47 protein-coding genes and 1 pseudogene (1 of these 48 running past the window's edge) are annotated in these 57,671 nt (G+C 60.4%); 16 read left to right on the top strand and 32 right to left on the bottom strand.

Going from position 1 to position 57,671, the window contains the following annotated elements:
• On the bottom strand, window positions 1-614 hold the 5' portion of the coding sequence (locus tag ACMGE0_RS14245; RefSeq protein ID WP_436816523.1) for a carbohydrate ABC transporter permease. 277 nt of this gene lie to the left of the window's left edge; 614 of the gene's 891 nt are visible here — the first part of the coding sequence; the start codon lies at window positions 612-614; its stop codon lies off the left edge, out of view.
• Window positions 615-685: 71 nt separating this feature from the next.
• Window positions 686-1,996 (bottom strand): extracellular solute-binding protein, encoded by a 1,311-nt coding sequence (locus ACMGE0_RS14240; protein WP_436816522.1) that lies wholly within the window; start codon window positions 1,994-1,996, stop codon window positions 686-688.
• 185 nt (window positions 1,997-2,181) lie between these two features.
• Here ACMGE0_RS14240 and ACMGE0_RS14235 point away from each other — a divergent pair, with 185 nt between their 5' ends.
• Both ACMGE0_RS14235 and ACMGE0_RS14230 read left to right on the top strand, forming a co-directional pair.
• Entirely contained in the window at window positions 2,182-3,342 is a 1,161-nt protein-coding gene (locus ACMGE0_RS14235; protein ID WP_436816521.1) for an ROK family transcriptional regulator, read from the top strand.
• Window positions 3,343-3,524: 182 nt separating this feature from the next.
• On the top strand, window positions 3,525-3,791 hold the full coding sequence (locus ACMGE0_RS14230) for a transposase family protein (RefSeq protein ID WP_436816520.1): 267 nt from the start codon (window positions 3,525-3,527) through the stop codon (window positions 3,789-3,791).
• Here the strand turns inward: ACMGE0_RS14230 and ACMGE0_RS14225 are convergent.
• From ACMGE0_RS14225 to ACMGE0_RS14195, 7 genes and pseudogenes are all read right to left on the bottom strand, one after another.
• A pseudogene (locus ACMGE0_RS14225) lies at window positions 3,747-4,239 on the bottom strand (tripartite tricarboxylate transporter permease). The gene ACMGE0_RS14230 and the pseudogene ACMGE0_RS14225 overlap by 45 nt on opposite strands.
• 35 nt (window positions 4,240-4,274) lie before the next feature.
• Entirely contained in the window at window positions 4,275-5,285 is a 1,011-nt protein-coding gene (locus tag ACMGE0_RS14220; RefSeq protein WP_436816519.1) for an ABC transporter ATP-binding protein, read from the bottom strand.
• A gap of 3 nt (window positions 5,286-5,288) precedes the next feature.
• Window positions 5,289-6,257 carry an ABC transporter ATP-binding protein gene (locus ACMGE0_RS14215; protein ID WP_436816518.1) on the bottom strand — a complete coding sequence of 323 codons (969 nt, stop codon included), beginning with the start codon at window positions 6,255-6,257 and terminating at the stop codon, window positions 5,289-5,291.
• A 14-nt stretch (window positions 6,258-6,271) separates the two neighbouring features.
• Entirely contained in the window at window positions 6,272-7,483 is a 1,212-nt protein-coding gene (locus ACMGE0_RS14210; RefSeq protein ID WP_436816517.1) for an ABC transporter permease, read from the bottom strand.
• Complete coding sequence (locus ACMGE0_RS14205) at window positions 7,480-8,463, bottom strand: ABC transporter permease (protein WP_436816516.1); 984 nt, start codon at window positions 8,461-8,463, stop codon at window positions 7,480-7,482. The genes ACMGE0_RS14210 and ACMGE0_RS14205 overlap by 4 nt, the downstream gene beginning before the upstream one ends.
• On the bottom strand, window positions 8,463-9,866 hold the full coding sequence (locus ACMGE0_RS14200) for a class-II fumarase/aspartase family protein (protein WP_436816515.1): 1,404 nt from the start codon (window positions 9,864-9,866) through the stop codon (window positions 8,463-8,465). The genes ACMGE0_RS14205 and ACMGE0_RS14200 overlap by 1 nt, the downstream gene beginning before the upstream one ends.
• Window positions 9,867-9,933: 67 nt before the next feature.
• Complete coding sequence (locus ACMGE0_RS14195; protein ID WP_436816514.1) at window positions 9,934-11,541, bottom strand: ABC transporter substrate-binding protein; 1,608 nt, start codon at window positions 11,539-11,541, stop codon at window positions 9,934-9,936.
• Between the two features lie 129 nt (window positions 11,542-11,670).
• Between ACMGE0_RS14195 and ACMGE0_RS14190 the strand changes: the two genes are divergently transcribed.
• From ACMGE0_RS14190 to ACMGE0_RS14150, 9 genes are all read left to right on the top strand, one after another.
• On the top strand, window positions 11,671-12,552 hold the full coding sequence (locus ACMGE0_RS14190; protein WP_436816513.1) for a LysR substrate-binding domain-containing protein: 882 nt from the start codon (window positions 11,671-11,673) through the stop codon (window positions 12,550-12,552).
• Between the two features lie 471 nt (window positions 12,553-13,023).
• Complete coding sequence (locus tag ACMGE0_RS14185) at window positions 13,024-13,773, top strand: RNA polymerase sigma factor (RefSeq protein ID WP_436816512.1); 750 nt, start codon at window positions 13,024-13,026, stop codon at window positions 13,771-13,773.
• Between the two features lie 65 nt (window positions 13,774-13,838).
• Window positions 13,839-14,834 carry a FecR family protein gene (locus tag ACMGE0_RS14180; RefSeq protein WP_436816511.1) on the top strand — a complete coding sequence of 332 codons (996 nt, stop codon included), beginning with the start codon at window positions 13,839-13,841 and terminating at the stop codon, window positions 14,832-14,834.
• A gap of 128 nt (window positions 14,835-14,962) precedes the next feature.
• Window positions 14,963-18,361 (top strand): TonB-dependent receptor domain-containing protein, encoded by a 3,399-nt coding sequence (locus tag ACMGE0_RS14175; protein WP_436816510.1) that lies wholly within the window; start codon window positions 14,963-14,965, stop codon window positions 18,359-18,361.
• Window positions 18,362-19,115: 754 nt separating this feature from the next.
• Complete coding sequence (bcsN, locus tag ACMGE0_RS14170) at window positions 19,116-20,093, top strand: cellulose biosynthesis protein BcsN (protein WP_436816509.1); 978 nt, start codon at window positions 19,116-19,118, stop codon at window positions 20,091-20,093.
• A 45-nt stretch (window positions 20,094-20,138) separates the two neighbouring features.
• Entirely contained in the window at window positions 20,139-22,325 is a 2,187-nt protein-coding gene (gene bcsA / locus ACMGE0_RS14165; RefSeq protein WP_436816508.1) for a UDP-forming cellulose synthase catalytic subunit, read from the top strand.
• On the top strand, window positions 22,322-24,733 hold the full coding sequence (locus tag ACMGE0_RS14160) for a cellulose biosynthesis cyclic di-GMP-binding regulatory protein BcsB (protein ID WP_436816507.1): 2,412 nt from the start codon (window positions 22,322-22,324) through the stop codon (window positions 24,731-24,733). Before bcsA ends, ACMGE0_RS14160 begins: the two co-directional genes overlap by 4 nt.
• Entirely contained in the window at window positions 24,730-25,782 is a 1,053-nt protein-coding gene (locus ACMGE0_RS14155) for a family 8 glycosyl hydrolase (RefSeq protein ID WP_436816506.1), read from the top strand. The genes ACMGE0_RS14160 and ACMGE0_RS14155 overlap by 4 nt, the downstream gene beginning before the upstream one ends.
• The gene (locus ACMGE0_RS14150) at window positions 25,779-28,022 is read left to right on the top strand and encodes a tetratricopeptide repeat protein (RefSeq protein ID WP_436816505.1); all 2,244 of its coding nucleotides are present in this window, start codon (window positions 25,779-25,781) and stop codon (window positions 28,020-28,022) included. Before ACMGE0_RS14155 ends, ACMGE0_RS14150 begins: the two co-directional genes overlap by 4 nt.
• Window positions 28,023-28,348: 326 nt before the next feature.
• On the opposite strand, the gene ACMGE0_RS14145 is transcribed toward ACMGE0_RS14150, so the two are convergent.
• The 21 genes from ACMGE0_RS14145 to ACMGE0_RS14045 all read right to left on the bottom strand — a co-directional run bounded on the left by ACMGE0_RS14145 (window position 28,349) and on the right by ACMGE0_RS14045 (window position 49,653).
• Window positions 28,349-30,244, bottom strand: a complete 1,896-nt coding sequence (locus ACMGE0_RS14145; RefSeq protein ID WP_436816504.1) for a diguanylate cyclase — start codon at window positions 30,242-30,244, stop codon at window positions 28,349-28,351.
• 244 nt (window positions 30,245-30,488) lie between these two features.
• The gene (locus ACMGE0_RS14140) at window positions 30,489-31,394 is read right to left on the bottom strand and encodes a LysR family transcriptional regulator (protein ID WP_436816727.1); all 906 of its coding nucleotides are present in this window, start codon (window positions 31,392-31,394) and stop codon (window positions 30,489-30,491) included.
• Window positions 31,395-31,448: 54 nt separating this feature from the next.
• Complete coding sequence (locus ACMGE0_RS14135; RefSeq protein ID WP_436816503.1) at window positions 31,449-32,882, bottom strand: aminobutyraldehyde dehydrogenase; 1,434 nt, start codon at window positions 32,880-32,882, stop codon at window positions 31,449-31,451.
• A 21-nt stretch (window positions 32,883-32,903) separates the two neighbouring features.
• A complete protein-coding gene (locus ACMGE0_RS14130; RefSeq protein WP_436816502.1) occupies window positions 32,904-33,962 on the bottom strand; it encodes an ABC transporter ATP-binding protein in 1,059 nt (352 codons plus the stop codon).
• A gap of 5 nt (window positions 33,963-33,967) precedes the next feature.
• Entirely contained in the window at window positions 33,968-34,771 is an 804-nt protein-coding gene (locus tag ACMGE0_RS14125) for an ABC transporter permease (RefSeq protein ID WP_436816501.1), read from the bottom strand.
• The gene (locus ACMGE0_RS14120; protein ID WP_436816500.1) at window positions 34,764-35,597 is read right to left on the bottom strand and encodes an ABC transporter permease; all 834 of its coding nucleotides are present in this window, start codon (window positions 35,595-35,597) and stop codon (window positions 34,764-34,766) included. The genes ACMGE0_RS14125 and ACMGE0_RS14120 overlap by 8 nt, the downstream gene beginning before the upstream one ends.
• 173 nt (window positions 35,598-35,770) lie before the next feature.
• Entirely contained in the window at window positions 35,771-36,805 is a 1,035-nt protein-coding gene (locus tag ACMGE0_RS14115) for an ABC transporter substrate-binding protein (protein WP_436816499.1), read from the bottom strand.
• Window positions 36,806-36,884: 79 nt separating this feature from the next.
• Window positions 36,885-37,361 (bottom strand): DUF3830 family protein, encoded by a 477-nt coding sequence (locus tag ACMGE0_RS14110; protein WP_436816498.1) that lies wholly within the window; start codon window positions 37,359-37,361, stop codon window positions 36,885-36,887.
• 288 nt (window positions 37,362-37,649) lie between these two features.
• On the bottom strand, window positions 37,650-38,564 hold the full coding sequence (locus ACMGE0_RS14105) for a DUF6282 family protein (protein ID WP_436816497.1): 915 nt from the start codon (window positions 38,562-38,564) through the stop codon (window positions 37,650-37,652).
• A 34-nt stretch (window positions 38,565-38,598) separates the two neighbouring features.
• A complete protein-coding gene (locus tag ACMGE0_RS14100; protein WP_436816496.1) occupies window positions 38,599-39,513 on the bottom strand; it encodes a cupin domain-containing protein in 915 nt (304 codons plus the stop codon).
• Window positions 39,514-39,537: 24 nt separating this feature from the next.
• On the bottom strand, window positions 39,538-40,305 hold the full coding sequence (locus tag ACMGE0_RS14095; RefSeq protein ID WP_436816495.1) for an HpcH/HpaI aldolase family protein: 768 nt from the start codon (window positions 40,303-40,305) through the stop codon (window positions 39,538-39,540).
• 110 nt (window positions 40,306-40,415) lie between these two features.
• Entirely contained in the window at window positions 40,416-40,886 is a 471-nt protein-coding gene (locus ACMGE0_RS14090) for a PaaI family thioesterase (protein WP_436816494.1), read from the bottom strand.
• A complete protein-coding gene (locus ACMGE0_RS14085; protein WP_436816493.1) occupies window positions 40,883-41,764 on the bottom strand; it encodes a beta-keto acid cleavage family enzyme in 882 nt (293 codons plus the stop codon). The genes ACMGE0_RS14090 and ACMGE0_RS14085 overlap by 4 nt, the downstream gene beginning before the upstream one ends.
• A gap of 91 nt (window positions 41,765-41,855) precedes the next feature.
• Entirely contained in the window at window positions 41,856-42,740 is an 885-nt protein-coding gene (locus tag ACMGE0_RS14080) for a helix-turn-helix domain-containing protein (protein WP_436816492.1), read from the bottom strand.
• 124 nt (window positions 42,741-42,864) lie between these two features.
• Complete coding sequence (locus tag ACMGE0_RS14075) at window positions 42,865-44,088, bottom strand: MFS transporter (protein ID WP_436816491.1); 1,224 nt, start codon at window positions 44,086-44,088, stop codon at window positions 42,865-42,867.
• A 217-nt stretch (window positions 44,089-44,305) separates the two neighbouring features.
• On the bottom strand, window positions 44,306-45,817 hold the full coding sequence (locus ACMGE0_RS14070) for a tripartite tricarboxylate transporter permease (RefSeq protein WP_436816490.1): 1,512 nt from the start codon (window positions 45,815-45,817) through the stop codon (window positions 44,306-44,308).
• Between the two features lie 7 nt (window positions 45,818-45,824).
• Entirely contained in the window at window positions 45,825-46,310 is a 486-nt protein-coding gene (locus ACMGE0_RS14065) for a tripartite tricarboxylate transporter TctB family protein (RefSeq protein WP_436816489.1), read from the bottom strand.
• A 44-nt stretch (window positions 46,311-46,354) separates the two neighbouring features.
• Window positions 46,355-46,852: a nuclear transport factor 2 family protein gene (locus ACMGE0_RS14060; protein WP_436816488.1), complete on the bottom strand. Its 498-nt coding sequence runs from the start codon at window positions 46,850-46,852 to the stop codon at window positions 46,355-46,357.
• A gap of 15 nt (window positions 46,853-46,867) precedes the next feature.
• Complete coding sequence (locus ACMGE0_RS14055) at window positions 46,868-47,671, bottom strand: amidohydrolase family protein (protein WP_436816487.1); 804 nt, start codon at window positions 47,669-47,671, stop codon at window positions 46,868-46,870.
• 1 nt (window position 47,672) lies between these two features.
• Window positions 47,673-48,599, bottom strand: a complete 927-nt coding sequence (locus ACMGE0_RS14050; RefSeq protein ID WP_436816486.1) for a DUF6282 family protein — start codon at window positions 48,597-48,599, stop codon at window positions 47,673-47,675.
• A gap of 76 nt (window positions 48,600-48,675) precedes the next feature.
• Window positions 48,676-49,653, bottom strand: coding sequence for a Bug family tripartite tricarboxylate transporter substrate binding protein (locus ACMGE0_RS14045; RefSeq protein WP_436816485.1), 978 nt, complete (start codon window positions 49,651-49,653; stop codon window positions 48,676-48,678).
• A 199-nt stretch (window positions 49,654-49,852) separates the two neighbouring features.
• Here ACMGE0_RS14045 and ACMGE0_RS14040 point away from each other — a divergent pair, with 199 nt between their 5' ends.
• A complete protein-coding gene (locus ACMGE0_RS14040) occupies window positions 49,853-50,767 on the top strand; it encodes a DUF6282 family protein (protein ID WP_436816484.1) in 915 nt (304 codons plus the stop codon).
• A gap of 653 nt (window positions 50,768-51,420) precedes the next feature.
• Here the strand turns inward: ACMGE0_RS14040 and ACMGE0_RS14035 are convergent.
• The gene (locus tag ACMGE0_RS14035) at window positions 51,421-52,461 is read right to left on the bottom strand and encodes a GlxA family transcriptional regulator (RefSeq protein WP_436816483.1); all 1,041 of its coding nucleotides are present in this window, start codon (window positions 52,459-52,461) and stop codon (window positions 51,421-51,423) included.
• A gap of 185 nt (window positions 52,462-52,646) precedes the next feature.
• Here ACMGE0_RS14035 and ACMGE0_RS14030 point away from each other — a divergent pair, with 185 nt between their 5' ends.
• From ACMGE0_RS14030 to ACMGE0_RS14015, 4 genes are all read left to right on the top strand, one after another.
• The gene (locus tag ACMGE0_RS14030) at window positions 52,647-53,723 is read left to right on the top strand and encodes a class I SAM-dependent methyltransferase (protein ID WP_436816482.1); all 1,077 of its coding nucleotides are present in this window, start codon (window positions 52,647-52,649) and stop codon (window positions 53,721-53,723) included.
• Window positions 53,724-53,869: 146 nt separating this feature from the next.
• Entirely contained in the window at window positions 53,870-54,310 is a 441-nt protein-coding gene (locus ACMGE0_RS14025) for a carboxymuconolactone decarboxylase family protein (protein ID WP_436816481.1), read from the top strand.
• Between the two features lie 62 nt (window positions 54,311-54,372).
• A complete protein-coding gene (locus ACMGE0_RS14020; protein WP_436816480.1) occupies window positions 54,373-54,606 on the top strand; it encodes a hypothetical protein in 234 nt (77 codons plus the stop codon).
• A 165-nt stretch (window positions 54,607-54,771) separates the two neighbouring features.
• Complete coding sequence (locus ACMGE0_RS14015) at window positions 54,772-55,101, top strand: hypothetical protein (RefSeq protein ID WP_436816479.1); 330 nt, start codon at window positions 54,772-54,774, stop codon at window positions 55,099-55,101.
• 1,754 nt (window positions 55,102-56,855) lie between these two features.
• On the opposite strand, the gene ACMGE0_RS14010 is transcribed toward ACMGE0_RS14015, so the two are convergent.
• Window positions 56,856-57,299: an invasion associated locus B family protein gene (locus ACMGE0_RS14010; protein ID WP_436816478.1), complete on the bottom strand. Its 444-nt coding sequence runs from the start codon at window positions 57,297-57,299 to the stop codon at window positions 56,856-56,858.
• Window positions 57,300-57,671 lie beyond the last annotated feature (372 nt).

Genomic DNA, 57,671 nt, shown 5'->3' with positions numbered 1-57,671 from the left:
TCGAAGATGCGCCGCCAGGGCCCGGCCCCGTCCATCGCCGCCGCCTGATACATGGTGTGCGGAATGGAGCGCAGGCCGGCGAGCAGAATGACGAAATTGAACGGAATGCCACTCCAGACATGCGCCGCGACAAGCGTGATAAAGGCGTCGGTCCCATCGATACCGGGATTCCAACGGCCGGGGAACATCGCGTTCAGTGGAGCCATGATGCCGACGAACGGATTGAAGATGAAGGCGAAGACCACCCCGATCGAGGCGCCGGCAACGCCCTTTGGCCAGACCAGGATGTTCCGCGCCGGAAGGGACATGCGGATCTTGCGATCGGCGGCGACCGCGAGCATCAGCGGCACCACGACCGCCAACGACGATGCCGTCATCATGAAGACGATGGTGCGCCAGCCGGACATCCAGAATTCCGGATCGGAAAGCACGCGCTCGAAATTCTGGAGGCCGACGAATTGCGAGCCGCCGCCGAAGGGCTGTTCCAGGAAGAAAGACCAGTAAAAGGCCTGGAAGACCGGTACGTAGAAGAACAGGACGATCAGTGACATGAGCGGCGCCACCAGGAGAAGCGGCAGCCAGCGGTGGCTGTACAAGGAGGATTCCGAAGACATGGAGAAGGCCTCTACAGAGGAAATCGGCACAGGGCGGTTTGCCGCCCGATGCCTTTGATTCCTGTGCCGGATCAGGGGAGCTTCTTGTCCTTGTAGGTCTGCTCGAAGCGGCGCAGCAGCTGGTCGCCGCGCTTCTTGGTGTTGTCGAGCGCTGCCTGCATGGTCTGCTGGCCGGCAAAAGCCTTCTGGGTTTCTTCCATGAAGACTTCGCGAAACTGCACGTAAAAGCCGAGACGGATGCCGCGGGTATCGGGCGTCGCCGGCTGGTTCATGGATTCGACGCCGACCTTGGCCGTCGCATATTTCGGCGAATTCGCCTCGTTGCTCTTGGCGATGGCCTCAATAACGTCGGTCGTGACCGGGACGTAACCGGTGGCGGCGGTGAAGAACATCTGCTGCTCGGGGCGGCGCAGGAAGTCCAGGAAGGTTTTGGCCGCTTCGATCTCGTCCTTGCTGTGACCCTTCATGACGTAGATAGAAGCACCGCCAACAAAGGTGTTGTGGCGATCATAACCCTTGTACATCGGCGCCATGTTGACCGTCAGTTCGTACTTGCCTTCGAAAGCCTTGGCAGCGGCCGCATAGGAACCGGAAGACTGTTCCATCATCGCGCATTCTCCGGCATTGAAGGCGGCAGTGTAGTTGCCGGCCTTGGTGTCGACCGCAAGTCGGACGAGGCCTTCCTTGCGCCAATCGACCAGATTGGCGAGATGCTTCGCGGCAAATGTGGTGTTTATGACGTATTCGGCGTCGAGGCCGTCATAGCCATTGTGCCTGGTCGCGATCGGCAGGCCGTGGCGGGCGGAGAACTGCTCGAGCACACGCCAGGTATCGCCATCGGTGACGAAGGGGCAGGCATGGCCGGCCGCCTTCAGCTTGCGGGCGGCTTCGATGATCTCTTCCCAGGTCGTCGGCGTCTGCATCACGCCGGCTTTTTCGAGCTCGGTCTTGTTGGTGTAGAACAGCAGTGTCGAGGAATTGTAGGGCTGGGCAAACAGCTTGCCGCCCGAGGTTTCGTAGTAAGCACGCGCGCCGGCAATATAGTTGCCCCACTTCACGTCGGGCATCAGGTCCTGGACTGGCTCGACGGCGTCCGACAGCATCAGGTCGAGCGTGCCGGCGTCGAAGAACTGGATGAGAACAGGGTGGTTCTTGGCGCGATAAGCAGCGATCGCCTTCTGCATCGCGACTTCATAGCTACCCTGTCCGACGCACGTGACCGTGTGCTGGCTCTGTGCGGCGTTGAAGGCCTCGCACTGTGCCTTGATGGCCACTTCGACATTGCCCGTGTTGCCGTACCAGAATTCGAAATTGGCTGCCTGCGCGGAACCTGCGCCTGCCATGAAGGCGGCTGCGGCCGCCAGAGTGAACCTGTTCATCATTGCCCTCGCGTGATTTTAAACCGGCCGGCTTCGATCTCGAGCCGTAGCGCGCCTTTGTTACACTTTGTGTGTAACAATTGAGTGACAAACCGGGTGGCTTGAAATCACAGGTTTTCGCTTGTAGTCGTGGATTATCCATGGGGCATGGGTGAATTTATTACACTTTACATGGTAAGGTTTGAGCAGTGACGGACGCCTATTCGCCAGAGGCCCTGATACCGAAACGCTTTCTTCGCCCCGACGAAGACACGGTGGTCTCCGCCAATGAACGGAGGATTTTGCAGCTGATCTGGCGAAATCCCGGCATATCGCGCTCGGAAATCACCGGGCATATTGATCTCACGCAGCAGTCCGTGCACCGCATCCTTGACCATCTGGCCGAGCGCGGCATCATTCTTTTTGGCTCGGCAAAGCCTGGCCTTGGGCGAGGGCAGCCAAGCCCGATGTTGCGGCTGAGCGGCAGTCATGCCTATGCCTGCGGCATATCGGTCAATACGGACGTGATCGGAATCTGCCTGATGGATTTTGCAGGCAATCTGCTTGGCGAAAACGAGGTTCCCCTGCGCGAGCTGACCATGGCTCAGGCTCTGCAGCGCGTGAAGGCAAAGGTAGCCGATCTGCAGACGCAGAACGATCTATCCAGTGAAAGCTTTTTTGGGGTGGGTTTTGCGATCGCCGGTTACCATGTCGACGGAACGCGACACAACGCGCCGCTCCCCTTGCACGAATGGTCCCTGATTGAACTAGGCCCGATCGTCGCAAGCCTGTTCGACAGGCCGGCCTGGGTGATCAACGGGGGGAAGGCCGGTGCGATCGCCGAATCCATGTTTGGCGCCGGTCGTTTCATCCGACACTTTGCATATCTGAGCTTCAACTATGGCTTCGGCGGCGGCGTCATCAGCGACGGCGAACTCATGCACGGTGGCAATGGTAATGCCGGTGAATTCTCAGGAATGTTCGACGCCGTGGAAACGGAAAGGCGACCGGCCCTGCAATATCTCATAAATCGGCTGAACCGCAACGGCGTCAATGTTCCTTCGATCCACTACATGCGCCGCCATTTCGACCAGAAGTGGCCGGGAGTTTTCGAATGGGTGGAAGAGGTGACGCCAGCCTATAACCGTCTCGTCAATGCGATCCGCGCCACCATTGATCCGCAGGCTATCGTATTTGGCGGTCAAATCCCTGCGGAACTGGCGCAAATTCTGATCGATCGGACGCAGATTTTTGACCGCCCCCGCTATGGAATACATCGCGCCAGTCCGAAACTGATCATTTCCGAGATTTCGAGCGACGCCCCGGCGATGGGCGCCGCGATCATGCCCTTCCGCCGGACGTTCTATTGACCTGCTTTGGCAATCACTGGAGACAGATGAACGTTTCGACCAACCCGGTGCTTCCTCGCTTTGTGTGGTTAACAGGACATTTGCGGACGCGTCGCTGCTTACGGTGATGTAGACAAAATAATCACCCGGCCCAGGTGTCAAAGTTCTGGATATCGCCTTCAAGATGAAGAAAGCTGGATTGTTTGCACCGCTGCGAAACCAATCGAAATTGCCCGGATTGCGGAACGCAAAGCCGTTATTGGCACGCCTGGCACAACCGCAGTCTCCAAGACCTGCCAGTTCAGGAGCGTGCTGTGAAAGTCAATCTCACACTGAACCGAATGCCCGCGCCGACCGTCGCGGACCGTTGCCCAAAATTGCATTACGAGCCGAGGCGAAGCCCGAAACACAGGCACAAGGTCCGGCTAACTCTCAGCAAATATCACCTGTCGTCTCCTGCGCACGATTGAAAGAGCTGGAGCGATCAGCAACAGAGCGGCGATGAGCAACATGGTCGCGCTGATCGGCCGCTCGATCAATACCGTCGCGTTGCCGCGTGACAGTAGCAGCGCACGGCGAAGATGCTCCTCCATCATCGGCCCCGGGATGAAACCAAACAGCATCGGCGCAGGCCCGCATCGCAATTTGGCACAGCAATAGCCCGGGGCTCCGAAGACGATCAGCACCCACGCATCGAACATCGAATTGGAGAAGCTGAACACGCCGATGCAGGTGATGACGACGATCGCCGGGAAAAGCAGATGATGGGGAAATGCCAGGAGCCTCACCAAAGTCCGACCAGGGGAGGTTGGGCAGGACGAGCATCGCATTACCGATCCACATGGAGACGATGAGCCCCCAGAACAGCGCCGGCTGTTCCGATATCACGTTCGGGCCTGGCTGTATGCCCTGGATCATCAGAGCGCCGATGCTGTGGGCCGATGGCGCGGTCGTTATGCTTCGGTCTCTTCAAGGCGCGGCTCGACGTTCAGGCAGGCATGCACGTGCCCGGGAACGATCGACCGAAGCTCTGGCCTGATCCGGCGGCAGTGATCGGTCGCAATCGGACAGCGCGGATGGAAATGGCAACCGGAGGGCGGATTGAGCGGCGACGGAATCTCGCCCTGTATCGGCATGAATTTCCGGCGCTGCATCGAGATCTTCGGCATGCCGTCCAGCAGCATCCGCGTATAGGGATGGGCCGGCGCATCGAAAAGCTCGGACGTTCTCGCCAGCTCCACCACGCGTCCGAGATACATGACGGCCACCCGGTCGCAGAGGTGGCGGATGACGCCGAGGTCGTGGCTGATGAAGATCATCGCCAGCCCGCTGTCGCGCTTAATGTCCATCAGGAGGTTGATGATCTGCGCCTGCACCGACACGTCGAGCGCGGCAACCGCCTCATCGCAGATCAGCATCTGCGGCTTGACCGCCAGCGCCCGCGCGATGCCGACACGCTGGCGCTGGCCGCCGGAAAACTGATGCGGATAGCGCCCGATGCTGTCGGCCGGCAGGCCGACACGCGCCAGGATTTCCACGACATAATCCTTCATCTTCGAGCGCGGCACGACGCCATGCAGCACCGCCGCCTCACCGACGATTTCGCCGACCCTGAGGCGCGGGTTGAGGGAGGAGAGCGGATCCTGGAACACCATCTGGATCTTCAGCGCATCCCGCTTGCGGGCGAGGAAACTGTCATAGGCTTCCCCGCGGAACTGCCGCTCGCCGGACGAGACCGGCAGGATGCCGGCGATCATCCGCGCCAGTGTCGATTTCCCGCAGCCGGATTCCCCAACCACGCCGAGCGTCTCGCCTTCCCGCAGCGTCAGCGACACCTGGTCCACCGCCTTCAGCACCGCCGACCGGCGCGCATTCGCAAGCCGGTCGGCGAACCGCTGCAGCGGTCCGCGCGTCACCGTGAAGCTGCGCGACAGGTCTTTGGCTTCGAAGATCATCTCGCTCATGGTTCAATCCTCGAATGGATGGCAGCACCATATGCGATGCGTTTCGGTGAGTTGTGTCGCCGGCACCGGCTGGCGGCACATGTCCGTCATCCGTTCGCAACGGCTGGCAAAGGGACAGCCCTCCCCAAGCGCCAGCAGCGAGGGCATATTGCCCGGGATCTGCTTCAGCTTTTCGCCCGGCGCATTGCGGGACGGAACTGAGTCGAGCAGTTTTCGCGTATAGGGATGCCGCGCGCCGCCGATGATCTCCTCCGTCGTGCCGATCTCCATCATCGCGCCCGCATACATGACCATGATCCGGTCCGCGAGTTCGGATAGCGTCGAGAGATCATGGGTGATCCAGATCATGCCGAGACCGCGCTCGTCGATCTGGCGGCGGATCTGGTAGATGATCTGCGCCTGGATCGTCACGTCGAGTGCGGTGGTCGGCTCGTCGGCGATGATCAGGTCCGGCCCGAGCAGGAGGGCGATTGCGATCACCACGCGCTGGCGCATGCCGCCCGACATCTCGTGCGGATAGGCATTGAGCCTTTCCTCGGGAGACGGAATACCGACTGCCTTCAGTGCCTCGATGCAGCGGTCGTGCATTTCGATGCGCGACACATTTTCGTGCGAACTGATCGCCTCGTACATCTGGTCGCGCACCCGCATCAGTGGATTGAGCGTCATCAGCGGGTTCTGGAAGACCATGGCGATGCGCCGGCCGCGATAACGGCGCATCTCCTCGAAATCGAGCGCGGTCAGTTCCTCGCCGCTGAGCCGGATCGAACCGGAAACGATGCGGCCAGGCTCATCGATCTGGCCCATGATCGACATGCCGGTCACCGACTTGCCGGAGCCTGATTCGCCGACGATGCCGAGCACCTCGCCCTTGGCGACGTCGAAGGATATGTCGCGCACGGACTTGATGACGCCCTTGCGGGTGAAGAACCAGGTATTGAGGCCTTCGACCTGGAAGAAGGTTTCGGTCATGGCTCGGCCCTCCCCTAGCGATCCAGCCGCGGATTGTTGAGATCGCGCAGCCGATCGCCGAGCAGGTTCATCGCGACGATCATCACCAGCAGTACGACGCCCGGATAAATGCTGATCCAGTACTTGTGGGAAAAGATGAACTCATAGCCGCTGGCGATCAGCATGCCGAGCGAAGGCCGGGTCAGCGGCAGGCCGACGCCGAGGAAGCTGAGCGAGGATTCGAGCGAGATCGCCGCAGCGATGTTGAGCGTGAACAGCACGATGATCTGCGGCATGCAGTTCGGCAGCACATGCCGCAACATGATACGCGCCGGGGAAAGCCGCAGACAGCGTGCCGCCTCGACATACTCCTTGCCGAGTTCGCTCAAGGCAAAAGACCGCGCCGTGCGGGCGTAATAGGACCATTGCACGATGATGATGGCGAGCACGACCTTGCTGACGCCGTTGCCGAGGATGGCGAGGATCGCCAGCCCGACCAGCAGCGCCGGCAGGCCGAGCATGAAATCCACGGCGCGCATGATGATCGCATCCGTCACCCCTCCCCGCCAGGCCGAAAGAAGCCCGAGCAGCGTGCCGATAACCATCGCGACACCGGCGGCGACCAGTCCGACGAAGACGCTGATGCGGATGCCGTAGAGGATGGCCGACAGCATGTCGCGGCCGAAATTGTCGGTGCCGAACAGAAAGACGAAATCCGTTTCCTGGTCCAGCGACTTGGCGATGGCGAGAAGGGTGAAGCTCGCCGGCAGCGGGTTGGAAGACGTGATCTTCGCCACACTGTGCTGCGGATTGTCGATCGTCCACCACGGCTGGATCGGGTGCTTCTTTGCGCCTTCGATGGTCGCACCCTGCGGCAGGTTGCGGATTTGTAGGCTGGCGAGCTTCGCATCCGCAGGCTCGATGCCGACGCTCAGACAGTTCTCCCCGCAGGGCGCGGCCGTGAACGAAAGCTGCGTCTTGGACGGCGACGCCGGCTGAACGGTCGCCTGCGCGGCCGCGACGCGAATATTGGCGCGCGCCTCCTCGCCCGGCAGCATCCGCTTCGAACCGGTTGGCTTCAGCGCGTCGGAGAGCTGGAGCTGGGTCAGGTCATAGGGATCCGTCGGCGCCAGCAGCGGCGCGGAGACGGCACAGAACACGAACACGATGCTCACCGCCAGGCTGACGACGGCCGCGGGGCTTTCGGCAAAGCGCTTGGAATAATCCTTGAAGCTCGCGACGCTCATGCGGCACGCCGCCCCAGAACGGATTTGACCCGCGGGTCGATGACCATGTGCAGGATGTCGACGATGAAGTTGATGGCGATGAACAAAAGCGCCGTGTAAGTAAGCTGCGCGACGATCATAGGCCGGTCGAGCACCTTGATCGAGTTGATCAGCAGCTTGCCGAGTCCCGGCCAGGAGAACACCGTCTCGGTGATCACGCCATAGGCCAGCAGGTTGCCGAGTTCGATACCGGTGACGGTCACCAGCGGCACCAGCGCATTGCGAAGGATATGGCCGATCACGACCCGGCGGCTTTTCACGCCCTTGGCGTAGGCGAACTTGACGAAATCGAGCCGGCAGATCTCCAGCGTCGCGGCACGCGTCACCCGCATCAGCAGCGACATCTTCAAGAGCGCCAGACTGAAGGCCGGCATGACGATGTGCGACCAGCCATCGAGGGTCCAGAGGCTGGAGGTGATGCCGAAATGGGTCGCAAGCTGCCCGCGGTCGCCGACCGGCAGGATCGGCAGGGCGATGCCGAAGGCGACGATCAGCAACATGCCCTGCCAGAAGGTCGGGATGCTGACGCCGATTAGCGAAAACGCCATGATGCCGCGCCCGAACAGCGATTCCGGCTGCAGCCCGGCATAAAGGCCGGCAGGCACCGAAATGCCGACGGCGAGAACAAAGGCGACAAAGCCGAGTTCCAGGCTGGCCGGCAACCGCTGGAGCAAGACGTCGACGACCTGCTCCTTGTAGACGAAGGAGGAGCCCCAGTCGCCCTGGACCGCATTGCCGACGAACACCAGGTATTGTTCCCAGAGCGGCCTGTCGAGGCCGAGCGCGATGATCGCCGCCTGCCGGTCGGCCTCCGAGGCCTCCGACGAGATCAGGATATCTACCGGGTTGCCGATCAGCCACACGCCGATGAAGAGCACTATCGACAGGATCACCACCACGATCAGGCTCTGCACCAGGCGTTGAACCACGAAGGACAGCATCAGCGGTCGCCCTTCAGGCTGACGTTGATCCTGCGCTGCTCGACACTCGGGATTGTGCCGGCGCTGACATCCTCGACCAGCGACCCGAAATGCAGCGCATATTCGGCACAGATGCCGCCGGTGCTGCCAGCTTCCAACCGGTCCTCGATCGCGGTGCGGATCGCCTCGCCGCCCGGCAATTGCGCCAGCTCCTCGAGAAAGGGCGCCCTGCCGCTTGCCGCAGCGATGGCGGCCTCATGCACGAGTTCGTGCCCCTTGTGCTTGCCGAGCGTGCCGCCAAGCTGCATCATCGCGAACTCCCCGAAGATCGCCCCGTGCGACAGGTCGAGATTGGCCCGCATCCGCGCCGTGTCGACATGGAGGTCGCGCACCAGAAGTTCGGTCCGCACGAGGATCTCGGACATGGCGGCGATCACTTCCGCCAGTCCGTCCTCGAACATCTGGTTGGCGCTTCCGTCGGATTCAAACGGGCGGTAGGCGGTCGCCATCAGCATGCCGGCACAGGAATAGAGCTTGCCGCTGTTCGCGATGATGCCGTAGCACAGGATCGGATTGATCTTCTGCGGCATGGTGGAAGAGCCGATGGAGCCCTCGACGCGCCCCTCGTTCAGTTCGCCATATTCCTCCGCCGAACTCTGGTAGAGTTCCTCGGCGATCTTGTGACAGACCGATGCGGTAAGCGTCAGCGCATTGACGTATTCGCACATCGGCGTACGGATCGCGCGCGAGGGAATGGCCATCTCGCCCATCCCGAGCAGTTCCGCCACCCGCGACTGCAGCGCCGGACCCTGCCGGCCGAGCGCCGAAAAGCAGCCGACCGCGCCGCCCGTCATGACCGCGAAGGCACGCGCCTCGGCTTCCTTCAATCGGTCCATCGCCTGCAGGAATTCGTCGATCCACACCGCGACCTTGAAGCCGAAGGTGATCGGCACCGCATGCCGGTAGTGCGTCCGCCCGGCCATGATCGTATGGGCATGGGTGCGGGCATGGCGGCCGAGATGGCGCAGGATATCGGCAAGGAACCCGTCGAAGACCGCCTGGGCGCGCTTGCACAGCAGCAACAGCCCCGTCTGGATGATGTTCTGCGTCGTGATGCCCCAATGCACGTAACCGCCGTGCTCGGGTCCGCAGAGACGCACGAGTTCGTTGATCAGCGGCATCAGCGGATGGCGGGTCGTCCCGTAGCCCTCGTCGAGCCGCTGCATGTCGAGAAGGTCGTGACGGCAGTGGTCGGCTATTACCTGCGCCGAAGCGGCCGGGATGATCCGCAGCTCGCCCTGCGCGAGCGCCACGGCCCTCTCGACATCGAGAAAGGCCTGGTACATAGCGGGTGGCGAAAGCGCGTCCCGCAGCCCGCGATAGTCGTATTGCGACGTCAGGGCGTCGTTGAATTCTGTACCCATCTCGTTCTTGCTTTCGTGAAATTACCGAAGGGGCCGGCCCGGGATTGCCGGCCCCGCCGACACCCCCTCACTCGGGTTTGGCGGTATAGAAGATATTGGTCAGGTTGGCGTTGGCGTCGTAATGCACGCCGTTGCGGACACCCCAGACACCGAACTCGTGATAGAGCGGCACATAACCGTCGTCCTGGTAGACCTGCGCGACGGCCGAGCGCAGCAGTTCCTCGCGCTTGCCGTCGTCCAGCGTCGACTGGGCGTCTTCCAGCGCCTTGTCGGTGACCTTGCTGGAATAGCGGCCGCGATTGGCGCCGCCCCAGCCCTTCTCGGCATTGCGGGTGCCGGCGAGGTTGATCATCTGGCTGAGCCCTTCACCCGTATCGGCAGCCGCACCGGCGAGATAGAGGCTGAATTCGTAGGCGCTCGCCTTGGTGAAGTAGATACTGAAGGGAAACGTCTCCAGCGTCACGTTCAGCCCGATCTGCGAAAGCATCGCGGTCACCGCCTGCGCCACCTGCGCCCCATTGACGTAGCGGTCGCTCGGCGCGTTCAGCGTCAGCGAAAAACCGTTCGGATAGCCGGCCTCTGCCAGCAGCCGCTTTGCCTGCGCCGGATCGTAGGGATAGGGCTGCAGGTTCGGATCGTGGCCGAAGACACCGTCGACGACGATCTGGCTGGCCGGCTGCGCCATGCCGCCCATCACCGTCTCGGCGATCTGGTCGCGGTTGATGGCGAGGTTGAGGGCCTTGCGGACGCGCGGATCGAGGAACGGGTTCTTGCCGTCCGTGCCGGAGACCTTCGGCGTCTTTTCCTGGCCCTGATCGGGCAAAAGGAAGATCAGCAGCGTCGAGGGCATGGAGGCGAGATGATACTTGTTGGACGACTGTATGCTATCGACGCTGTTGATCGGCACCGCGTTGATGACATCCACCGAACCGCCCAGCAGTGCCGCGATCCGTGCACTGTTGTCCGGCAGCGACTTGACCAGCACGGAATCGTAGCCGGCCGGCGTGCCGTAATATTGCGGGTTGCGCTCCAGCTCGATCTCGACGTCGGGCGTGAACTTCTTGACCCGGAAATGGCCGATGCCGGCGGACGTCTTGCCGCTGTTGAAATCGGCCGTCGACAGCCAGTTGTCGTTGCCGCAGGTCTTCTCGTCATAGGCCAGCACGCGGCCGGTCGGGTTCTCGACGATACCGATATAGCTGAGATTGCGCAGAAGGTTTGGATCCGGCTTCTTGGTCTCGATCTCGATCTTGCCGTCGCCGGCATCCTTGATGCCTTTTATGGTCGAGATGAACGTGCTGTACAGGCCCGGGCTGTTCGGCACGTTGCGTACCCGGCAGAGCGAATAAATCACGTCATCGGCCCCGAGCGCGTTGCCGCTGTCGAACTTCGCCTTCGATTCAAGCGAGATCACCCATTTGGTGCCGCCCTGGATTTCCCAGGATTTCGCCAGCCGCGGCTCGACATTGCCGTTGACCCCGTTGGCATAGACCAACGCATCGGAAATGTTTTCGCGCAGATCGAAATTGTATCCGGCGCGGTGGAAATGCGGATCGACCGATGTCGCCAGTGCCGCAAGCCCGACGCGCAGCTGTTCCGCCGAAGCCGGAACGGTTGTGAGTGCCGTTGCACCCGCAAGCGCCAAGCCCAGGAATGCCGATGTTGAATGTTTCATGATCCTCCTCCCAATCAGGTCCATGTTGGCGCGGAAGGTAACGGCGATATGCGTGGGGAAAAATCGAATTTTTCTGCATTCGATTGAGATTTTTGCAATCGAATGTTACCAAGGTTCGGGGAGGATATCATGACAGGAAAACGCGGGCGCGATCTGCCGCCCATGACCTCGCTTCCGGTTTTCGAAGCGGTCGGCCGGCACGCGAGCATCGCCAAGGCAGCCGACGAGCTTTGCCTGACACCCGGCGCCGTCAGCCGGCAGGTCCGGAATCTCGAGGCTTTCCTCGGCTGCGACCTGTTCGAGCGCCTGCATCGCAAGATCGCGCTGACACCGGCCGGCGAAGTCTACTGGGCGAAGATCCATGCCTCGCTCGCGGAAATCCGTGCCGTCACCAGCGATCTTGCCATCGACATCGAACGCCGGCCGCTCGTCATCGGTAGCCCGCGTGTTTTCCTGCAGAAATGCATCATGCCGGCGCTCGGCAGCCTTTATGCAAGGCGCCCGGACATCGTCGTGAAATTCGTGACCGGCAACCAGGATATGGAAGGGCTGGACGGCATGATCTATGTCGGCGCCGAAAGCCATCGAAGGGGGTTCATCTGCGAGGTGCTGGCTCCAGCCGATCTCACTCCGGTCTGCAGCCCATCCTACCTTCGCCGCGCCGCGCCGCTCGAAACGCCCGACGATCTCGAAAGGCACGTGCTGCTGAGATCGGCGGAATTCACCCGCAACTGGGAGCTTTGGCTTGGGCCGCGAACATCCCGGATATTCGCCGCGACCCGCTTCATCGACCTCGAAAGCTCCGGCCTCGAACTGACCGCCGCCGTCGAAGGGCTGGGCATTGCCATCGTCCGTGAGAAACTGGTGATACAGGAACTGGCGGAGGGCCAGTTGATCGCCCTTTTCCCCGACCACATGGTGCGCGAGCACTATGCGTTCCTTTTTTCGGAAACCAAGCTGAGATCTCAAAGCTTCAGGGTCTTTCGAAACTGGCTCACGCAGGCGATGTAAGGTCGATGCAAATCGATAGAGCTAGGAGACCGGCAACCTGGCTGAGGCCGAAAACGAGCTGTTAGGCCTGAGCAGTCCATCATCATCCCTTTGTTCGGAGAGGAAGTGGTGGCGGTGCGATGGACGATCACGATCGAGGGCAGGAATGAGTTCGGCGACATTGGTCGTCGGGAGGGGAGGATCACTAAGAGCGGGGAGCGCTTGTTCGGCAGCGACATCGGCCCTTCCGTCGATGATGGCAAGAAGATCATGGGACGCTTCAGCGCACGGTCGTAGCCCATGAGGCCGATACCTATTCCCTCTTCCGCCGGGATCGTCACACCCTTTCGGCCGGTAAAGGACTACACGACGCGCCGTCTCCGAAGTCTTCGGCGCGGTGAGCCCCTCCCGATCCGGTCCCGGCAGAGCGTCCAAATTATCCCCTACGTCGCCTCGGAATTTGGAGGAGACAAGGAGGTTGCCGCTCCCAACGTGATCACGGTCAAGCCCGAACGAACCTTTTGGGGTGCTCATTCTTCACACGATGACGGAGAGGACCGAGAAGCGAAAGACGGAAACAGACCGCAGCCGCAAGGTTCCGGATCTCAACCGACACTCACGGCGCAGCAAGCATCAACAACCCTGATATTCTTTTATTCTAGCAATCGCATGAAACGGTTGCGCGAGACCCAAAACCAAATTAAGTGGATAATAACAGTCAAGTTAATGCGGCAAGGGGCGGCTTTGACAGTCCACGATCAGATCGAAGCACTCTATGTTTCCGAGCAGCGGCGCCTGGAACGTCTTGCTCGCAGCAAGGTTGGAAGTGCCTATGCGGCAGATGTCGTACAGGATGTCTTTGCGGCTTTGTGGTCTCGCGCGAAGGAGCAGTTCATCCTCTCGCCATCCTATCTGTCTCAGGCAACCCGCTATGCTTCGATCAGCCATCTTCGCGCCGAGCAGCGCAGGATGAGGCTCCTAGGATCAATCACCGAAGATCAGTATATGCCCCCCGTCGTGCTGCCGGACCAGATCGTGGCGGCGCGCGAACGCCTTAACAGGATAGAGACTGCAATAGCGGAATTGCCAGAACGGACACGAAAGGTCTTCCTGCTCAATCGTTTGCACAGTTGTACCTACGACGAAATCGCAATCGCGCTCGATCTTTCATACAGCACAGTCGAACGCGATATTGCAAAGGCGATACTCGCCTGCAGGACCGCACAGCAGGATCAACCTTGATTGAGGGTCTCGCGCGCTCTCGTGCAAGATGTGATAGTGAACCATGCGGTGCATGAGCGATTCCCATGACAGAGAACCATCCAGATCAGCGTGATCCGCTCGTGATCGAAAAGGAAGCCATTGCTTGGTTCACCCGCATGAATGGGAAACCTTCCGCAACCGATCGTCTTGACTTCAGGGCATGGCTGGAGGCTTCGCCTCAAAATCTCGCCGCATTCAACGAAGTAGGCGCGTTGTGGCACGGGCTTGCACCTTCCATCCACATGGCCTCGAACGGTACCGATGACGACCTTGCGGAGCCGCTGCAGAAGATACAGCGCCTCCGGGCCTCGAAAAAGAGGAGTGCGACTGGCCCCGTTGCCGCCAGCTGCCTGGCGCTGCTGGTAGCCGGCTGTTGGCTATGGCTTGAACGGCCGAATTTTCTTCAGGACTTGAGCGCGGATTTTGTCTCCGCACGCGGAGAGCGGCGAGATATCCGCCTCGAAGACGGCTCGCGTATCCTAATGGACGCAGACACCGCAATGGATGTGGACATGTCTGCGGGGCAGAGGCGGGTCAGGCTCTTGCGCGGTACCGCGTTCTTCGACGTGGCCCGCAATGAAGAGACGTTCATCGTTCAGACTGAAAATGGTGAGATACGGGTTCTCGGTACGCAATTCGACGTCGCCATGCGGCAAAACGGTAAGGTTACCGTTACCTTGGCAGCCGGCAGCGTCGAGGTCCGCGCGGTCGAGCAAGCGCAGAACCTCGTCATCAAACCGGGCGAAACCGTCGACTATGACGTGAACGGTATCGCCGCGGCTCAGCCGATTGCGGTCGAAGACGAAATGGCCTGGCATGAGGGTAGGTTCATATTCAACAATGCCCGCCTTGCTGATGTGCTCGCGCAGATAGAACGCTATCGCGATGGCCGTATCGTAATTCTAGGCTCATCACTGGCCGAGCGCCGCGTCAGTGGCAACATTCCCCTTGGCGATACGGATCAGGCGCTTAAAGCCGTCCAGGCGTCGGTCGGGTTCCAGTTGAACGGCTTCGGAAAGCTGACCGTGGTCCGCGACTGAGACCCCTGAAAATCTCCTTAATATTTTCTTTAGTGAGCGTGAGGGTAGAGCCGTCACCCGCTCGATAAGGAGGATGAGAAGGCAGCAATGCATGCCGCCTTCGTCGGGGACCTAAATAGCAGGGCATCATGACGGGCAGAGTATCGGGGAGCAGGGCGGCAGCCCTTCTGGCGGCAACGGCGATTGCGGGTATCAGCGGCGCGATGATCGTGCCAAGGCCATCATTGGCACAGGTCGCTGAACAGCAGACGCATCAATTTTCAATTGCTGCCAAACCAATTCGCCACGCGATGAACGATATCGTCCGCACGACCGGCATCAACGTCGTCTTTCCGGAAACTCCGCTGGCTTCCAGCATCGGACGGCCCGTCAATGGTACGATGACGGCATCCCAGGCCATAGGCGCTCTCCTGGCTGGTTCCGGGCTACGTTACAGCTATGCCAACGGCAACACGATCACGATCACGGATCAGGCCTCGCAGGACAGCGATGCCATGAGCAATGGCGATGAAACCACGCTTGCGCCTATCGTGCTGAGGGGAGGACGTGTCGGGCCTGATGGCAGTTTCACGCCGGACACGCCCTACGAGACGCCCGGTGGGGTTTCCCATATATCGCGCGACCAGATCGATCGCGTCGCGCCGACCTCGCCCGGAGACATGTTTTCCTCGACGCCCGGTGTGTTGAACGGCGGCAATCGCGTCGGCAATTCGCTCAACCCGAACATTCGCGGCCTTCAGGGCATGGGCCGCGTCGCCACCACGGTCGATGGCGCGCTGAACTCCTCGACTTCCTATCGCGGCTATTCCGGCACCCGCGACGAAAGCTATGTCGATCCCGACATGATCGGCGGCATCGACATTACCAAGGGGCCCGGCGATGGTGCGGGCGGCAGCGCCATCGGCGGCAGCATTGCCATGCGCACGCTGAATGCCGAGGACCTCGTCAAGGAAGGCGATAACTGGGGCATGCGCTTCAAGGGCGGGATCGGCAGCAACACGCTGTCGGCTCCCTATAAGCCGGAGGGTATCGTATCACCCAAGGTGAGGCGAGAAACCGATCGTCCGGGCGGGTTCAACGGGGACAGCTGGTCCGGCAGCGTTGCGGCCGCCACCTTGCAGGACAATTTCGAGGGTGTCCTCGCGATATCCCGGCGCCTGCAGGGCAACTATTTCGCCGGCCGCAACAATGTTCCGGGCGGCTTCATCTTCTCGGAAGGCAATGCCTGGGTGCCGGGCCAGAACGCTACCGTGCGTCCGGGTGCCGAAGTCTACAACACGTCGGAAGAAACGAATTCCGTCCTGGCCAAGGCTAAGGTCAAGTGGGGCGATGGCCAGTTCTTCGAGCTTGGCTACATGCTCTATGACAGCCTGGCCGGTGAGGAGGACGAGGCGCTGATCAGCGGGCCGGGCATCAACAACCTGGGCCAGCTCAATCTCAGCCGCACGAGGCTCGACAGTTATACAGCGCGGTATCGCAACCAGCCGAGCGACAATCCGCTGGTCGACCTGAGGGCCAATCTCTGGCATACCAAACTCGACCATGATCGCGGTCAGGCCTATCCGCTCGGTATCCGCGACCATGACATGGCGACAACAGGCGGCGATATCTCGAACCGCTCGATCATCGACATGTCCTATGGCACGCTGACTTTCGACGCCGGTGCCGAGTTCCGCCACGAATCCGCCGAGGCACCGACTGATCCGGCGGACATGAGCAGCCGCGGCCCGAACGGTGTCCGCACGCTCGCCAGCGGTTTCGGCAAGCTCAGCTTCGATCCGACCGATTGGCTGACGCTTTCTGCCGGCGCGCGTTTCGACTATTACGAGGCGGCAGGCCAGCAGGTTTACGCCTCCGCCCCGGATCGGTCCGGATCGCGGCTCAGCCCTAACTTCGGCGTGACGCTCAAGCCGCTCGATGGCTTCCAGGTCTTCGCACAATACAAGGAGGGGTATCGTGCACCGAGCCTGCGAGAGCTTTACTGGGAGCTCTACACGCTTCAGATTAACCCGGATCTTCAAGGCGAGGTCTCGAAAAACTGGGAATTCGGCTTCAACGTCCTGCAGGACAACGTGCTGACTGCCGGGGACAAGCTCGGCTTCAAGGCCAGCTATTTCCGTAACCGTTACGACAATTTCATCGTCACCGACAATGTGCCGGGGAGCTTCGGCGCCGCGCAGCATTTCACCAATATCGACCGCGCCAACTACCACGGCATCGAGCTTTCCGCCACCTACGATACCGGCATCTTCTTTGCGGAGGGTGCTTTCACCAAATATCTCACGGCCGAGTACTGCACGCCGGAGAGAGGTTGCTACACGCCGCAGCTGAACGATGTGCTCGCAAACGTCACGCCTGCCAATTACGTGCCGCCGGACTGGAGCGGCAGCGTCACCGCCGGTTTCAGGATGTTCGACGAGGCGCTGACGATCGGCGGTCGCGCAACCTTCTCCTCAGTCCGCAGCGGCTCGAGCTGGCCACCGACGAACAGTGGGTTCGGCCTGATCGGACTGCAATATACTTGGCCGGAGTTCGTGGTGTTCGACCTTTTCGGAAGCTACAAGTTCAGTGAGGACACGATGCTGAACTTCAGCGTCGAGAACCTCACCGACCAGTATTACTACGGCCCGCTCTCCACCACCGGCATGCCGTCTCCCGGCCGCACGGCCCGCATCACTTTCACGCACCGGATCGGCGGCGCAGGTTTCGTCAACATGCCGGAAATCACGTCGCTCGGAAAAGCCTCGTTCGGCGCGCCGGGTGACGACTGGACCGGGCTTTATGTCGGCGGGCATTTCGGCCAGGCGTTCGGGAATGTCTCCGGCACTGCCACGATGACCAACGGCAGCGCCATTTCGCCCACGGAGTTTCCGGACTTTTCCGACGGCAAGCGGACCCTGGGCGCCCAGATCGGCCACAACTGGCAACTCGAAAACGGCATGGTCCTCGGTTTCGAAGGCGACTTTTCGATTCTGAACCAGTCAGGTGGCAAATCCCGAACATACGCAACGGATGCCGGATATCTGGACAGCCTGCAGTCCGAAACGGAGTATCAGCTCGACTGGACAGCAAACCTGAAGGGCCGCCTCGGTTATTCGTTTGGCCGCCTGATGGTATACGGCACGGCTGGCCTCAGCCTCATGCAGCAAAGCGGCAGCCGAACGCAGTATCAAGCAAACTCGGACGAAAGCGGAACGGAGCCGCTCTTTGCAGAAACCGATTCCGCCATCAAGCTCGGCTGGAGCCTGGGCGCAGGCGCGGAATATGCGCTGACCAGTCATTGGTCGATCAGGGGCGAGTATTCCTATTCGAGTTACAGTGCGACATCGCTCAGCTTCAGTCAGGCCCGCGAGGGCGTAACCAGGAATAGATGGGGGATCGTTGGCTACGAAACCTGGGATCCTGACCTGCCGCCAGAGCCGGTTTATGGGACAATCCCGGGGACCTCGCCCAACATTCAGGGTCGTCAATCTTCCGCCGAGACTGGTATCCACTCCATTAAGATAGGTCTAAATTACAGGTTTTAAGATGATTGCTCTGATCCATAAGTGATCCAGCTTCTTGGGATCAGAGCAGTGCCGCCGGCCCAATCGCCAATGCCACCACTCTTATTTTGGTGCCTTGACTTGAAATAGAAGCATTTCACTTGATCTGTCGCAGGATCTTGTCGTCGCTGACCGGCATACCGAACCGATGCATCAAGTGTTCACCTGGGCGACCGCCCATGCTGTGACCAATCAGGTTAATAATCTCCGCCATTCTTCTGTTCGGTGCGCGCAGGGTAACGCAATCTTGGACAACCGGTCTGCGAAGGTTCGGCGCTGGCATTTCCGGTCTCGACACTGCCATCGGTTCAGTGTGAGATTGACTTTCACAGCACGCCCTGAACTGGCAAGTTTCGGAGCCTGCGGTTGTGCCAGCGTGCCGATGACGGCTTCGCGTTCCACAACCGGGGCAAATTCCGATTGGTTTCGCAGTGGCGCAAACAATCCAATTTTCTTCATCTTGAAGGGTGATACCCAGAACCTTGACGCCTGGCCGGGTAGCCGTTTCCATTTCGTTTGCATCACCGTAAGTAGCAAAGTGCCCGCTAATGCTCTGTCAACCACACAAAGTGAGGAAGAACCGTCCTCCGCGCCTAAGGCCGGCAACAATCCTGTGGAGAATTCATTTCTTCGCTCACTTGAGGATGTTAACGACCTATTAAGCATATTTATAATTTATTGAATTCTAACAGTCCTGCGTCTTGAATGGAAAATTTCCGGCTCGAATTGCGGAAAGATGCCAGGGAAGAAGATATTGCCCACCTCAATTGCGCGGGTCCTAGGAGGAACTCTGGGGCTCGGTGCCGTAGCAACACTTGCAGCATGCGGCACGACCGGAAGCATCGGACAACCGCCAGGACCGCAACTTGTAGCCAGCGAGAAGGCTCTCATCATGCCGCCACCGGGCGGGCCGGCAATTGTAGGCGTCGTGGAACGTGTCCGGGGTAATGGCGTTGAGCAAACGGTAGCGCTTTCGACCTCTTCGAGAATACCGGGACAAAACTATCTTAAGGTTCACTTCTTTGGCCCCCAGGGATCCACGCCCGACACTCCCGCTGCGACGTTCAGGACCATTAACGAAAGCGACCTTCGGCGGGAGATTGCACGCGCTGCGCCGGGCGTTTCGATGGTCCGCGCCACAACCTTTCTTCAGAACACCTATGGCCCGTTCGGCTATGCGTCGGGGCGAAGCCAAGGTGGCGACACATGCCTGTTCGCGTGGCAACAGATCCGCTCCCCCAGCACATCCTCCGGCATTGGCCGGGATTTCGGCATGATTCAAGTAAGGCTGAGGCTTTGCGACAGGCAGGCGCCGGCTCGGCAAATGCTCAATGTAATGTACGGCTTTACCATCGTCGGAACATTCCAGGGTGCGGCCTGGAATCCTTACGGACGCGCAGCCGGAGCAGATAAACGGCTCGGTCGCACCGGACAACCTATTTATCCGGAGGGACAATTTTCTCAGGGACCCATCCCCTTGGGCTACGGCATTTCGTCGGGCATTACCCGGAGCGTTCCTGCTCGTCGCAAGGCTGTCGTGCAGGCTTCCCCGGCGCCAGCCCAAGCCGCAGCACCAGCTGGGCCGCGTGTCCCTTTGCCGAATTTGGGGGCGGGCGTCTCCACCGGCTCCAGTTCGCCGGAGCCGACGGGAACCATTGTTCCCTCACCCGATTGCATAGGCGCGGCCGCCATGACGGCGGCCTGCCCGAACTAAGGCGCGTTCGGCGTCGCGCGCCGACCTTTAGCCAAGGGAATATCGATGCGTAAGGCGAGAAGCATCATTTTATGGGCAGTCATTGCCGTTTGTGTCATCGGATTGATCACACTTCCCGTCAATCTTCAGACCCAGCTCATCGCCAGCACCGCCGTCGTCTCGCTCATGGCAATCATCAAGATTCTGAAAGCCGACGGCGTTTGGCGCCTGATAGCGCTTGCCTTCGGCACCGCCATCGTTCTGCGATATGTCTATTGGCGAACGACCGAAACACTCCCTCCGATAAACCAGCCGGAAAACTTCATTCCCGGCCTGCTTCTCTATCTCGCTGAGATCTACAGCGTCATGATGCTCGCGCTCAGCCTTTTCATCGTTGCAATGCCGCTTCCGCCCCGTCCATCACGCCTGACCGAGAAAAAACGCTACCCGTCCGTCGACGTCTTCGTCCCCTCCTATAACGAGGATGTCACGCTTCTGACCAACACGCTCGCCGCGGCGAAGGCCATGGACTACCCGGACGACAAGCTGACGGTTTGGTTGTTGGACGACGGAGGGACCCTGCAGAAGCAGAATTCACCGGATGTTCGGGAGGCCGAGGCGGCGATAGCCCGCAACCAGATTCTGAGCAGCCTCTGCCGCGAGCTTGGGGTCAACTATCTGACCCGTTCCCGCAATGAACATGCCAAAGCAGGCAACCTCAACAACGGCCTAAAGCATTCGAAAGGAGAACTGATCGCCGTCTTTGATGCCGACCATGCCCCCGCACGTGATTTCCTTCTGGAAACGGTCGGCTATTTCGAGGACGATCCAAAGCTTTTTCTGGTCCAGACGCCTCATTTCTTCATTAATCCGGATCCCCTGGAACGGAATCTCCGCACATTCGATCGGATGCCAAGCGAAAACGAGATGTTCTACGGCATCATCCAAAGGGGGCTCGACAAATGGAATGCCGCCTTCTTTTGCGGTTCCGCAGCCGTGCTTTGCCGCCGCGCATTGGAAACCACCGAAGGGTTCAGCGGGATCAGCATCACGGAAGACTGCGAGACGGCGTTGGCGCTCCACAGCGCCGGATGGAACAGTGTCTATGTGGACAAACCGTTGATCGCCGGACTGCAGCCTGCGACATTTGCGAGCTTCATCGGCCAGCGCAGCCGCTGGGCGCAGGGAATGATGCAAATCCTGCGTTTCCGCTTTCCGCTCTTAAAGAGCGGATTATCTCTCCCGCAACGGCTTTGTTACATGTCGTCGACATTGTTCTGGCTGTTCCCTTTTCCACGAACGATCTTCCTCTTCGCGCCGCTTTGCTATCTCCTGTTCGATCTGCAGATATTCACCGCCTCCGGCGGTGAGTTTCTGGCCTACACGCTTGCCTATATGCTCGTGAACCTGATGATGCAGAATTACCTCTACGGGTCGTTTCGCTGGCCGTGGATTTCGGAACTCTACGAGTATATGCAGACGGTGCATCTGCTGCCGGCCGTTATCTCCGTCATGATCAACCCGCGCAAGCCGACCTTCAAGGTCACCGCCAAGGACGAGTCGGTTGCCGTCAGCCGGCTCTCCGAAATCAGCCGGCCATTTTTCGTCATCTTTGCCGCGTTGACGATCGCATTGGGCGTCGCAATCTATCGCGTTTACTCCGAGCCTTATAAAGCCGATGTCACATTGGTTGTCGGAGGCTGGAACCTTCTCAATCTTATTTTTGCCGGCTGTGCACTCGGGGTCGTCTCCGAGCGTGGAGAGCGCTCGTCGTCGCGACGGATAAAAGTCCGGCGCCGATGCGAGTTCGGCATGGGCGGAACCTGGCATGCCGCTTCCATCGAGGACGTCTCCGTCGGCGGTGCGCGCCTGCAAGTCTTCAGCCGTGAACTGTCCCAGCCGGATGTCACGACAGAAGCCGAAATTAGATTTCAGCCTCACGGCGGGGGTGAACCCGTCAAGCTTCCTCTGGTGGTAAGACATGTCGAGGTCTCGGGGGATGTGACTACGCTTGGCTGCCAATACCGGCCAAAGGGGCCATTGGATCACCGCTGGATCGCCGATTTGATCTTCGCCAACTCCACCCAATGGGCTGAATTCCAACAGAGCCGGCGCCGCAATCCGGGGCTGGTGCGCGGAACGATCTGGTTTCTCTGGTTGTCCATCTACCAGACTCAACGCGGGTTGATATATTTCCTTCGCGGGATGGCCGGGAAAAAGAACAAAAACCTCGGCAGAGGCAGCATCCAATGAACCGCGCCCTTTCATGCCTTATAGCCGTTTTGACCACCCTTCTCGCCACTGCGGGAATTTCGGCGGCCCAACCGGCGCCTTTCGATATGTCGAGCGAACGACCGGCAGAGCCGTCTGCTCCCCCACCACTGGCATTTCCCGATCTCTTTCGCCCTCCAATTCCTCACAACGGAACCTCCGCTCCTCAGCGACAAGGGCCGGCATCCTCCGATGCGGCGCCTCCACCGGTTGCAACCGGTCAGGAGCCGAGGCCCCAGGAGCAGAATAAAAGCCGCCGGTATCTCATCCCCGCGCCCGAATTGACCCTGGCGGGGGAGCATGATCGCCATTCCTGGTCGATCTATCTGACCGAAGAGCAGGCCGCCCTGCCGGCAAAGCTTAATTTCTCGTACCAGAACGCAATCGTTGTAGCCCCGGAAGCCTCGCTTCTGACAATATCGATCAACGAACGCGAAATTGGACAGAAGCGGATCAGTTCGCCAAATGGCATGAGCAATGCTGTCTTCGACATTCCGCCTCGCTTACTTCATCCGGGCGTGAACCTTGTCGAGTTTCGCGCGACCCAACGTCATCGGACAGATTGCGATATACGATCTACCTACGACCTCTGGACCAGTCTCGATCCCTCGCAAACCTTTCTTGAATTTGGCGGCGCCCGCCCTCTCGCGCCATCGGTGACAGAGGCGATCCGGGCAGTGGGTGGCGATGCAAACGGCAATGCCGAATTCCTGTTTCTCGCACCGGCTGCAAGTCAACCGGGTCCCGCCAAATCATTGCTTCGGCTCGCACAAGGCCTCTCGCTCCTATCCGGAATGCCGAACCAGCTCTTCTCTTTCCATTCGGACCATCTCGAAACCCTCGGCTCCGGCAAATTTGGCGTAATCATAGGCACCGTCGCTGAACTGCAACCTGTTTTTCCCGCACTCCCGCCCGCAGCAGGTTCCGCTGCAATAGCGACATTGACCCGGGATCCCGATAGCGGTGAGCAGGTACTTCTCTTGACGGGGCCGTCTTGGAACGCAATCAACGCAGCCATAGAGACCATAGTCGCGCCGACGAATCGTCCCCCTGAAATCCGGCGGGATGTCATGGCCACTCAGCGCTGGGCCGCTCCCGATGCACCGCTTCTCTTCGGCGGTGAACGGCTCTCCTTTTCACAATTGGGAATAAAGACGACGGAATTTTCGGGCCGCCGGTTTCGTACGAGCTTCAATGTCGCTGTCCCATCCGATTTCTATGCCAGCGCTTACGGCGAGGCGACTTTGCTGATCGATACGGCGTTTGCCGATAATGTCCAACCCGGCAGTCACCTGGATGTCTATGTGAACGGAAGCATCGCGACCAACCTGCCGATCACGTCTGACAACGGCGGCGTCTTTCAGCATCTGCCCATTCGGATTACGCTTCGCCATTTCAAGCCCGGATTGAATTCTGTTTCACTTGAGGCGGTTCTCCTCACCGACGAAGACAAGACGTGCATTCCTGGTACCACGGCTTCCGATGAACCCCGCTTTGCCCTTTTCGACAGTTCCGAATTCCACATGCCGCAATTTGGGCGGATTGGCCGAATCCCAAACCTGGAGGGTCTCACAGGAACGGCTTTTCCCTACAATCGCAAAACGGATCCACTCATGCTGTGGATGGATCGGTTTGATGCTGACACGCTGACGGCCACCGCAACGCTTCTGGCGCGTCTCGCATTTGTGGCAGGTCACCCGATCCCCGTTGAAACCGTCGCCTCTCCCAATGCCGTCGGCAATCGCGATGCCATTTTCATAGGATCAATTTCACAGGTCTCTCCGACGGTGCTGTCTCAGGTCAATCTCGCGCCGGAAAGCGCCGCTGCATGGCGTGCTGCCGATACGGCAATCCGGAACGAAGATACCACGACAACGTTCGAAAGATGGCGCACGCAAGTTCGAGGAAATATCTGGCGTGATCAGATCGCCTCATTTGAAGACTGGTTGAATCGAAATTTCGATATTTCGCTGAGTTCGCTGCAGCTCCTGCCGCAGCCAGAGCAGATATTTCGCCCTTCGAGCACCGATACTTTTGTTCTCGCACAGGGCAAAAGCACCAACGGATCCGGCGCCTGGACTGTCATTAGCGCGCCAACCCCGAGGGAGCTTCGACAAGGCACGGAGGAGCTCACACGTCAACGGAACTGGCAGCAAGTCGCCGGACGTTTGACCACCTATGCAAGCGCGACACAGAAGATTACTCCTCTGCCTGCATCCCGGTTTGCCTATCTGCAGACGGTTGGCCCGTCACTGGGCAATTATCGCTTAATCGCAGCCAACTGGCTTTCAAGCAACATCCTTTTCTATTCGCTGGCGCTCGTGATTTCGGCTACCCTTCTGGGGGTGTCGACGGCGGCTCTGCTCTCGGCGCTTGGGAGGAATAGATGAAGGGCGGACGTCAGTGGATCATAATAGCCATGCTCGTTCTTGCAGGCTTCTTCAGTGCGGCAGCAGCGGCGCAAGAGCCTTATGTCTCCGCCGAATTCTGGTCCGCCTACAAAGCCAAGTTTTTGAACGAGAGCGGCCGGATCGTTGACAATGCCAACGGCGATATCAGTCACAGCGAAGGACAAGGATATGGTTTGCTCCTTGCATTCCTCGCCGACAAACCCGCCGATTTCGAACAAATCTGGTCTTTCACCCGCACAGAGCTTCTGATTCGCGATGACGGACTGGCGGTCTGGAAATGGGACCCCGCCGCGACCCCTCATGTGACCGACAGCAACAATGCCACCGATGGCGACATTCTGATCGCCTATGCCCTAGCGCTCGCAGGCTCTTCGTGGCGCCGGCTCGACTATGTCGAAGCGGCGGCAAGGATCGCAAACAGTTTGCTGTCGAACACGATCGTGGAAGCGGGAGGACGAACCGTTCTGCTGCCGGCGGTGAAAGGATTCGGCGCGGGCGAGCGCGAGGATGCTCCGGTTGTAAATCCATCCTACTGGATTTTTGAAGCGCTGCCGGTCATGAACTTGCTCGCACCGTCCGACGAGTGGACCAAACTCTCCAACGATGGTCTGGCATTGCTCCAGACGCTGCAATTCGGTCCGCGGAAACTTCCTGCCGAATGGGTGAGCCTTGCGCAACAGCCAAAGCCTGCTGCGGGCTTCACGCGAGAATTCGGCTATAACGCATTGAGAATTCCGCTCTATCTCATAAGAGCCGGCATAAGTAACCGGGACCTGCTTGTTCGCCTTTCTCAGGGCATGACCAACGACGGGGCAACCATATCGACGATCGATCTGGAAACAGGCCGGGCCAAGGAGCCGCTCAGCGACCCAGGTTATCAGATCATCAACCATGTCATAAGCTGCGTACTTGATGGAACAAAGATCCCGGGCACGACCCAGCGGTTCGAACCAACCTTGTACTATCCGTCCACGCTGCAGTTGCTGGCGCTGGCGTTCGTCAGGGAAAGGCATCCGGAGTGTCTTTGAAGTTGCCCTTGGCTTTTTTCTTGACTGCGACTGTCGCTGGGGGCATCGCGACATCGATGCGCGGCGGCACCTCGCTCAATGATATCCTCGTCCGGTCTCAGACCATCTTTGCCGCTCCCGGGACACCCAAGGGAGATCGTGTTGCCCGAAATGAGCAAAAGTCCGATGCAGGGACGCTTGCTGAACAGATCCGCGCGACGCAACTTCCCTCCCGGCCGAGCCAGGGCGCCAATCCCTCTCCCGCTCCGATTGTCTCTCAGGCTCCGCCGCCGGGGGGAGGAGAAGGCAGCGCCGATCCGTCTGCACAACCGCAACCGGCCCAACCGGCAGAACCGGAAGTCGATGAAAGCGCTTTGCGATATTTTGCGGAGCGAGGAGACAGAGCCAGGTTGGAAGCCGAAATAGCGCGCCTGCGTGCTCTTTATCCCAACTGGACGCCCCCGACCGATCCGCTCGCCGTCCCGGAAAATCGCGACCGGCAATTGGAAAGCATGTGGCAGCTCTATTCAGAGGGGCGTTACGCAGAAGTGCGGAAGGCAATCGCCGAAAGGCAGACACGGGAGAGCGGGTGGCAGCCGCCGCCCGATCTTCTGGAAAGGCTCCAAGTTGCTGAATCGCGTATCCGGCTCGTGAACGCGTCGGATCTCAAACAATATTCAACGGTGATCGACATCGGCGCCGCAACTCCGAGCCTCCTCAATTGCAGCGATGTCGAGGTGTTGTGGCGCATTGCCGAAGCTTTCATCCGGACGGACCGCCCACAAAGAGGCGCGGATGCCTATACCTATATCCTGAGGAACTGCTCTAATCCCCAGGAGAGAGTGGCGACGATCCAGAAGGCCGCGGAGCTCCTTCCCTACGATTCCACCCAAGCGCTCCTTGCGTTCGAACAGATAGATTCATCAGGGGGTCGTGAATTCGACCGGATTCGCGACGACCTGGCCCGCCGGTTCATGGCCGAAGCCAGCCAAAGGCCCGAGCTTGCACTCGATCCGCAATATCCGGAGCGTATTCGCAACCTTGCCATCCGGGAGCAGCGCACCTCGGATTCCCTGCTTCTCGGCTGGTATTATCTTCGCCGCAACAACATGGCGGAAGCCGAACGATGGTTTCGCGCTTCACGGGAGAAGGAAAACTCCGCCTCGGCGTCGCAAGGGCTTGCCCTTGCGTTAATTGCGCGCAACGCCATGGCCGAGGCTGAAGAGGTCATGTACGACTGGAGAACCGACTCCGAAGAGGCAAAGGCGACCTATCTGGCCGCGACAGCCAATCTCCTGGCCGGTGATCCGCTTCCCTCGCTTCCCGAACCCATTTTGCAGCGGATAGCCGCCACCGTGCTGCAGGAGCGATATGTGCCAACCGCTCAACAGCTCGGTTGGTATGCCAGAACGCTGAATCAGCCACAAACGGCTGCGCGCTGGTTCGAGACGGCTTTGCAATGGAAGCCGGATGACGAACCTTCCGCCTATGGACTTGCCATCACCAGACAGCAGATCAACGACCGCGCCGGCGTGCAGGCGATACAGCGCGCCTGGGCCGGCCGCTCCGAGCGCATAGCCAATCTGGGCTTGATAACGGCGCGCGCGCCCTCTCCCGCCCTGCCGGTCGCTTCCGACGGAGCACCTGCACAGGCCAATCCTCCTCCTTCCGGTTCGGTCCCTCAGGCTGAGGGCTCGACCCCGCCAGCCGTTGTCGTTCAAAGAGAAACAAGGCCGGTCGAGACGCGTCGGACAACAGGCTGCTCGACAACGGCGCAGGCAACCGGGCTTTCTCCCGATCAAGCCCTCGCACGCGGATGGTGTCTGATGGACCTCAATCGCCCGCTTGAGGCAGCGGCTGCATTCGAGGTTGCGCTTCAAAGCCGCACACGCAGCGTTCGCGAGGATGCAGCTTATGGACAAAGCCTGGCCTATCTCAGGCTTGGCCTCACGAGTAAGGCGGCGGTCGCCGCCACAAAAGCCCCGCAGAATTCGCAAAGAGCCATGGAGCTTCAAGTCGCGATTCTTGCCGACCGTGCCGTTTCAGCTTTCGACGCCGGCCGTTATCGGGAAGCTCTGCTTTATCTTGACCAGAGGTCCGAACTGCAGCCGGAGCCAATCGATCTGATGGTCTTGCGCGGCTATAGCTACATGAACCTCGACAGGCATTGGGATGCGTTGAAGATTTTCGAAGCGGCAGCGGCAACCGGCAATCGGGACGCCAGCCGTGGCTTGGCCGATGTGAGAGAAGCCTTGCAATAGCAGAGAACCGGTGACCGATGGGAACATGCAAGGTCAGCGCTATTGGGAGGGTAAGCTACAATGCGAATCCGTCCGATCGGGAGCGAAACCGGGGCAAGATCGAATACGATCAGGCCGCAGTCTTCTTGTCGGTCAGGAGGTCTGTCATCTGGCTCACCGTCAGGGACCTGACGTGAGATGGCCTTGGAGATGATCGCCGCCGATTCCGGTAAGAAATGGCCTGTCAGGGTTGAAATTCCATTTCCGCCATCCCCAGGCAACCTCCCCCGGCCTCCTCGCACGACCCTCCGGCAATTCCGCGCAAACAATAGCGTCACAAGCATCTCTCAAGGCCCTGTTCCCGAGTCCGGCATCAGATATGATTGCTCTGCGCAGATCACCTGATTGCGACCGGAATTCTTGGCTCGGTAAAGCGCTGCATCGGCTACGCTGAAAAGCGCATGCGTGGTGATGTCCGCGGGCGCCTCCGGCGGCAAGGTAGCAGCTCCAATGCTGACGGTAACCTTATGGCTGGGCGGATTGCGCTCGTGGGACAGCGCCAGCGCGCGGACTTGCAAGCGAACCCTCTCCGCGACGGACCAAGCGCCCTGAATATCCGTGTCAGCGAGGAGAACCGCGAACTCTTCTCCTCCATAGCGGGCGGCGACATCGGCCGGTCGGCCGACGCAATTGCGGATAACGGTTGCGATCTGCCTGAGGCATTCGTCTCCAGCCGCATGACCATAGGTATCATTGAAAAGCTTGAAATGGTCAGCGTCTATCAACAGGAGAGAGAATGGCGTTCCGTTCCGGCGAGTGCGCAGCATCATTTCCTCGAAACGAGTGTTGAATAAGCGCCGGTTGGCAAGCTTTGTCAGTTCATCCGTATTGGCCAGTGCATCCAGTTGGTCCTGCCTCTTCTTGTGCTGGGTCACGTCTCGCGTAATCGCAACAACCCGCGCTTCAGCCGCCTTTTCATGGGCCGGCAATTTGCTCAATGCCGTCTCGAGCCAGACCTCCTCGCCATCCGGCTTGGTATGCTTGGTCGTGAACTTTTCCTGGGTCGAGCCGTTCCTCAACCGTTCGGCGGCCTCGCGAACGGTTTCCTCGGTGTCTTTCGTCATCCCGGCAAACACACTTCGTCCGACAAGCCTTGCGGGTTCAATCCCCAGAATCTGCTTTGAGGATGGGGACACATATTCCCTGATGCCCCTCACGTCGAAGCGGGAGATGACGTCACTCGAAGATTCCGCCAGCAAGCGGAATTCCGCCTCGCGCGCTGCCAGCTGAGTTTCACTCTCCCGGCGCAGCTTCAGTTGATGGCGCCAAATAAGAGCCGCGAGAATCGTGACAGCCATCAAAACGGCTGCGTAGAACCAGCGGACCTCTGCGGTCTTTGCCCATGTCAGGAAAACCTCCTGCTCGGAAGCCGCGGCAAGAACGACGATCCCGGTGCGGTCGCTCTGATAGAAGCCTCCAATCCGGATCGTCTCGTCGACCGGTGACCGATAGCGATAGGCTCCGACAGTCATCGATTTGAGATAGTGCGTGAAGAGATCATGGGACGCGATATTGCTTCCGAGCAGAGTCTCCTGCATCGGCCCGCGCGCAAGAATAATGCCATCCCCCCGAGCCAGCAGAAATGATCCTCCGCTTCCAACATCGAAGTTCCGGAAGAAGTTGACGAAGTGGTTGACGCGGATGGTGGAGACGACGACGCCTCCGAACGTGCCATCAGGCAGTATCACCCGCTGGGAGATCGGGAGTACCCACTCCTGAGAGAGCCGGCTCTTGATCGGTTTGCCAAGAACAGGCAACCGGAAAGGACTGGACTTATGAAATTGAAAATAGTCGCGGTCGGCATAATTCATCGTTGCCGCCGGACCATCGGCCGATGTTGCGATCATCTGACCCGCGGCATCGATATAGGACAGCGTGTCGAGCGTCGGAGACGCCTTCATCTGGAGCGCGATGACCGCCTTGATCTTCTGCGGCGCCTCGGGATGGTTCTGTTCATCGCGGATCTCGGAAATCAGGCTGGCAAGAGAAAGCCACGACATCTCGATCGTGTCGTCTGCATGCTGGGTGATCGCTTCCGCCGTCTGCTCCAGACTCGTCTCGACGCGAGCGACTTGCGCCCTCCAATGTGAGTACTCGGCCCAGCTCAACAGAGCAATGAAGGCACAAAAGCCGAACATCACAACGGCCGTTGTCACAGCAGATCGGGATATCGCAGCTCGCATTGTCGCCTCCGCAGACAAAGGTGTCTTCCCAATTCACGTTTATATATTCCTGTGTCCTGAACAACAAAGGTCCCCCGACCTTGGAAATCATCCATGAAAAGACACAGGCGACAGGCAAGGAAAAGTGACTTCCACCATACCGCTGAGCATGTTTTCGCGCGCCACCAGCAATCGCAAGGCATGTCCCATCCGCCAGGCCGTTGGTCACCAAGCGACGTGGTTTGGAACTGACCAGCCTCGCCGATCAGCCAATCCAGGCCATCCCGGGCTCGACCTGCTCGCAGAAAAGTGCCGCACTTTGATTTGCCTGTTCGACGGCGATGCGGACAAGATCCTGATGCGTCGACGACTGATAGGTCGCGATTATCGGCATCGGCGGAAACCGTTTCGACACCTTCACGGGACACAGAAGCCCGCCTTTCAATTCGCGCATGATCGTGACGGTCGGGATGGCGCCGATCCCGAAGCCATCCACCAGCAGATTGATAATCGCATAGAGCGAATTGCAGCTGGTCAGCTTCGAGGCCAGCACCTGCTCGTCGTGAAAGTAGGGCGCGATCATCTGGTAGGGGGGCGAATCCTTCGGGAACGAGATGATCGGCATGTCGGCAAGCGACGCGACGCTATAGATCCGGTCCGCCTCGATCAGCTTCGGCGAGCCGGCCCAGACCATCTGCAGCGTGCAGGAACGGAAGCTCCGGAAGCCTTCGCCAATGAGCGGCTGGATGGCAAAGACGATGTCGAAACGGCCTTTCCGCAGGCCACGCAGCAACGGCTCGGTGCCATCTACCGTCAGTTCGATCTTCAGCCCTGCAAACCGCTGATGCAGCGCATCGATGAAATGCGGCATCCAGGTGGATGAAACAGAATCGATCGCGCCGATCCTGAGTGGAACGAGAACCGGCGCGTCGAGGCCGGAAAGGCCGGCATCGAGCTTGTCCAGCTCGCCGAGGATGCTCTCGAACGACTGCAGCGCCCTTTCACCTTCGGGCGTCAGGCTGAAGTCGCGTTCGTTACGGTTGATCAGCCGGTATCCAAGCTCGTTTTCGAGCGCTGCGATACGACTGGAGATCGCCGGCTGCGTCATGTTCATCTCCTGCGCGGTCCGCCCAAAATGGCGGTTCCGGACAATCGCCACGAAGGTCTTCATGTCGATGATGCGCATGCTGAACGGGCAACCGGCGAGATGTCGTCGCGAAAGGAGTTACGATGCCAGCATGATATGGCGGATCTGGGTGTATTCAAGCAGAGACTGCATGGAAAGATCCGAACCGTAACCGGAATTCTTCATGCCGCCATGCGGCATCTCGGTTGCGAAGACGCCATGCGTGTTGACCCATGTCACGCCGTATTCCAGCGCATCGGCCACCCTAACCGCCGCCTTCTGGTCTGCGGACCACACGGAAGAAGCAAGCCCGTATTCCGAGCTGTTGGCGAGCCGCACCGCTTCCTCCGGATCGTCGAAGGCGGTCACCGTCACCACAGGCCCGAAGACTTCCTTCTGGGCGATTTCCGCCGCGAACGGCGCGCGCACCAGCGTCGGAGCATAGAAGAACCCCTTGGAGCCGGTCTTTTCACCACCGGTCAGGACCTCGGCACCCTCGCCGCGGGCGCGATCAACGAAACCTGCAATGCGCTCCTGCTGGCGAGCGCTGATTACCGGCCCAAACTCCACGTCGTCGCGCTCCGGCTCACCATAGACGAGGCTTTCGACCATCGACTTCATGGCATCTTCGACATCTGCGGCGATGCTGCGATCCACCAGGATACGGCAGGCGGCCGTGCAATCCTGGCCGGCGTTGTAGAAGCTTGCCTCGCGTAGCGTCCCGACGAGGTCGTCGATATCGGCATCCTTCAGCACGATCACCGGTGCCTTGCCGCCGAGTTCCAGATGGGTGCGCTTGATGCGCTCGCCGGCCGCCGCCTGCAGAACCGCACGACCGGTGCGGATATCGCCGGTCAGCGAAACCATACGGACATCGCGATGGGAGATCAGTGCCTGGCCGACATCCGGCCCATTGCCGCAGACGACGTTGACGACGCCGGGCGGCAGGATATCGTTGAGTATGGCGCCGAGTGCGATCAGCGAGAGCGGCGTGTTTTCGGACGGCTTGATGACGACCGTATTGCCCGCGGCAAGCGCCGGCGCGAGCTTCCAGGCCGCCATCAGCAGTGGGTAGTTCCAGGGCGCGATGGAGGCGATGACGCCGACCGGATCGCGGCGCACGAGGCTGGTCATCGAGGCCGACCGATAGTTAACGCCTACGGCACCTTGCATGTTGCGTGCGGCACCGGCAAAAAAGCGGAATACATCTGCTACGTTGGCGAGTTCGCCAGCTTTTACATAACGGAATGGCTTGCCGGCATTGAGCGACTCGACCCGGGCAAGCGCGTCGGCTTCGGCCAGGATACGGTCGGCGATCGACAGCAGCAGCAGGCTGCGTTCCTTCGGCGTCGTGCGGCGAAAGCTTTCGAACGCCTTGGAGGCAGCGGCGACGGCCGCCTCGATCTGCAGGACACTGGCGGAATTGACCTCGGCGATCAGCGCTCCGCGGGCGGGGTCGAACGTCTTTTCAGGGGTGCCGTCACCGGCCACGAAGGTTCCGTTGATGAGCAGGCGGGTATCGAAAGCGGGCACTGGGAAACTCCTGGAAAAGGCTTATTCTGCTAGCGTGCGGATATGCGTGGGCTCGACCGAGATGGCGATCTTCGCGCCGGTCTCAAACACCGGCGCCTTGGGCCCAAGAATGCTGAGGCGATGGCCGTCGAGCCGCACGATGTAGCGATAGCGCGAGCCGAGATAGACGCGGGTGACGATTTCTCCGGCAAGGCTTCCCGGCGGAATGCTTTCTCCGACAGGTGAGAGAACGGCGTCTTCCTGACGGATCGCCAGGGTGACTGGGCCGCGGGCCGTGGTCTTCAGATCGAGCGGCAGGCGCTGACCATTGCCGAGAAGCGCGGAAACGATGCCTCCCTCTTCCAAGACCGTCGCCGGCACAAGATTGGCGGCGCCGATGAAGGACGAAGCAAAGCCGGTGGCGGGGTTGGCATAGAGATCATGCGGTGCGGCCTGTTGCTCGACCCGACCGGCGTTCATCAGCACGACGCGGTCGGAAAGGCTCAGCGCCTCCTCCTGGTCGTGGGTCACGAACAGCGTGGTCAGCTTGAGGCGACGGTGAATCTCGATCAGTTCGACCTGCATGTCTTCGCGCAGCCGCGCGTCGAGGTTGGAAAGCGGTTCGTCGAGAAGAAGAACCTTCGGATCGGAGACGACCGCGCGGGCAAGCGCCACACGCTGCTGCTGGCCACCGGAGAGCTGGCGCGGCCGCCGGTCCGCGAGATGGGCGAGCTGCACGGTTTCGAGGGCGGCGCGGGCGCGCTCGTATTGTTGCTCGCGCGTGCCGATATTGCGCATGCGCAGGGGAAAGCGGACATTCTCGACGACGTTCAAATGCGGCAGCAGCGCATAGGACTGGAACATCATGGCGATGTCGCGCTTCTCCGGCGCAAGCCCGGTGACGTCACGGCCATCGATCTCCACGCGGCCGGCGGAGACATTCTCCAGGCCGGCGACAATGCGCAGAAGCGTGGTCTTGCCACAGCCGGAGGCACCGAGAAGGCTCACGAATTCGCCGGACGCGACATCGAGATCGATGCCGTGCAGCACCTTGACCGGGCCATAGGTCTTTTGAATCGAGGAAAGGCGGACGTTGGACATATGGATCAGGAACTCGCGAAACGTTGAAGGCCGAGGATGCGGTCGATCACGGCAATCAGGATGATCGTGATGGCGATCATGATGCTCGACACGGCGGCAACGGTGGGGTCGGGGCTGAATTCGAGCTGACCATAGATCTGCACCGGCAGGGTCGTCGTCTGCGGATTGCGCAGGAAGAGCGACAGCACCGCCTCATCGAAAGAAATGTTGAAGGCAAAGAAGCCGCCGGCGATCAGGCCCGGCCGGCACTGCGGCAGGACCACATGGAAGAGCCGCTGTGGCCGGTTGGCGCCCATGGTGCGGGCCGCCTGTTCCAGGAATGGGTCGCTCTTGGACAGCACAGCAAGCGTGGTGCGCACCACATAGGGCAGGCAGATCACGGTGTGACTGACCCACAGCGCCAGGAAGGAGACCGCGCCGAAGGTACTGCTCCATAGCATCAGCATGCCGATGGCGTAGATGATTGTCGGCAGGACGAGCGGCGAGAGAAACAGTGTCTCCATCTGCATGGAGAACGGCAGGCTGCGTCGCGACAGGGCAATCGCCGCCGCGCCGCCGATGACCGTAGCACTCACCGTCACCGCCAGCGCCAGTTTCAGGCTCAGCCAGAAGGCGGAGAGATAGGCGTCCGACGTCAGCGCCGTCTTGTACCAGATCAGCGAAAAGCCGGTCGGCGGGAAGGCGATGAACTGGCTTTCCGAAAAGGAGACGCCGACGACCACGACGAGCGGCGCGAGCAGCAGCATGGCCGTCAGTGCGACAAACATATAGGCGGCGACGCGGAGCCAAAGGGGAACTGCCCTAACCATTGCGCTTCTCCGACAACGCCATGTAGGGCACGAGCAGCAACGCGACGCCCAGGAAGAGGATGACGGCCTGTGCTGCGGCAAACGGCCAGTCCAGCGTCTGACTCACCGACTTGTAGATCGAGCCCGCTAGGACCTCGATGCGCGCCCCGCCCAGCAGGCCAGGCGTCACGAAAGAGCTTGCCGATAGCGTGAAGACCAAAAGCGAACCGGACACCAGACCAGGCAGCGAAAGTGGCAGGATGACGGTGCGGATCGTGTCGAGGAAGCTGCAGCCCATGGTGCGGGCGGCCTCTTCCAGGCGCCGGTCGATGCCGCCAATGACGCCGATCAGCGAGAGCACCATGAAGGGGAGCAGGACCTGTACCATGCCGATGACGATCGCCGTCTCGGTATGCATCAGCGCGAAATTGCGCGGCACGAGGCCGAGCGTCCGCAAGATATCCGATAGGGGGCCGCTGCGGCCGAGCAGCACCATCCAGCCGAAGGTGCGTACCACGACGCTGGTCATCAGCGGCAGTATGACCATCACCACAAGCCAGAGGCGAAGCGACGGAGAGACCCGCGAGACAATATAGGCGAACGGAAACCCGATCATCGCGGAAATCACCGTAATCGTCAGCGAAAGGCGGACGGTCCGCCAGAGGATTCCAAGGTAATAGCCGTCCGAAAGAAAACGGTAAAAATGCTGGAACGGCCCCCCGAAAGCGCCATCGCCGGCATCCGCAAAGGCAAGCATCAGCATCTGCGCGATGGGCGCCAGAAAGGCGAGCGCCAAAAGGGCAAGGCCCGGCACCAGCAAGGCCAGGTTTTCATGTCTATCCGTCATGAGGACCGACCATAAGGCCGCCGTCCGACACTGCAAACAGGTTTCGGGGAACGGCTGGACAAAACAAACACGAGATTGGATATCCCGCTACGATCTCGCGCCTCCCGAAAAATCCGAAAGCCGCGCGAGTAGTTCCGGTCCGCTCCACACGGACCGGCAAGCCTATCAGCCGATCAGTGGCCGATCGTCTTGTTCCAGGCTTCCACCCAAGCCGAGCGGTTGGTTTCGATGACGGTCGGATCGAAACGGACAAGGCCGGCCGCACCCTTTTCACCATAGACGACGTCGGCGGCGACATCCGGCGCAAGCTGCGTCTTGGAATTGGTCGGCGTATAGCGCAGTTCGTTGGCGAAGCAGGCCTGAGCCTCCTTCGAGATCGTCATGTCGATGAACTTCAGCGACAGGTCGGCATTCGGGCGTCCGGCGACGAGGCTCGCCGTAATGAAGCTCGCCGGGGTGCCCTCGGCGCCCTGCACGAATTTAGCATCGAGGCCGGCCTTCTTCAGCGTGAAGGCGTAGTCGGACGCGTAGGGTGCTGCCCATGCATCGTTCTGGGCAAATTCCTGCTGAATTTCAGGCGACTTCGATACGACGATGGCGCCGGCATCGAGCATCTTCTTGACCGTGGCGAGGCCCGGCTTGAGGTTGGTGAGATCACCGCCCGCGACCTTATTGAGCATCAGGAAGCCCAGCATGCCGTAACCGTTGGAAATGTCGGTCAGAACAAGGTGATCGGCATAGGCCGGATCGGCCAGATCCGCCCACTTGGATGGAGCCTTCGGAACCTTGTTCACAGCATAGACGAGTCCGATGGCGGCGATCGAATAGGCTGGGCCTTCGCCCTTGGCGACGTTGGCCTTGGCGAAATCGTAAAGGTCGGCGAGGTTCGGCACTTTGGAGGCATCGATCGCCGAGACCAGCCCTTCCTTGGCGGCGACGATTTCCTGGCCGCCCGAGAAGTGGATGACGTCATATTGCGGCGCTGCCTTCTGGGCGCGGAGCTGCGCGAAGGCGTCGGCCGAATAGGCAGTCACGATGTTCACCTTCGCGCCGTTCGCCTTTTCGAAGGGGTCGATCACGCATTTGCGGTGGGCCTGCTCATAGGCGCCGCCGAAGGAATTGATTGTAATGGTCTTTTCCTGCGCGAGCGCGCTGGTGGCGAACAGGGCGCAGGCGCCCGTGGTCAAGAACTTCCCGAACTTCGTCATGATCGTTCCCTTTTTCTGTCGAATTATTGAGCGACCGCCCTTGCGATCGAAGGGCGGCCGCCGTCGTTCATGCCAATTTTCAAGCCAGCCGGCCGATCTCGACCGTCTTGATGCCTTCCTTGCGGATAAGACGGCACTGTTCGGCAACCTTGTCCAGACCTTCGGTCATACGGCCGAAATAGGTGCAGGGAATCCAGCCGGTCGGACCGAACGTCCGTCCACCGACGCCGTAGAACATGCCGATCTCCCAAAACTCATCCGGATCGATCTTGAAGAAGTTCTTCGGCTGGTAGAACCACAGTAGTTCACCGACTTCCGGGATGATGGTCTGGTTTTCGGGCGGGATGGCGCGCGGATCGAAATTGCGGTTTTCCTCCGGCAGGCCCATCATGATTTCAGGACCGGAGAACATTGCATGCGAGGCCGGAATGCGGATCGGCTTTTCCAGCGCGCCCCAGATGGCCTTGCAAGTCTCCGGTGCCACGTCCCAATAAAGAGTTATTATGCCCTTCACCTTCGCTTCGGTGAAAGTGAGGTAAAGCTTCCTGTCGCTCATGAACGTCCTGCCATGCGTTTGATTGCCCCTGAATTGCATGACAAAGCCGGTTATGTGTCCAATTCCGAATTTGGATCACCTTGATAAATATGTTTTATCAATCTAGCCGCGAAATCCTCATCCATGACCCTATTTGGAGCAGAGTGACGACCATTCCTGCGCATTGTCGAACCGGCAACTTCCGACGAAGACGTCAGCGTTGGAGGCTAAAAAATCCTCTTACATCGCTGGCTTTGCCGCGACTTAAAAACCACAGGAAACCAGCGCTGCCTTTTCCCGGGACTGACATCACAGCAGGCCCGCCGCATTGGCAGACACCAATTTGCGGATGTCGGACTTGGGCATCTCAAGGTCGAGCAGGTCATTGATGATGGCGCGATAACCCTCGACCGGGCGCGGCATCTTCACGAGGCCGAGGTCGGAGCCGAATATGGTCATCTCCACGCCGGCTAGGTCCACGAGGCGGCGCAGTTCCGCGGCATTCCATTTCGACGGGCCGCGCTCATTGGGGATGAACATGCAGATGGAATGTTCCATATAGACGCCAAGCCGGCTCAGCTCACGGATATCATCGTCTGAGCAACCGATGACATAGGTGGGGTGATTGATCATCATCTTCTTCACGCCGCGCCGCTTCGCTTCCGGATAGAGCACCTTCAACTCGTCCACCGAGAGATGCCCGCTCGAAAGAATGATGTCGCCTGCCGCGATGACGTCGAGAACCTCGTTGGTTTCCTTCGTCAGCTTGCCATTCTCGTCCAGCACGCTGAGTGGAATGGGCGGCAGCATCGGATTGACGCTCTTCGGATAGTTCTTCGTCTCGCTGGCGCTCTTGTCGATGTGGTTTGCCGCCGCGAATGTCGGCATCCAGACGATCTTGCCGCCGAGCTTGACGGCGTGGTCCACCGCATGCGGATTGATGCCGCCGCTGGCATTGTTAAGGGCGACGCCGGAATAGAGACGCACCCCCGTATCCGGATAGAGCGTTTCAAGCAGCTTTGCATGCGCCATGCCAGGGTAGAAATGATCCTTGTAGACAAGTGCGGAGAAGCCCGCTTCGGACGCCTCCTTCATCGCTTCGTAATGATCCAGCAGACGCGGAAAGACCGCCGGCCCGCTATGGCAATGCAGATCGACGGCGCCGACCAGGAGGTCGGCGATCTCGGCTTTTCGGTCGACGGTGGCGGAGGAGGCTTCGGTCATGTGCGGGGACTCCCATCAGGGCTGATTGTCTGGTTCAACGCGCGACTTTATCCGGCGCGGGATATTCATCGGCATTCAGCACCCAGCCTGGCTTGGCGGAAAAATCGGCGCGCGGCGGGCTGAAGATGTCGACCAGCACGTTCTTCACCGGATCCATGGACCGCGATGTGTGGATGGCCGGCGGCGGGATGACGGCCACGGAAGGTGCGGCGCAAAGCTCGGCATCGTCCGGCCGCCAGGCGTTGAGGTCGCTGATCCAGGGCCAGCGCAGGTAATGGATGTAGGAGCCCGCGACACAGAGCGAATACTGCTCGAAATCGTCGTGGAAGTGCGGCGACATCCTGGTGACGTCCCGCGGACCGCTGCCGGGCAGGAAGTTCACCATGATCGTCGAGCAGCGAAAAATGATCCCGAACCGGCCCGGTTCCGGGGGGACGTCCAAGCTGTAGTGTCGCAGTTTATGGCCGTGGATCGGATCGGGCCAGGCCCGGAACGGCGGCACGTTCGGATCGGGATTGATATAGGAGATCGCATTTGAGCATTTGGCGACGAGATCTTCGGCGCGGGTCGTCACCAGCCGGATCACTTCGCCGTCGCCCTTCAGATGTACTTCGCTGTCGCCGGGCGGCACGACGACGATGCAGTAACCGTCAACCGTGACGCTCTCGCCGTTCCAGCGAACCTCGACTGGCGTGTTTCGGTTGGGCAGCAGTACGACATATTCATCCCGCTGGTTGGTTCGGGAAAGCACCAACCCCGTTTTTCCTCTCGTATGCGCCACGACGAGGTTCTGTCCCCGCGCGTAATAGGTCTCGCTGCCATCCATCACTTCCTGTGGCGGAGCATCGTAGAAACGGGCATATTCTGCGCCCTTGTAGGCCGTTGGCGCAGGATTGCTGCGGGCCGCCGCGGTATTGAGGCTCGCGCGGGGATCGTTTGCTGCGTACATGTCTATGTCCTAACGTAATGTTTTTCAGTTCGTTGCGGCTCCGAATTCGGCACGGATGCGGTTGGCGCTGGAACGCAGGAGGCCCTGATCGGAGGAGACAATAAAGGCACTCGCACCGTCCGCGCGGAAAGGTTCGGTCTCCTCCACTGCGCCGATCATGACGCAGATAGGTTTGCCGGCATTTCGGGCGGCCGTCATGATGCGCGCAACCGCATCCTTGACCACCGCTTCGCTCGCCGACCTGGCCCCGAGAGACACCGTCAGGTCCCCGCGGCCGATGAAGATCCCGTCGAGCCCATCGACCGCTACGATATCTTCGATGACATCGATCGCCGCGCGATCCTCGATCATCGCCAGCACCGCGATCTCGCGATCCTGCGCCTCGATATGCGCCCACATGCCCGTGGCTCCGTATCCGCCCGCCCTCGGCGAATTTGAGAAGCCGCGGGCGCCTCCGCGATACCGGCTTGCGGCAACAACGGCACGCGCGGTCTCGACCGATGCGACATGCGGAACCAGCACACCGGTCGCTCCGCAATCCAATACCGACTGGATGGCGCTCGGAGCCGATGAAGGTACCCGCACAAGGCCGGCGATGCCACTCGCCCGGCATGCCAGCAGAATCTGGTCGGTGATGACGCGATCGATGGGCGCATGCTCCTCGTCGATGACGACGAAGTCGAAGCCCGCACGGCCCAGGATTTCCGATGCATGGCCGGTGGGCGTCTTGACGAACGCGCCGAGCAGTTGCTCACGCGCCTTGAAGCGGGCTGTAAATTCCGTCCGTCGCATTCTCTCCTCCTAATGCCGTTTCGTTTGGTCACTCTGCGGCGTTCATCCGCGGCATGCGAGGCTTGGCGTCGGGCCTTTTCAACGGCTGAAATACAAACCGGGCCCCCCGCTTAAGTCAGCGGTTTGACCAGCTTGAACACCGCCTGAAGCGATGCAACGGCCTCGCTGCCCACGTCCACAAGCCCGTCCAGAAACACCAGCGTGCGCGTCTGACGGATGATGCGGCAGCGAGCGATCAGGAAATCGAGCGACCGCACCGCCGAGAGGTATTGGATGTTGAGCTGGACGGTGACCGACCGCACCGGCTCGGTTTCGGAGCCTTGCGCCCGCGATAGGATTTCGAAAAGCGTGCCGCCGAGCGCCTGATCGCAAAAGGTCGCCAAGGCACCTCCATGCATGACGCCCGCGTTGTTGAGCGTGTTGGGCGTGCAGAGCATGCCGAACACGAATTGCCCATCCTCCTGCTGCTTGTACCAGAACGGCCCGATCAGCTCGGAAAAGGGGTTGGATCGACGCTTGGTCCAACCCGCTGCCGCCGGATCGAAGGGGGCCTCGGAAACGGGATTGTGATCGCTTATCAAGCCGCCGCCCTCGCCGCGTCCAACGACAGGATCTCGCGGGCTTCCGCCGGCGTCGCCGGTTCTGCGCCGAGTGCGCGGATGATTTCGACCGCTCGCCTGACCAGCGGCACATTGCCCTCCGACAGAACGCCATGGTCGAGGAAGAGATTATCCTCCAGCCCGACGCGGCAATGCCCGCCGAGGATGACCGACTGCGCGACCATCGGCATCTGGGCGCGGGAAATGCCGAACGCGGACCATTGCGTGCCGGGCGGAATGAGCGAGCGCATCAGAAGCATCGCTTCTGTCGTGGCGGGAGCCCCGCCTGGAATGCCGAGGCAGAACTGGAAGAACGGCGGTTTGGGGAGATGCCCCGCTTCGAGGAGCCGTACCGCCACACCCACATGGCCAATATCGAACACTTCAAGCTCCGGCTTCACGCCGGCGGCCTGGATGGCCTTCGCCATGGCGATCAGGTGCGGCGGCGTATTGACGATCGCCCGGTCGCCGAAATTCATCGTCGCCACGTCCAACGTGCAGATATCCGGCCGCAGGCGCGAGACATGGTCGGTGCGAACACCCGGCGAGCGAATGGGCGGCGCGGCAGTCTCATCGAGCGGCGGCGCGTAACCTGCGCCCGGGCCGGCGGTCAGATTGATGATGACGTCCACGCCGGACCGGCGAATACGCTGCATCACATCTTCGTAGAGCTCGAACTGCATCGAGGGGACGCCGGTCTGCGGGTCGCGCACATGGATATGCACGGAAGCTGCCCCGGCTCTCGCCGCAGCAACCGCCTCGTTGGCGATCTGCTCGGGCGTGATCGGCACGTGTTGGCTATTCTTCGACAGCGCGCTACCGCCTGTAACGGCACATGTCAGTATCACCCTACGCTTCATTGGGTTCCTCCCAGGGTTAAAGGCGCGATGGCCATGACCGAGCCTGCCCCGGATGGAGCATCGTTCGGCGGATATGGGTTGAAATGTCGGCTTAGTAGCCGATGCTGGTGAGGCTGCGCATGTCCACCTGGATGGCGGATGCGGCCTCGAGCATGGGCTCAATCACGGTTTCCAGGATGCGATCCGGCGGCACCGCAGTCCGGTAGAAACCGACCCCCATGCAGGCCGTGCAGCGCTGTCCGTCCAGAATCGGAACGGCCACGAAATCGAAGACCCGGCGCGGTCCGCCGACCCTTGCATAGCCCCGCTTGCGGGTCGCTCTGAGATCCCGCAGCACGCGCGCCGCATCGAACGGCCTGCCCCGTTCGCGACGCTGCTGGGTGAGCGCGTTGAGAAGCAGCGCCCGCTCCTCGTCGTCGCAGAAGGTCAGATAGCATTGCCCCATAGCCGTCAGTTCCAGGTCGAGGAACCGGTGCAGCACGGGAAACGGATAGGCCCAGGGGCTGATCGGCGCCGTGGTGAAGCTCACCAGGATATGCCCGTCCCTGAGCGTCCCGAGGCTCACGGGCCATTTGATATTGTTGGTCAGCGCCACCGCCCGCGAGCGCGCCGCCTCGATCAGCAACGGCGCGCCGTTGAAGCCGGACGCCAGTGAAACGACCTTGGACGTGACGCTGTAGCCGCCGACGAAATTGTCGCGCACCACATAACCTTCGCTGATCAGCGTTTCGAGCATCCGGACGATGGTCGGCTTGGAAAGTCCCGTCACCTGATGCAGCGAACCGATCGTCGCAATACGCTGAGCATTGAGCGCCTGCAACAGCAGGAGAACCCGGCGCGCGGATTCGACGGGGGCATAGGATGCCTTGTGTTCGTCGATGCTGCCACGCAATGAATTAGCCCTACAATGAAGATCGTTGTATTTCGGCAGCTGGGGAGATTTGGCCGGTCTCTCCTTCAACTCGCTTTCCAGCATTCAGAACTCCTCCCAGAATTCCTCCGCACCGATCTTTCAACCAATGCCCGAATGAAGGGTAGTACCGACCCACCAGCTGCGCCAGAGGCTTCTTTCTCCATTTCAATGGGTGAAATGCCGAAGGTCAGGTATGGGGTCGGCGGAAGACGAAGGCGATGAAGCCGCAATAGCAGGCGGCGAGCGCCGCCACGGCGATCACGGGAATGATCATGCCCACGAAGGTGGCAGCCGTGCCGATGAGGAAACTGCCGACCGCCGGGCCGCCGCGGATGATCATGCTGTAGACACCCATCACCCGCCCGAGCTTTCCGGGTTCGCTTTCGAGCTGCAGCAGGGCCTGGCCGGCAATCCCCGCATACATGTTGGCAAAGGACATGCAAAAGATCGCAACGAGCGCGAGGTGAAAACTGGGCGTCAGCGCGAGCGCCGCAAGGCCAACCGTGGCGCAAAGCGCCGCAAGCGCAATCCCGAGAGCGCCCGGCGCGCTCGGCGGCCGCGACAAGGTTATGGACCCGGACACGATCGAACCGAAGGCCGAAGCCGCCATCAGCGCGACGAACCCGTCTATGCCCCTGGCGAAGAGCGCATCGGAAACGGCCGGCAGCATCTGCAAGATCCCGTTGACACTTATACCGGTCATCCCCATCAGTCCCAGCGTCGCCAACAGGCTTTTATGCCCGAGCACATAGCGGAAGCCGTCGGCGGTACCCGCCCCCCGGACGTGATCGGGAGGCCGGTCGATACCCTTATGCACCCGGATCACGGCTAAAGCGTAGGAAAAGAAAGCTATAGCCACGGCGCTTGCCGCAAAGGTAACGCCGACATTGACCTCGCTGATCATCACACCGGCGATGATCGGCCCGACGAAGCGCGCCAGGTTGAAGCTCAGCGCATTCAGAGCGACCGCCGCATGCAGATAGTCCGGCGGCACGATCTCCCGGATCAGCGACAGCCGTGCCGGTTGCTCCAGGCTGCTGGAAATCCCCAGAACCAAGGTTAGTCCGAACAGGACTTCGACACTCGTTATCCCCAGCCAGGAGAGGAGGGCAAGCACGACGGACTGCAGGATGGCCGCCGACTGGGCCAACCGCAGCACCTTGATCTTGTCATGCGCATCCGCAAGCGAGCCGGCGAAACTGCTGAGGAAGATCGACGGCAGCATGTCGGCGGCGGCGATCAGCCCCAGCCAGAACGGCGATTTGCTGAGCTCCCAGGCAAGCCATGCGACGCCGATTTTCTGCATCCACATGCCGAGAACGGAGACGAGGCTGCCGATGGCAAAGCGGCGATAATGCAGGTCGTTCAGGGCAAGCAGTGGATTGTAACGTCCAACCTTGGCAGCGCTCATGGGCACGACCGGCAAAAATGGAAACTCAGCGCGCGTTGCAAGTTTCACCTATGACATCGGGGGGATGGTCCGCGGCTAGGACGCCGCCGGAATGTTTCATCAGTCCCGATGAGTTAGAGCGCCGGACGGCAGAGGGTCCATCTCCGCCGTCCAGCGATTTCAAGGCATGAAACGCCGACACCGGCATCCGGCCTACCGGATATCAGCCTGCTTTGGATCAGTCGTCCTCGGCGAACACGACCTTCCGGCGGTTGCGGATCGCCGGAAACAGGACGGCTAGGAGCGTCGCCGCCGAGATGATCAGCAGGCCTGCGGTGATCGGCCGGTGGAAGAAGGCGAGCGGATTGCCATCCGCCAAGAGCATGGCGCGGCGCAGATATTCTTCCAGCATCGGCCCCAAGACGAAGCCGAGCAGCAACGGGGCAGGCTCGCAATCGAGCTTGGTGAGGCCATAGCCGACCACCCCGAAAACCGCCATCACCACAAGATCGAACGGGTTGTTGCCGACGCTGTACACACCGATCGCCGAAAAGCCGATGATGGCCGGGAAGAGGAGATGGTTACGCACCGACAGCAGTCGCACCCATAGCCCGACCAGCGGCAGGTTGAGGATCACCAGCATCAGATTGCCGATCCACATGGAGACGATCACGCCCCAGAACAGCACCGGCTTCTCGTTGACGAGGTTCGGGCCAGGGGCAACCCCCTGCAGCATCAAGGCACCGATCATCAGCGCCATGACCGCGTTCGAGGGAATGCCGAGCGTCAGCATTGGAATGAAGGAGCTCTGGGCGCCGGCATTGTTGGCGGATTCGGGACCGGCAACCCCCGCGATTGCGCCGTGACCGAACCGTTCGGGGTGTCGAGAAATCTTCTTCTCCAGTGCGTAGGAGGTGAAGGACGACAGCATAGCGCCGCCACCCGGCAGGATGCCGAGAACCGAACCCAGCCCCGTGCCGCGCAGGATCGGTCCGGCGGATTCCTTGATATCCGCCCAGGTGGGCATGAGGCCGGTCACTCGCCTGGTCAGCGCTTGGCGCTCCTCCTCCCTCTCGTCCTCGAGACCGCGCAGGATTTCGGCGATCGCATAGACGCCCGAGCCGAAGGCGATGATCGGAATGCCGTCCGCGAGATCAAGCGTGCCGAGCGTCAGACGCATGCTGCCGGTATAGACATCGGTCCCCACGCAGCCGAGCAACAGGCCCAAAACGATCATCACGAGGCCCTTCAGCACTGAACCGTGCGCCAGCGCGATCGAGGCCACGACGCCCAGCACCATCAGGGCAAAATAGTCCGACGGGCCGAAACTGAGAGCCAGCGAGGTAAGCGGCACGGCAAAGAGCGCGATGACGAGTGTCGCGACACAGCCGGCGAAAAAGGAGCCTAGCGCGGCAATCGCGAGCGCCGCCCCCGCCTTGCCCCGCCGCGCCATCTGGTAGCCGTCGATCGCGGTCACCGCCGAGGTCGCCTCACCGGGAAGGTTGATCAGGATCGCCGTGGTGGAGCCACCGTACTGGGCGCCGTAATAGATGCCCGCCAGCATGATCATCGAGGCCTCGGGCGCAAAACCGAACGTCACCGGCAGCAGGATGGCGATCGTGCCGAGCGGCCCTATCCCCGGCAGCACGCCGACGGCAGTGCCGAGCAGGCAGCCGATGAAGCAGAACATCAGGTTGGAAGGTTCGAGGACCGCACCGAAGCCGAGCGCGAGGTTGGCAAAGATATCCATGACGTTTCTAACCCGTGATCAGGTCGCCCCAGAGGGGGATTGGCAGGTTTAGGAGATAATGGAACACCGCGACGCAGAACATGGTAAAACCGATGGAAAGCATGAGAGACTGGCGCAGGGTGGCGAAGCGGCTGGCAAAGCTGGAAAAGAAGATCGTCAGCGCCACGGCGGCGATGAGGCCGAGCGGCTGGATCGTCACTGCGAAGATGAGCGGCGAGCACAACACCAGAACGGACGATCTGATGGATGCGAACCTGAGCGGCAAGGCACCCGACGAGATCGGCGTGAAGGCGACGGCCAGGGCCAGCAATCCCAGCACGATCGACAGCATGACCGGGAAGAACCCCGCCCCCATCTCCGCCGCTGTGCCGATGCTGAGCGTGCTGTACGCATAGATGCCGACGGCTGCGCTGAAACCCACGAAGATGGCTGCAAAGGTGACGTTTCGGCGGCTGAGCGAGTGCTCATGCGGCTGTCTCGTCTCGACGTTCATGCTGTTCTCCTCCTCAACGGCATTTGATCGGTCTTACGCGAAACCTAGCTTTGACCCTGTTGCCCCGCGCCTGACAACAGGCTCTCTCGCAGATGCGCCGGCATTGTCGTCGTGGGTTCCTCCCCCTTAAACAGGTGGGTAAAGGTCTTCGACCGGATCTTCCAGCCGCCCGCCTCATCGCGCCCAAAGACTTCGAGGACCTCCGAAATGCTGTTCGGCGCGCTGACAGGCAGGACGGGCAAACCGTCGACCGCATAGATCGTCATGATGTATTTGATGGTCGCCCGCTCCGCGCTCTCGATTAAGATCATCGGGTTGCTGATGAGGTGACGCGCGACCCGCTCGCCACGGCTGCGGCGCCAATCATAGAAAGCCTTGATCTGCTCCCTGCCGACGAAGGCCGAAGGACCGGATCCGAACACGCCGTCCTCGGCAAACATCATATGGGCGTACGCACCCCAGTTGGTGTCGACCTCGTTCCAGTATTCGGTGACGAGAGACAGGATTTCGGCCTTGGCCGTCAGCTCCGCGAGTGCATCCATTTAAGGTACCAGGCGTTACATGAAGTAAAGTTCGAGAGCGTTGCGCCCGCCGATGCGCCGCCGCATCGCCGGGTCAGGCACCCATTCGCAAAGCGCTGCTATCGTTTCCCCGTAGGTGACGCGGTTCTCGTAAGCTGCAAACGGCCAGTCGCTGGCCCAGACCAGCCGCTCTCCGCCCGTCCGCTTCACAAGTTCCCGCGCGCAGTCCGCGGCCGCAGAGAGCGGCTTGAACCGGTAGCCGGCCGACAGCTTGACCCAGGCATCGCCTCGATCGATCGCATCGAGGACCAGCCGGAAGCCAGGGTCGTCCACACCCTTGCCGGCCTCTGACATGCCCATATGGTCGATCACCATGCGCGCACCGGCCGCCTCGATCTCCCGCATCATCTCCGGCAGGCGGTCCGCCCGTTCGATCAGATGAACATGCCAACCGAGATCGGCGACCCGCCGCAGGAGCCGACGATACTCCGGCGAGGCGATGTCCGGCGCCTCGGCGAGCATGCGCCACATCAGCCGAATGCCGACGAAACCGTCGTCGCGCATCCGCTCCAGCTCATAGATGCCGATCGACGGAGACACGATCGCCGTCGCCCTAAGGCGGCGATATTTGCGCAAGGCATGGCGAACATAGTCGTTGTATTGGCCATGCAGGCTGGCAGCCGCCACCACCCCAAGCGCGATGTCATGCTCATCGAGCAGCCCGATCAGCTTCTCGACGCCCGCATCCTCCGGCGGCTTGTGCCAGGCGTCAGGCGCCAGCGGCAAGTCCGTCGTGTAGATGTGAAAATGCGCATCCACCAGAGGCGGCTCGTTGTTCATTTCAGCCATCCGGATGCGCCCTATGCGTTACGTCTTCGTCCAGATCGAGCAGGCGGCGCGGATTGTCCCCGATCGCCCGCCGGATTTCCATTTCACCAAGCCCAAGCTCTCGCCAGGCATGCAAGGCGGTCACATACTGCTGACGGACGGACGGGGCTCGACCCCTGCAATGCAACCCGAGAATGAGCCGGTCGGGATGTGTCGCCGCCAAGCTGAGCGCGAGCTCACGGTCGCGCCGGTTACTGGCTGCCGAAACCATGATGTGCGCGTGCTGCCGCAGCATGGCATCCACATCTTCCGGTCGTGCCCCGTTGTTGTGCACCGGGTCCACCGTCAGCAGCCGGGTCACGCCACAGGCTCTTGCGGCCTCGAACAGTGCCAGTACTTCGCTGGCATGCAAAAATCCCGCTCCCAGAACGCCGCCTCTGACCGCGACAATCTCCAGCAATTCCTTGAGCTCCGGCAATATCCTGCCGCGCGCATCGACCACACTAAGAGAGGGCCCGGTGCGATCGAGCCCTGCCGGATGACGCGACGGCCAGCGCTGGCTCCTCAGAAAGTTCACCGCCGAGAGCGTCGGCATATGAACGACCTTGCCCGCCAGCATCAGCGTATGTTCGACGGCATAGACGTTGAGACCGCCGACGGTCGTGTTCAACGCGACGCTGCCACACAACGTGATAGATGCATCCTTGAAATCCGCGTCCGCCAGATAAGCCGCAATCGGGGCGGTGCAATAGTCATGCGCCTGCAAGACGACGGCCTTCATTCCCAATTTTGAGGCTTCGCCTGCTATTTCGATCGGATCGAGACCGGTTTCCCGGTGCGTCACGCCCTCAAGATCGCAGGCCATGTCGACCGATCCGGAAAGCCAGCCGGCCAGCGGATCGGCGGGCTCATGGGATCGGCCAAGGATGTCACTCGACATCGGATACACTCCCGGATTTTCTGGAATTGCCAATGCACCGCCCGCTCTTATTCCTCCCCGCGGAGAGGCTGCGAGCCTATTCGCTCCGGATCCGGTACTTGGTGATGATGCCGCGCCACAGCGCCTCTTCGTCGACGACGATCTTGTGGAATTCCTCCGGCGTGGTCGGCGCGGCGATCTGCCCCGCCATCGCAAATTTCTGGACCGCCTCGTCAGTCTTCAGGTAGGCGGCAACCACTTCATTGATCTTCTTGACGATCTCGGGAGGCGTGCCCTTCGGTGCCATAATCCCACCCCAGGGGACGGCAACGAGATCAAGCCCCTGCTCCTTCAGGGTCGGAATATCCGGCAGGATTTTTGCCCGCTTGGCGGAGATCACGGCGATCGGCTTCAACGTGCCGGCCTCGATATGCTTGATATAGGCGTCGCCGAGATAATCCACGGAGAGGTCGACACTGCCGGAAAGCATATCGGTCACGATCGGCGGGCTGCCCTTATAGCTGACGAGCTTGATGTCGATGCTCGCCATATCCATAATCGCGGTTTCGATCATATGGCCATAGGAGCCGATGCCGTTGTTGCCTGCGCTCACCTGCGAGGGGTTTTCCTTGGCATAGGCGATCAATTCGCCAAGGTTGTTTGCAGGAAAGTCCTTCCGGGCCACCAGGACCATATCGCCGACGGAAAACTGGATGATATGCTCGAAATCCTCCAGCGGCTTGTAGGGCAGACCCGGCATCGTGTTGGCGAAATTTGCCGCCGGTCCCGGATAGGCGGTTACCAACGTGTAACCATCCGGCTTCTGACGGGCCACGTAGCCGGTGCCGATGGCGCCGCCCGCCCCCGGCTTGTTCTCGACGATAACAGTTTGCCCCACGCCCTTTTCAAGCGCCGCAGCGACTAGGCGCGCGAGGTAATCGCTGCCGGCCGCGAACGCGTGAACCAGAGTGATCGGCTTGTCTTTCGGCCATTCTGCGGCCAGGCTGGCGCTGCCGGTTGCACTGACGCCCGCAAACGCCAGCAGGGCAATACCGATAGTCAGTATCTTGCGCATTGTCTCTCCTCCCTCAAGCCGAGTGGCACTTCTTGCTTCTTGTCCCGGTCGGCAACGGATCATAAACAAAACCTCGGCACGGGCCATTGCGGCAGGTCATCTGTTTCATCGGTTGAAATAGGACCCCGCGATCCGTGGACGCGAAGCCCGCGTCTTCCACAGCTTGATTGAAGCCAATATCGCTCAAAGGTTTCGGCCGATGCCGCTCAATCATGCCCATGATGATGAAGCCATAGATGCGTTGCTGCGCGGAGCCGTGGACCTGCACTGCCATAGCGGCCCCTCGGTCATGGGCCGCAAGATCAACCATGCCGAAGAGATTGCCGATGCGGCGGCAGCCGGCATGCGCGCCATCCTGATCAAGGACCATTTCTATTCGGCGACCCCAGTGCTGGAACTCGTCAAGCGGCACCGGCCGGCAGGCAGCAGGCTGGAAATCCTCTCCGGCGTGCCTCTCAACAATGCGCTCGGCGGCCTGAACCCAAGGGCGGTCGAGGTAGGCCTCAATATGGGGGCGCGCCTGGTCTGGATGCCGACCCTTTCGGCTTCCAACCATTTGAGGACCGCGCACTATTACAATCTGGCGGGCAGGCTGGGAATGCTGCCAGTAGAGGGTCTGAGCGTCCTTTCCGCCAATGGCACTCTGCGTGACGAGGTCAAGGAGATCCTCGACCTGATCGCCGAGCATGACGCCGTGCTTTGCGGGGGGCACCTTCATGTCAGCGAAATGTACCCGCTGTTTGCAGAAGCGCGAAAACGCGGGGTTACCCGCATGCTGGTGTCGCATCCAACCTTCTGGATCGATGCAAATCCTGCCGACTTGCGCGAACTTGCGTCGATGGACGTCCATCTGGAGCATTGCGCCTGCATGCTGATCGACTGTCCCTCCCGCCAGTTCACCGCCGAGGAACTGCACGATTATGTGACAGCCGGAGGCCTCGCGCACACCATTCTCGGTTCCGACCTCGGACAGCCGATGAACCCGCGCCCGGTGGAAGGCTTTCGATCGGTGATCAAACTCTGCCTCGATAGCGGCTTTACGCCGGACGAGACACGGCAGATGACTTCATCCAATGCGGTTTCGCTCATGGGGCTTAGTTCGTGCGCAGATTGAAAACCACATCATCTGTTTCAGTGTCGCTTCGGCGCGCAAGATAGCTTCTCCTGAAGGGTCGAAGGCCATCGTTCGGCTCCAGGATATCTCTGGCCGGTATCGGTTCCATTCCCGGGCAAGGCTGTCGCCAAAAGCGAGAGTAAAAAACCTTATCCACCGTCACCGTCGCGTCAGGCTTGCGCTGAGCATCGTATCGCGTTCTTCCAATATGGCTGGCCCGGCTGTCAACAGTCTACAGCAGTTTCATTCTGCTCGCGAGGTACCTGTGGCGCTCAAACCCCAGGAAATGGCAAGCCTTGGCAAAGTCGCTGATCTGGCTTCCCAGTCCATGCTGCTGCCGCCTGCCGTTCCACACCTGCCCCAAGTCAGCTGTTCGGGCTCGTGGTTTTGGCAGACGTAAGGCGATGCCAGCTCCGTGCCTGAAAGCTGCCATCGCGCCCCATTGCGCTCAAAAGCAAACTCTCGCAGAACCAGTGACGCAAGTACCCACTCCTGCCGCTCGCCGCAAGCAAGGACGCGATCTCCACTATTTCTGCGCTGATCCTCCCTAATCGTCAGAACACTCGTTTAGCGGGTCTTTCGCCCTCCAGGTCGAGGATGCCCACGATCAGCCGGCAGCCGATTCTGGACAAGCGACTTGTGGGATGCTCCGATTAGGAGTTCTGTCGAGCATAGTCGGGGATTTTGAAGCGACGACGGTAGGCGCCGGGCGACAATCCAGTGACGCGCTTGAAGAGCCGGCGAAAAAACGCCGGTTCCTCGTAGCCGACCTGCCAACTGATTTCATCCACCGAGGCTTCCGTGCGCTCGAGCCGGCGTTTGCCGTCTTCTATCCTAAGGCGCTGTACGTAGGCAATCGGGCTCAAGCCTGTCGCGCCGGGAAAACGGCGCTTGAAGGTACGCTCCGTCAACCCGGAGCGCCGGATCATCTCCTCGACGGGATTGACCACCGAAAAATGCGTGGCGATCCAGTTCTGAGCGGCCTCGATCGCCAGATCGCCGTGGTCCTTGCGCCCCTCGAAGACGATGTAAGGCGCCAGCCCGTCCTGATGCCATTGCAGTGCAAAGAAGCGCGCGACGTCCTGTGCCACCGTAGCCCCCGCATGGCGGGCGATCAAATACAGCACGAGATCGTGCCATGTCATGGACGCGCCGGAGCTGATCAGCTCTTCGCGCTTGCCGGAAACGACGAGCACGCGCTGCGGATGGATGTGAACGTTAGGGTAGGCGGAAGCGAATGCCGTGGCATAACCGTAATGTACGGTCGCATCCAATCCGTCGAAGAGCCCGGTTTCGGCGAGCAGGAATATGCCCGAGCAGGCGGAGCAGAGGAGTGCACCGCGCCGGTGCATCGCGCCGCACCAGCCAACGAGCTCCGGATGCCGTCCCTTTTGCCAGCCCTTGGCCTCAAGGAGGATCGAGGGAACGATAATGATGTCGGTCGCACCGACCTCCGCAACGCTTCGATGCGCGGTCACAGGGACGCCGCTGGCGAGTTCCAGCAGGCCCGCCTGAAGCCCCACTATCTCCACCTTGAACGGCCGCATCCGGGGTTCTTCTCCGGAAGCCGGCAGCATTGCGGGGCCGTTCATCACATCGAAGATACCGGAAAGCGTAGAGATGACCGCCTCGGGAATGGCAACGAGGCTTACATGGATCGGTTCGCTTCTGGTGGGCGCGCGCTCCACTTGCATGCCGTTTCCCCTTAGCTGGGAGAATAGCTCCGAAAGGGCTCCTGCGCCAAGATTAATTGATTTGCGCTTCCGAGTGGCACAAACGGCCCGATTCTGGAGAATTCCGCTCTGCCCTCCCGCCGGTGTCCCTGCGAGAAACCGCTAGCCTCGGGTCGTTCCTGAGTGCCCTTACAGGAGGCAGTGACATGGACCATATTCACCACCACCCAATCGATTCCGCGAAGCTCGATGCGCTCCTCGCACGTGCATTCCAGGACCTTTCCGCCGGCTATGGCGGCGTCATGATCAGCCTCGGCAACCGCCTTGGCCTGTACAAGGCCATGGCCGGGGCAGGCCCGCTCACCACGCGCGAAATTGCCACCCGCGCCGACTGCGCCGAACGCTATGTGCGCGAGTGGCTCAACTCGCAGGTTGCGGGCGGCTACGTGGCCTATCATCCGATCAGCGACACCTACGAACTGACACCCGAGCAGGCGATGGTTCTGGCCGACGAGGACAGCCCCGCCTTCTTTCCCAATGCCTGGGCCGTACCGGCGTCCATGTGGGCCGATGAGGAAAAGGCCGTGGAGGCTTTCCGCACCGGCCGGGGGATTCCCTGGGGAGATCACGATGGGCGCCTCGCCTGCGGCGTGGCCGCCTTCTACCGTAACGGCTACAAGGCGAGCCTCGTGCAGGAATGGCTGCCGTCACTCGATGGCGTCGTCGACAAGCTGAAGACCGGCGCGCTCGTCGGGGATGTCGGCTGTGGCCACGGCCATTCCACGGTGCTGATGGCGAAGGCATTTCCCGCCTCCACTTTCCACGGCTTCGACTCGCACGAGAACTCGCTGGATGAGGCGGAAAGTATCGCGGCCGAAGCCGGCGTGACCGGACAGACGAGCTTCGAGAGAGCACGTGCCGATAATTACCCCGGCGAGGGCTACGATCTCATCTGCTTCTTCGACGCGCTGCACGACATGGGCGACCCGGCGGCCGCCGCAACTCGTGCTGCCAAAGCGCTCGCGCCGGACGGCACCGTCATGCTCGTGGAGCCTTTCGCCAACGACCGGGTGGAGGACAACATCTCGCCGGTGGCGAGGATGTACTACGCCGCCTCCACCACGATCTGCGTCGCGCATGCGATCTCCGACGGGGGTCGGCTGGTGCTCGGCGCGCAGGCCGGCGAGGCGCGACTGGCGGAGGTGTTCCGCAAGGCTGGCTTCACCCGCTTCCGCCGCGCTTTCGAGACGCCGTTCAACCTCGTCCTCGAAGCCCGGCTTTGAGGATCCGGCGGCGAACATTTCGGAGCCGCTCCGAGCAAGCCTCCCCGCCTCGGACGGGCGGTAGACAGCTTCGTGGCGTGAAAGGGCGCCCGGAGCAGACAGCTTTGTACCCCTTCCAACATGACTGAAGAACAGGAGACCCATCAATGAGGAAGACTTTTGCAATTTTCGCTATCACTGCGACTACATTCGCTGCGCAATTTGCCGTTGCGCAGGAAGCGCCTACGGCGGAACAGACCTACAAGGAAATCGAAGCCACTCTCGGTATCGTCCCCACCCACTTCAAGGCCTATCCGAAGTCGGCGGTCGCCGGTGCCTGGGCCATGACCAAAGGCCTCGAGTTTGGCGAAGGCAATACCGTGCTCGAACCGAAGGTCAAGTCGCTCATCAACCTGGCGGTGGCGGCGCAGATTCCATGTCGCTACTGCATTTGGCTGGAGAGCAAGATGGCCAAGGATCGAGGCGCATCCGACGAGGAGATCGCAGAAGCGGTCGCGCTTGCGGGCTATGTCCGCCACTGGAGCACGGTGCTCAACGGTCTGCAGATCGATCTTGAAACCTTCAAGGCTGAATTCGGCGGCGAATGACGTCGGCGCCCGGCACCTTCTGCCGGGCGCTGCCTCTCCCCACAGATATTGGAATTGCTCCCATGGATGTCCTGATAAACGCGGCAAATGTTCTGTATGTGATCGCCTACTTCACCATAGATATGCTGCGCCTGCGCGTTCTCACCCTGACGGCAGCCGTTTGTCTTGCTGTCTATTTCTATAGCCAGCCCGTTCCGATGCTGAACGTCGTAGCTTGGAACGTGTTCTTCATAGTCCTGAACTTGGTTCACATTACTCGCATCCTGCTGGAGCGGCGCCGGAGCGTCCGGCTGTAGCGGCGCGTTTGTCGGGGGCCGCAGAGCCGCGTCAGCCGAATACATGGTCAGGATTTCGCCTCAACAGACAGCCCGGATCTTTGATCCGGCGGATCGCGGCATTCAGAATGCGGAGAGCTTGGGCCAGATGTCTCTCGGTTTGGCCTGTGCTTCACGTATGGAGAGATGGATATTCATGCCCGCCACTGCGAGGGATGCGGCGAGTCTGACCGGAGTTACCGCCTGTTGATAGCCAGGAGCTATTTATTCGATGGCGTGCCAGTCTCAGACTTGTTGCCTTCACGTCTTGCCGCCATATTCACCGTCATGAGCGAGGACGAATTCACAGAGCGTTTTGCCGCGCGAATCTGCGAACTGGCGGCCCTTGAGGGCAAGCCGTTCGGCAAGGAGCCGGAAGTGTACGCATCAGAAATTGCCGGCACCTACTGGCGAGAACGGTTCCCGGAAGGTATCGGGCCCGAAGCTTGCGCCGAGGAAGATGCCGCCTACTGGTGACAAGTCTCTGATATGGAGCATGCCGAGGAAGTCGGTGACGATCCCCGCCACTGTCTGCCGGGCTTTGAATGAGGTGCCGCGAGAACGTCGTCGTTGTGCGGGCAATGATCTGGCGTGGTCACGCTCTCGCGGCAGAAGCCGAACTGCCTGACGGAGAAATTCGTTCGGGGGAAAAAAATGGCCCGTGACAGGTGCGGGCCGAGAGAGTGACGTTGGAAAGTACAAGTCAGAACTCTCGCTGCGCATGAATGTTCCATCTGCCCATCATCAAGACGGCGGGGACCTCCACACCAGGTCCGCAAACAGCCCCGACGCCTGCACGGCCGGTGCTGGGCCAAAGCCCCGTTTTTAGGGGAAGATGAACGGGATGTGATTTGAGCTGTGCCAAGAGTGCCACGGCGGACCCGCGCGTCGTCCCATCGCGCGGGCCTCATCCATGCTCCTGAAGTCCCCTCCGAAAGGGCAAGTCGATCGCAGCGATCTAGCAGAAAGTGATGCACTGTACGCCACCGGACGCCTGCTTCAACCTGTCCAAAAGCGGTAGCCTGATCGGGCCGGTCAGCGTTCGATAATCCTGTTAGGCAATGCGGCATCATAGCCGATTGTCGACTCTGATCCTGATGTACGAAAATTCTGCGCATGGCCCTATACTTGCCATGGCCGTCATGCGCCAGGCCTGTCGGCACCCACCGCGGGCCTCTCTGCTTTACGTCGTTCGATTTGCTCGCGGTGTCTGTTCCCGGTAAGGTAAAGCTGTTTGATCTTCGGCAAGAGACGGATCGCTTCGTCTGTCATGCCGCTGGGACTGACAAGTGCTTGACACCCGCTCGTGCCAGGATGCTGATCAGACGTGGCGATAAGCACTATGGATGTGCCCCGAACGCTTGCTATTGACTGCTCGCGGGTATCCGGACTTCCGAGACATCCATGGGCAGCATAGTTTCGATTAGGCTTCATTAGCAGGTTTTGGCAATTGTTTGGCCGGACAGCCTTCAGACAGAAAAACAGTAAAGTTAACCACGTCTAAATGGGATGTTTTACGTAAGTACAAATTGCTGATAAATTCAAAGGCACTGGCTTTACCTAAACGGTCATGATAATGCGCGCGCATTTTAACGACCGCGAGCATGGAAACTCGATCGTTGCAATGGCTGCGGGATCAAACACGATCCTGAAATATATTAAGGCGCGCCGCAATGGAGCAAAACTCAATCTGGATCTGTGACGGATGTGAGGATAAGAGGCCAGATCTAGCGGGAGATGTCTGGAAATCTCTCACCGTCTCGATAACCAGGCATAACGGCAGAATATTATTTGACGGCACGGTCAAGCTTTGCCCTACCTGCCAACGAAAGCTCATTCACCAAATCAATTCGCACACATTGTTCAGTTTTCGGCGCCATGATCCGATTTAGCAGCTGGCAGGCATGCTAGAATTGCAGTGAAGCGGAAGGAAGGGTTAAAAGCCGCCAACTTCGTCTGCAACGCCCGCACGGTAACTCACTTTAAGTGCCGCAGACGGATCCCTTCGCGGCAACCCATAGAGCGCTTGAACGATGACGGGGGCCTGTCACCCGCTGTCATCCAAACATGGCCGGATGTGAACCTGTCGCGATCCATGATGCGCCGACGCCTCGCTCACGCGCGGAGGCGTCAGCAATCAGAAATCATGTTCGCCATTGCGGAGCGCACCGCTCATCGACGGAGCAACAAAGAGGCTGCTCCATGGATTGCGCCCGCGCGGCCAGTCCCATCTAAGCGCCACGCAGGACCCGGAGCCTGTCAAGGGCTGCGGCCAGACCTTTCAGCGAGATCGATAATACGACCTCCTTCTTGTCCATGGCTTGAACCTTGACCCGTAGCGTCGTACCGGCTCGGAGAGTAGCAACCGTCTTGGCATCTAGGGTGAGAGGTACGAGACATCCGGCTGGCAGGCAGGTGGAGAACCGTGAGGATGTAAGCGGCTGTCCGTCGTCGATCTGGAGCGTAGCACCCGCATCGAGCAGCAATCCGAAGGGAAGAACCAGATTGCCGGAAACGGCGTCTGCCTCGCCGCTGCGTAATTCGATAGCCAGCACCCGTTGCCCGTTCTGCTGAGCCTGCTGCTGCGAGATTGCGCAGACGACCTGGGGCGCACCTTGGCAAGTCAGGCTCCAATCCTGATAGGTCTCCTGCAGGGACGATGCCCCGCCCGGCAATGTCGACGCGGCCTCCTGAGCGAATGCCGGCAAAACGAGTGCACACAAAGCCACAACTGCAGCGGCGGCAGCCGTCCTGAACAATTGGGATATCCGCAAGTTAATTACCTCTCTGTTACGATCGACGGCAGGCTGAGGGCATGCCGCATGATAGTGACGCCGGAATATCGGTACCGGCCTTGGAAGTCAAAATAGTTGCACCGTAACCGGTCCTCAAACGGAGGCCGGCATGTCGGACCAGGTTTCCTGCCGATTACCATTTAACATTGAATCCGATTTTTGCCCCGAGTGCGTTGTAAGCGGTGTTTTGCACCCACCTTCCGGATCACGGCGTGATTGACGATGTTGAGCCCGAATGAGGGCTTGGACATA

Source organism: Neorhizobium descurainiae, assembly GCF_051400715.1.
GTDB lineage: Bacteria > Pseudomonadota > Alphaproteobacteria > Rhizobiales > Rhizobiaceae > Neorhizobium.
Note: the sequence above shows the minus strand (reverse complement) of the source record. Positions and strands in the feature narration are given on the sequence as shown.

Bases quoted from the DNA above. Each gene is read 5' to 3' on its own strand.
- ACMGE0_RS14240 (WP_436816522.1), bottom strand. From the start codon at position 1,996: ATGATGAACAGGTTCACTCTGGCGGCCGCAGCCGCCTTCATGGCAGGC.
- ACMGE0_RS14220 (WP_436816519.1), bottom strand. From the start codon at position 5,285: ATGAGCGAGATGATCTTCGAAGCCAAAGACCTGTCGCGCAGCTTCACG.
- ACMGE0_RS14215 (WP_436816518.1), bottom strand. From the start codon at position 6,257: ATGACCGAAACCTTCTTCCAGGTCGAAGGCCTCAATACCTGGTTCTTC.
- ACMGE0_RS14210 (WP_436816517.1), bottom strand. From the start codon at position 7,483: ATGAGCGTCGCGAGCTTCAAGGATTATTCCAAGCGCTTTGCCGAAAGC.
- ACMGE0_RS14205 (WP_436816516.1), bottom strand. From the start codon at position 8,463: ATGCTGTCCTTCGTGGTTCAACGCCTGGTGCAGAGCCTGATCGTGGTG.
- ACMGE0_RS14200 (WP_436816515.1), bottom strand. From the start codon at position 9,866: ATGGGTACAGAATTCAACGACGCCCTGACGTCGCAATACGACTATCGC.
- ACMGE0_RS14195 (WP_436816514.1), bottom strand. From the start codon at position 11,541: ATGAAACATTCAACATCGGCATTCCTGGGCTTGGCGCTTGCGGGTGCA.
- ACMGE0_RS14190 (WP_436816513.1), top strand. From the start codon at position 11,671: ATGACAGGAAAACGCGGGCGCGATCTGCCGCCCATGACCTCGCTTCCG.
- ACMGE0_RS14180 (WP_436816511.1), top strand. From the start codon at position 13,839: ATGACAGAGAACCATCCAGATCAGCGTGATCCGCTCGTGATCGAAAAG.
- ACMGE0_RS14175 (WP_436816510.1), top strand. From the start codon at position 14,963: ATGACGGGCAGAGTATCGGGGAGCAGGGCGGCAGCCCTTCTGGCGGCA.
- bcsN (WP_436816509.1), top strand. From the start codon at position 19,116: ATGCCAGGGAAGAAGATATTGCCCACCTCAATTGCGCGGGTCCTAGGA.
- bcsA (WP_436816508.1), top strand. From the start codon at position 20,139: ATGCGTAAGGCGAGAAGCATCATTTTATGGGCAGTCATTGCCGTTTGT.
- ACMGE0_RS14160 (WP_436816507.1), top strand. From the start codon at position 22,322: ATGAACCGCGCCCTTTCATGCCTTATAGCCGTTTTGACCACCCTTCTC.
- ACMGE0_RS14155 (WP_436816506.1), top strand. From the start codon at position 24,730: ATGAAGGGCGGACGTCAGTGGATCATAATAGCCATGCTCGTTCTTGCA.
- ACMGE0_RS14145 (WP_436816504.1), bottom strand. From the start codon at position 30,244: ATGCGAGCTGCGATATCCCGATCTGCTGTGACAACGGCCGTTGTGATG.
- ACMGE0_RS14140 (WP_436816727.1), bottom strand. From the start codon at position 31,394: ATGAAGACCTTCGTGGCGATTGTCCGGAACCGCCATTTTGGGCGGACC.
- ACMGE0_RS14130 (WP_436816502.1), bottom strand. From the start codon at position 33,962: ATGTCCAACGTCCGCCTTTCCTCGATTCAAAAGACCTATGGCCCGGTC.
- ACMGE0_RS14125 (WP_436816501.1), bottom strand. From the start codon at position 34,771: ATGGTTAGGGCAGTTCCCCTTTGGCTCCGCGTCGCCGCCTATATGTTT.
- ACMGE0_RS14120 (WP_436816500.1), bottom strand. From the start codon at position 35,597: ATGACGGATAGACATGAAAACCTGGCCTTGCTGGTGCCGGGCCTTGCC.
- ACMGE0_RS14115 (WP_436816499.1), bottom strand. From the start codon at position 36,805: ATGACGAAGTTCGGGAAGTTCTTGACCACGGGCGCCTGCGCCCTGTTC.
- ACMGE0_RS14110 (WP_436816498.1), bottom strand. From the start codon at position 37,361: ATGAGCGACAGGAAGCTTTACCTCACTTTCACCGAAGCGAAGGTGAAG.
- ACMGE0_RS14105 (WP_436816497.1), bottom strand. From the start codon at position 38,564: ATGACCGAAGCCTCCTCCGCCACCGTCGACCGAAAAGCCGAGATCGCC.
- ACMGE0_RS14100 (WP_436816496.1), bottom strand. From the start codon at position 39,513: ATGTACGCAGCAAACGATCCCCGCGCGAGCCTCAATACCGCGGCGGCC.
- ACMGE0_RS14095 (WP_436816495.1), bottom strand. From the start codon at position 40,305: ATGCGACGGACGGAATTTACAGCCCGCTTCAAGGCGCGTGAGCAACTG.
- ACMGE0_RS14085 (WP_436816493.1), bottom strand. From the start codon at position 41,764: ATGAAGCGTAGGGTGATACTGACATGTGCCGTTACAGGCGGTAGCGCG.
- ACMGE0_RS14080 (WP_436816492.1), bottom strand. From the start codon at position 42,740: ATGCTGGAAAGCGAGTTGAAGGAGAGACCGGCCAAATCTCCCCAGCTG.
- ACMGE0_RS14075 (WP_436816491.1), bottom strand. From the start codon at position 44,088: ATGAGCGCTGCCAAGGTTGGACGTTACAATCCACTGCTTGCCCTGAAC.
- ACMGE0_RS14070 (WP_436816490.1), bottom strand. From the start codon at position 45,817: ATGGATATCTTTGCCAACCTCGCGCTCGGCTTCGGTGCGGTCCTCGAA.
- ACMGE0_RS14065 (WP_436816489.1), bottom strand. From the start codon at position 46,310: ATGAACGTCGAGACGAGACAGCCGCATGAGCACTCGCTCAGCCGCCGA.
- ACMGE0_RS14060 (WP_436816488.1), bottom strand. From the start codon at position 46,852: ATGGATGCACTCGCGGAGCTGACGGCCAAGGCCGAAATCCTGTCTCTC.
- ACMGE0_RS14055 (WP_436816487.1), bottom strand. From the start codon at position 47,671: ATGAACAACGAGCCGCCTCTGGTGGATGCGCATTTTCACATCTACACG.
- ACMGE0_RS14050 (WP_436816486.1), bottom strand. From the start codon at position 48,599: ATGTCGAGTGACATCCTTGGCCGATCCCATGAGCCCGCCGATCCGCTG.
- ACMGE0_RS14045 (WP_436816485.1), bottom strand. From the start codon at position 49,653: ATGCGCAAGATACTGACTATCGGTATTGCCCTGCTGGCGTTTGCGGGC.
- ACMGE0_RS14040 (WP_436816484.1), top strand. From the start codon at position 49,853: ATGCCGCTCAATCATGCCCATGATGATGAAGCCATAGATGCGTTGCTG.
- ACMGE0_RS14035 (WP_436816483.1), bottom strand. From the start codon at position 52,461: ATGCAAGTGGAGCGCGCGCCCACCAGAAGCGAACCGATCCATGTAAGC.
- ACMGE0_RS14030 (WP_436816482.1), top strand. From the start codon at position 52,647: ATGGACCATATTCACCACCACCCAATCGATTCCGCGAAGCTCGATGCG.
- ACMGE0_RS14025 (WP_436816481.1), top strand. From the start codon at position 53,870: ATGAGGAAGACTTTTGCAATTTTCGCTATCACTGCGACTACATTCGCT.
- ACMGE0_RS14020 (WP_436816480.1), top strand. From the start codon at position 54,373: ATGGATGTCCTGATAAACGCGGCAAATGTTCTGTATGTGATCGCCTAC.
- ACMGE0_RS14015 (WP_436816479.1), top strand. From the start codon at position 54,772: ATGGATATTCATGCCCGCCACTGCGAGGGATGCGGCGAGTCTGACCGG.